The 57,671-nt window shown below is 64.1% G+C and carries 36 protein-coding genes, 27 tRNA genes and 3 pseudogenes (1 of these 66 running past the window's edge); 11 read left to right on the forward strand and 55 right to left on the reverse strand.

Going from position 1 to position 57,671, the window contains the following annotated elements; translation table 11 throughout:
• Positions 1 to 2 precede the first annotated feature (2 nt).
• From V1292_RS00005 to V1292_RS00020, 4 genes are read left to right on the forward strand one after another with little or no spacing between them, the layout of a single operon-like run.
• Positions 3 to 6,128, forward strand: coding sequence for an amino acid adenylation domain-containing protein (locus tag V1292_RS00005; RefSeq protein WP_334369753.1), 6,126 nt, complete (start codon positions 3 to 5; stop codon positions 6,126 to 6,128).
• A 15-nt stretch (positions 6,129 to 6,143) separates the two neighbouring features.
• A complete protein-coding gene (locus V1292_RS00010; RefSeq protein ID WP_334369754.1) occupies positions 6,144 to 12,638 on the forward strand; it encodes an amino acid adenylation domain-containing protein in 6,495 nt (2,164 codons plus the stop codon).
• Positions 12,635 to 18,700, forward strand: a complete 6,066-nt coding sequence (locus V1292_RS00015) for an amino acid adenylation domain-containing protein (RefSeq protein ID WP_334369755.1) — start codon at positions 12,635 to 12,637, stop codon at positions 18,698 to 18,700. The genes V1292_RS00010 and V1292_RS00015 overlap by 4 nt, the downstream gene beginning before the upstream one ends.
• A complete protein-coding gene (locus tag V1292_RS00020) occupies positions 18,697 to 20,166 on the forward strand; it encodes an MATE family efflux transporter (RefSeq protein WP_334369756.1) in 1,470 nt (489 codons plus the stop codon). The genes V1292_RS00015 and V1292_RS00020 overlap by 4 nt, the downstream gene beginning before the upstream one ends.
• A 119-nt stretch (positions 20,167 to 20,285) precedes the next feature.
• On the opposite strand, the gene V1292_RS00025 is transcribed toward V1292_RS00020, so the two are convergent.
• The 6 genes and pseudogenes from V1292_RS00025 to V1292_RS00045 form a co-directional block, all read right to left on the reverse strand.
• Positions 20,286 to 21,263 carry a HEAT repeat domain-containing protein gene (locus V1292_RS00025; protein ID WP_334369757.1) on the reverse strand — a complete coding sequence of 326 codons (978 nt, stop codon included), beginning with the start codon at positions 21,261 to 21,263 and terminating at the stop codon, positions 20,286 to 20,288.
• A gap of 2 nt (positions 21,264 to 21,265) precedes the next feature.
• On the reverse strand, positions 21,266 to 21,499 hold the full coding sequence (locus tag V1292_RS00030; RefSeq protein WP_008141081.1) for a 4Fe-4S dicluster domain-containing protein: 234 nt from the start codon (positions 21,497 to 21,499) through the stop codon (positions 21,266 to 21,268).
• Between the two features lie 33 nt (positions 21,500 to 21,532).
• Positions 21,533 to 23,275 carry a fumarate reductase/succinate dehydrogenase flavoprotein subunit gene (locus V1292_RS00035; RefSeq protein ID WP_334369758.1) on the reverse strand — a complete coding sequence of 581 codons (1,743 nt, stop codon included), beginning with the start codon at positions 23,273 to 23,275 and terminating at the stop codon, positions 21,533 to 21,535.
• A gap of 163 nt (positions 23,276 to 23,438) precedes the next feature.
• The gene (locus V1292_RS00040; protein WP_334369759.1) at positions 23,439 to 24,212 is read right to left on the reverse strand and encodes a ferredoxin--NADP reductase; all 774 of its coding nucleotides are present in this window, start codon (positions 24,210 to 24,212) and stop codon (positions 23,439 to 23,441) included.
• 139 nt (positions 24,213 to 24,351) lie between these two features.
• A complete protein-coding gene (locus V1292_RS33800) occupies positions 24,352 to 24,753 on the reverse strand; it encodes a putative sulfate exporter family transporter (protein WP_442895587.1) in 402 nt (133 codons plus the stop codon).
• Positions 24,647 to 25,447, reverse strand: a pseudogene (locus V1292_RS00045) (YeiH family protein); the annotation flags it as partial. The gene V1292_RS33800 and the pseudogene V1292_RS00045, both read right to left, overlap by 107 nt.
• Before the next feature lie 75 nt (positions 25,448 to 25,522).
• On the opposite strand from V1292_RS00045, the gene V1292_RS00050 reads away from it, so the two are divergent.
• The 5 genes from V1292_RS00050 to V1292_RS00070 all read left to right on the forward strand — a co-directional run bounded on the left by V1292_RS00050 (position 25,523) and on the right by V1292_RS00070 (position 30,068).
• A complete protein-coding gene (locus V1292_RS00050) occupies positions 25,523 to 25,828 on the forward strand; it encodes a DUF971 domain-containing protein (RefSeq protein WP_334369761.1) in 306 nt (101 codons plus the stop codon).
• A 101-nt stretch (positions 25,829 to 25,929) separates the two neighbouring features.
• Positions 25,930 to 26,709 (forward strand): Crp/Fnr family transcriptional regulator, encoded by a 780-nt coding sequence (locus tag V1292_RS00055; protein WP_334369762.1) that lies wholly within the window; start codon positions 25,930 to 25,932, stop codon positions 26,707 to 26,709.
• A gap of 163 nt (positions 26,710 to 26,872) precedes the next feature.
• Positions 26,873 to 28,294, forward strand: a complete 1,422-nt coding sequence (locus V1292_RS00060) for an ABC transporter substrate-binding protein (protein ID WP_334369763.1) — start codon at positions 26,873 to 26,875, stop codon at positions 28,292 to 28,294.
• Positions 28,291 to 29,199, forward strand: a complete 909-nt coding sequence (locus V1292_RS00065; protein WP_442895479.1) for an ABC transporter permease — start codon at positions 28,291 to 28,293, stop codon at positions 29,197 to 29,199. The genes V1292_RS00060 and V1292_RS00065 overlap by 4 nt, the downstream gene beginning before the upstream one ends.
• Positions 29,196 to 30,068 carry an ABC transporter ATP-binding protein gene (locus V1292_RS00070; RefSeq protein ID WP_334369764.1) on the forward strand — a complete coding sequence of 291 codons (873 nt, stop codon included), beginning with the start codon at positions 29,196 to 29,198 and terminating at the stop codon, positions 30,066 to 30,068. Before V1292_RS00065 ends, V1292_RS00070 begins: the two co-directional genes overlap by 4 nt.
• Positions 30,069 to 30,156: 88 nt before the next feature.
• Here V1292_RS00070 and V1292_RS00075 read toward each other — a convergent pair whose 3' ends face one another.
• The 5 genes and pseudogenes from V1292_RS00075 to V1292_RS00095 all read right to left on the reverse strand — a co-directional run bounded on the left by V1292_RS00075 (position 30,157) and on the right by V1292_RS00095 (position 36,915).
• Positions 30,157 to 31,461, reverse strand: a complete 1,305-nt coding sequence (locus V1292_RS00075; RefSeq protein ID WP_334369765.1) for a TRAP transporter large permease — start codon at positions 31,459 to 31,461, stop codon at positions 30,157 to 30,159.
• 55 nt (positions 31,462 to 31,516) lie between these two features.
• Positions 31,517 to 32,110, reverse strand: a complete 594-nt coding sequence (locus tag V1292_RS00080; RefSeq protein WP_334376897.1) for a TRAP transporter small permease subunit — start codon at positions 32,108 to 32,110, stop codon at positions 31,517 to 31,519.
• Between the two features lie 8 nt (positions 32,111 to 32,118).
• Positions 32,119 to 33,117, reverse strand: a complete 999-nt coding sequence (locus V1292_RS00085) for a TRAP transporter substrate-binding protein (protein ID WP_334369766.1) — start codon at positions 33,115 to 33,117, stop codon at positions 32,119 to 32,121.
• A 51-nt stretch (positions 33,118 to 33,168) separates the two neighbouring features.
• Positions 33,169 to 34,827, reverse strand: a complete 1,659-nt coding sequence (locus V1292_RS00090) for a hydantoinase B/oxoprolinase family protein (protein ID WP_334376898.1) — start codon at positions 34,825 to 34,827, stop codon at positions 33,169 to 33,171.
• Between the two features lie 2 nt (positions 34,828 to 34,829).
• Positions 34,830 to 36,915 (reverse strand): annotated as a pseudogene (locus V1292_RS00095) (hydantoinase/oxoprolinase family protein).
• Positions 36,916 to 37,282: 367 nt separating this feature from the next.
• Between V1292_RS00095 and V1292_RS00100 the strand changes: the two are divergent.
• Complete coding sequence (locus V1292_RS00100; RefSeq protein WP_334369767.1) at positions 37,283 to 38,170, forward strand: alpha/beta hydrolase; 888 nt, start codon at positions 37,283 to 37,285, stop codon at positions 38,168 to 38,170.
• On the opposite strand, the gene V1292_RS00105 is transcribed toward V1292_RS00100, so the two are convergent.
• The 10 genes from V1292_RS00105 to V1292_RS00150 all read right to left on the reverse strand — a co-directional run bounded on the left by V1292_RS00105 (position 38,151) and on the right by V1292_RS00150 (position 48,937).
• Positions 38,151 to 38,501 (reverse strand): Rieske (2Fe-2S) protein, encoded by a 351-nt coding sequence (locus V1292_RS00105; RefSeq protein WP_334369768.1) that lies wholly within the window; start codon positions 38,499 to 38,501, stop codon positions 38,151 to 38,153. The two genes, V1292_RS00100 and V1292_RS00105, sit on opposite strands and share 20 nt — an antisense overlap.
• 10 nt (positions 38,502 to 38,511) lie before the next feature.
• Entirely contained in the window at positions 38,512 to 39,216 is a 705-nt protein-coding gene (locus V1292_RS00110; protein WP_334369769.1) for an ABC transporter ATP-binding protein, read from the reverse strand.
• Positions 39,209 to 39,985 (reverse strand): ABC transporter ATP-binding protein, encoded by a 777-nt coding sequence (locus V1292_RS00115; protein WP_334369770.1) that lies wholly within the window; start codon positions 39,983 to 39,985, stop codon positions 39,209 to 39,211. The genes V1292_RS00110 and V1292_RS00115 overlap by 8 nt, the downstream gene beginning before the upstream one ends.
• Entirely contained in the window at positions 39,985 to 41,031 is a 1,047-nt protein-coding gene (locus V1292_RS00120; RefSeq protein ID WP_334369771.1) for a branched-chain amino acid ABC transporter permease, read from the reverse strand. Before V1292_RS00120 ends, V1292_RS00115 begins: the two co-directional genes overlap by 1 nt.
• Entirely contained in the window at positions 41,028 to 41,900 is an 873-nt protein-coding gene (locus V1292_RS00125) for a branched-chain amino acid ABC transporter permease (protein WP_334369772.1), read from the reverse strand. The genes V1292_RS00120 and V1292_RS00125 overlap by 4 nt, the downstream gene beginning before the upstream one ends.
• Positions 41,901 to 41,969: 69 nt before the next feature.
• Positions 41,970 to 43,124, reverse strand: a complete 1,155-nt coding sequence (locus V1292_RS00130) for an ABC transporter substrate-binding protein (protein WP_334369773.1) — start codon at positions 43,122 to 43,124, stop codon at positions 41,970 to 41,972.
• A gap of 79 nt (positions 43,125 to 43,203) precedes the next feature.
• Positions 43,204 to 44,409 (reverse strand): xanthine dehydrogenase family Fe-S subunit, encoded by a 1,206-nt coding sequence (locus V1292_RS00135; protein WP_334369774.1) that lies wholly within the window; start codon positions 44,407 to 44,409, stop codon positions 43,204 to 43,206.
• Positions 44,406 to 45,242: an FAD binding domain-containing protein gene (locus tag V1292_RS00140; RefSeq protein ID WP_334369775.1), complete on the reverse strand. Its 837-nt coding sequence runs from the start codon at positions 45,240 to 45,242 to the stop codon at positions 44,406 to 44,408. The genes V1292_RS00135 and V1292_RS00140 overlap by 4 nt, the downstream gene beginning before the upstream one ends.
• The gene (locus tag V1292_RS00145) at positions 45,239 to 47,641 is read right to left on the reverse strand and encodes a xanthine dehydrogenase family protein molybdopterin-binding subunit (RefSeq protein ID WP_334376899.1); all 2,403 of its coding nucleotides are present in this window, start codon (positions 47,639 to 47,641) and stop codon (positions 45,239 to 45,241) included. The genes V1292_RS00140 and V1292_RS00145 overlap by 4 nt, the downstream gene beginning before the upstream one ends.
• Before the next feature lie 18 nt (positions 47,642 to 47,659).
• Positions 47,660 to 48,937, reverse strand: a complete 1,278-nt coding sequence (locus V1292_RS00150) for an amidohydrolase/deacetylase family metallohydrolase (RefSeq protein WP_334369776.1) — start codon at positions 48,935 to 48,937, stop codon at positions 47,660 to 47,662.
• Positions 48,938 to 49,100: 163 nt separating this feature from the next.
• Here V1292_RS00150 and V1292_RS00155 point away from each other — a divergent pair, with 163 nt between their 5' ends.
• Positions 49,101 to 49,595 carry a MarR family winged helix-turn-helix transcriptional regulator gene (locus V1292_RS00155; RefSeq protein WP_334369777.1) on the forward strand — a complete coding sequence of 165 codons (495 nt, stop codon included), beginning with the start codon at positions 49,101 to 49,103 and terminating at the stop codon, positions 49,593 to 49,595.
• A gap of 238 nt (positions 49,596 to 49,833) precedes the next feature.
• On the opposite strand, the gene V1292_RS00160 is transcribed toward V1292_RS00155, so the two are convergent.
• The 34 genes and pseudogenes from V1292_RS00160 to V1292_RS00325 all read right to left on the reverse strand — a co-directional run.
• Positions 49,834 to 49,908 (reverse strand) — tRNA-Trp (locus V1292_RS00160).
• Between the two features lie 3 nt (positions 49,909 to 49,911).
• Positions 49,912 to 49,986: transfer RNA gene (locus tag V1292_RS00165), tRNA-His, on the reverse strand.
• Positions 49,987 to 50,028: 42 nt separating this feature from the next.
• Positions 50,029 to 50,103 (reverse strand) — tRNA-Met (locus V1292_RS00170).
• 6 nt (positions 50,104 to 50,109) lie between these two features.
• Positions 50,110 to 50,185 (reverse strand) — tRNA-Gln (locus V1292_RS00175).
• A 19-nt stretch (positions 50,186 to 50,204) separates the two neighbouring features.
• A tRNA-Glu gene (locus tag V1292_RS00180) sits at positions 50,205 to 50,281 on the reverse strand.
• A gap of 1 nt (position 50,282) precedes the next feature.
• Positions 50,283 to 50,358 (reverse strand) — tRNA-Gly (locus V1292_RS00185).
• Between the two features lie 95 nt (positions 50,359 to 50,453).
• Positions 50,454 to 50,540: transfer RNA gene (locus V1292_RS00190), tRNA-Ser, on the reverse strand.
• 98 nt (positions 50,541 to 50,638) lie between these two features.
• A tRNA-Arg gene (locus V1292_RS00195) sits at positions 50,639 to 50,714 on the reverse strand.
• 7 nt (positions 50,715 to 50,721) lie between these two features.
• A tRNA-Cys gene (locus V1292_RS00200) sits at positions 50,722 to 50,793 on the reverse strand.
• Positions 50,794 to 50,797: 4 nt separating this feature from the next.
• Positions 50,798 to 50,871 (reverse strand) — tRNA-Gln (locus V1292_RS00205).
• Positions 50,872 to 50,878: 7 nt separating this feature from the next.
• Positions 50,879 to 50,954: transfer RNA gene (locus V1292_RS00210), tRNA-Pro, on the reverse strand.
• A gap of 8 nt (positions 50,955 to 50,962) precedes the next feature.
• Positions 50,963 to 51,039, reverse strand: a tRNA-Arg gene (locus V1292_RS00215).
• A gap of 7 nt (positions 51,040 to 51,046) precedes the next feature.
• A tRNA-Glu gene (locus V1292_RS00220) sits at positions 51,047 to 51,121 on the reverse strand.
• A gap of 78 nt (positions 51,122 to 51,199) precedes the next feature.
• A tRNA-Asn gene (locus V1292_RS00225) sits at positions 51,200 to 51,275 on the reverse strand.
• Positions 51,276 to 51,357: 82 nt separating this feature from the next.
• A tRNA-Phe gene (locus tag V1292_RS00230) sits at positions 51,358 to 51,433 on the reverse strand.
• Positions 51,434 to 51,437: 4 nt separating this feature from the next.
• Positions 51,438 to 51,512: transfer RNA gene (locus V1292_RS00235), tRNA-Gly, on the reverse strand.
• Between the two features lie 8 nt (positions 51,513 to 51,520).
• Positions 51,521 to 51,599 (reverse strand) — tRNA-OTHER (locus V1292_RS00240).
• A gap of 245 nt (positions 51,600 to 51,844) precedes the next feature.
• Positions 51,845 to 51,920 (reverse strand) — tRNA-Arg (locus V1292_RS00245).
• A 37-nt stretch (positions 51,921 to 51,957) separates the two neighbouring features.
• Positions 51,958 to 52,494: an HNH endonuclease gene (locus tag V1292_RS00250; RefSeq protein WP_334369778.1), complete on the reverse strand. Its 537-nt coding sequence runs from the start codon at positions 52,492 to 52,494 to the stop codon at positions 51,958 to 51,960.
• A 22-nt stretch (positions 52,495 to 52,516) separates the two neighbouring features.
• Positions 52,517 to 52,591: transfer RNA gene (locus V1292_RS00255), tRNA-Ile, on the reverse strand.
• A gap of 4 nt (positions 52,592 to 52,595) precedes the next feature.
• Positions 52,596 to 52,669, reverse strand: a tRNA-Pro gene (locus V1292_RS00260).
• A gap of 4 nt (positions 52,670 to 52,673) precedes the next feature.
• Positions 52,674 to 52,748 (reverse strand) — tRNA-Asp (locus tag V1292_RS00265).
• Positions 52,749 to 52,751: 3 nt separating this feature from the next.
• Positions 52,752 to 52,834 (reverse strand) — tRNA-Leu (locus tag V1292_RS00270).
• 7 nt (positions 52,835 to 52,841) lie between these two features.
• Positions 52,842 to 52,925, reverse strand: a tRNA-Lys gene (locus V1292_RS00275).
• A gap of 65 nt (positions 52,926 to 52,990) precedes the next feature.
• Positions 52,991 to 53,155, reverse strand: a complete 165-nt coding sequence (locus V1292_RS00280) for a hypothetical protein (RefSeq protein ID WP_334369779.1) — start codon at positions 53,153 to 53,155, stop codon at positions 52,991 to 52,993.
• Between the two features lie 19 nt (positions 53,156 to 53,174).
• Positions 53,175 to 53,248: transfer RNA gene (locus tag V1292_RS00285), tRNA-Ile, on the reverse strand.
• A gap of 7 nt (positions 53,249 to 53,255) precedes the next feature.
• Positions 53,256 to 53,332 (reverse strand) — tRNA-Val (locus V1292_RS00290).
• A 4-nt stretch (positions 53,333 to 53,336) separates the two neighbouring features.
• Positions 53,337 to 53,411, reverse strand: a tRNA-Val gene (locus tag V1292_RS00295).
• An 81-nt stretch (positions 53,412 to 53,492) separates the two neighbouring features.
• Positions 53,493 to 53,569, reverse strand: a tRNA-Leu gene (locus V1292_RS00300).
• Positions 53,570 to 54,118: 549 nt separating this feature from the next.
• Entirely contained in the window at positions 54,119 to 54,319 is a 201-nt protein-coding gene (locus tag V1292_RS00305; RefSeq protein ID WP_334369780.1) for a hypothetical protein, read from the reverse strand.
• Positions 54,320 to 54,759: 440 nt separating this feature from the next.
• Positions 54,760 to 54,986 (reverse strand): annotated as a pseudogene (locus V1292_RS00310) (ABC transporter ATP-binding protein); the annotation flags it as partial.
• Positions 54,987 to 55,141: 155 nt separating this feature from the next.
• Positions 55,142 to 56,011 (reverse strand): amidohydrolase family protein, encoded by an 870-nt coding sequence (locus V1292_RS00315; protein ID WP_334369781.1) that lies wholly within the window; start codon positions 56,009 to 56,011, stop codon positions 55,142 to 55,144.
• A 3-nt stretch (positions 56,012 to 56,014) separates the two neighbouring features.
• The gene (locus V1292_RS00320; RefSeq protein WP_334369782.1) at positions 56,015 to 56,992 is read right to left on the reverse strand and encodes an aldo/keto reductase; all 978 of its coding nucleotides are present in this window, start codon (positions 56,990 to 56,992) and stop codon (positions 56,015 to 56,017) included.
• Positions 56,993 to 57,079: 87 nt separating this feature from the next.
• On the reverse strand, positions 57,080 to 57,671 hold the 3' portion of the coding sequence (locus V1292_RS00325; RefSeq protein ID WP_334369784.1) for a sugar-binding protein. Its footprint extends 341 nt past the window's final position; the window shows 592 of its 933 coding nt (coding positions 342-933); its start codon lies beyond the right edge, outside the window; its stop codon occupies positions 57,080 to 57,082.

Here is a 57,671-nt window from a genome sequence, read left to right on the forward strand (position 1 = left end):
AGGTGCTCAAGCTCGACCGCATCGGTGTCAACGACAACTTCTTCGCGCTCGGCGGCGATTCGATCCAGTCGATCCAGTTGGTGGCGCGGGCCAACCGGGTCGGACTGAGCCTGTCGGCCCGCCAGGTGTTCGAGCAGCAAACCATCGCGGGTCTGGCGGCGGTGGCGGGCCGCGCGACGGCGGTTTGCGCCGAACAAGGGCTGGTGCAGGGCGAGGTGCCGCTGACCCCGATCCAGCGCTGGCTGTTCGAGCAGGAGCTTTTGGCGCCGCATCACTTCAACCAGGCGGTGCTGCTGGAATGCGATGCGAGGCTGACGCCGGCAGCGCTCGGCGACGCGCTGCGTCACCTGGTGCGGCATCACGATGCGCTGCGGCTGCGCTTTTACCGCAGCGAGGATGGCTGGCATCAGGCCCATGCCGAGGATGCCGAGCCGGCGTTCGAGCAGATCGATTTGTCCGCGCTCGACGCCGCCGCCCAATCCGCCGCCCTGGCCCGGCATGCCGATCGCCTGCAGGCCAGCCTCGAGCTCGCCACCGGCCCGCTGGTTTGCGCCGCCTGGTTCGATCTCGGGGCGCAGGGCCGCCGGCTGTTGCTGATCCTGCATCATCTGGTGGTCGACGGGGTGTCGTGGCGCATCCTGCTCGACGACCTCGATGCCGTCCTGGCGGCGCTGCAGCGGGATGAACCGGTGCAGCTTGCGGCCAAGACCACCTCGTTCAAGCGGTGGGCCGAACAGCTCACCGCCTATGCCGGATCGGCGGCCGCGCAACGCGAGCTGGCGTACTGGCAACAGGTGCCCTGGTCGGACGCCGAACGCCTGCCGGTGGACCATCCCGGCGGCATCAACACCGCCGGCGCGGTGCGCATGGTGAGCATGTCGCTCAGCGAAGCCGACACCCGCGCGCTGCTGCAGGAGGTGCCGAACGTCTACCATACCCAGATCAACGACGCGCTGTTGACCGCGCTGGCCGAGGCGGTGGCGGCCTGGAGCGGGCGGCGCCGCCTGCTGGTCGCGCTCGAAGGCCATGGCCGCGAGGCCCTGTTCGCCGCGGCCGACGTCTCGCGCACCGTGGGCTGGTTCACCAGCCTGTTCCCGGTGCGGCTGGATCTCGGCGGTGCGAGCGATCCCGGGGCGGCGTTGAAGGCGGTCAAGGAGCAGTTGCGCGCCGTGCCCAACCGCGGCATCGGCTACGGCATCCTGCGCTATCTCGGCGGCGCCGCGGCGGTGGAGGCGCTGCCGGTGCCGGAGCCGGAGATCAGCTTCAACTATCTCGGTCAACTCGACGAGGGTGGCGGCGCGCGGCCGTTCCGCTTCGCCGAGCAGAACACCGGCGCGCTTACGCACCCCGGCAACGCGCGCCGGCATCTGATCGACGTCTCCGCCCATGTCCGCGACGGCCGGCTGCAGCTGCAGTGGTTTTACAACGCAGGCCGGCATGCGCCCGAGACGATGACGGCGCTGGCCGAGCGCTATGTCGCGGCGCTGCGCGACCTGATCGCGCATTGCAAGACCAGTGAAGGCGGCTTCACGCGATCGGACTTCCCGCTCGCCGCCACCCGCCAAATCGAGCTCGACCGCCTGATCGCGATGCTCGGCGGTCCCCGGCAGATCGAGGACATCTATCCGCTGTCGGCGACCCAGCAGGGACTGTTGTTCCACAGTCTCTACGCGCCGGATTCCACCGTCTACGTGATCTCGCTCGGCTGCCGGCTGGTCGGGGCGCTCGATGTCGATGCGTTCGAACAGGCCTGGCAGCGCATGGTCGCGCGCCACGCGGTGCTGCGCACCGCCTTTGTCGGCCAGGAGCTGGAGCAGCCGCTGCAGGTGGTGCTGCGCCATGCCGTGCTGCCGTTCGAGCGCCACGACTGGCGCACCCTGGACGCCGCCGAACAGGCGACGCGGCTTTTGGCCCTGCAGCAGGCCGAGCGCGCCCGCGGCTTCGACTTCACGCGCCCGCCGCTGCTGCGGCTGCATCTGGTGCGCACCGCCGCGGCCGAGTACCGGCTGATCTGGAACAGCCATCATATCGTGTTCGACGGCTGGTCGATGCCGATCCTGTTCAACGAGGTGTTTGCCGCCTACGGCGCGCTGTGCCGGCGCGAGACGCCGCAGCTAAAGCCGCCGCGCCCGTTCCGCGACTACATCGGCTGGCTGCAGCGCCAGGACCAGGGCGCCGCCGAGGCTTACTGGCGCCGACGCCTGGCTGGCTTTGCGACCCCGACCGCCCTCGGGCTCGGCCGGCCCGCCGCGCCGACCGATCCGGTGGATCACTATGCCGAGCATGAGGGGACGTTCCCGGTCGCGTTGGCCGAGATCGAAGGGTTTGCGCGCCGGCATCGGCTGACCCTCAACACCCTGGTGCAGGGCGCCTGGGCGCTATTGCTGTCCCGCTATGGCGACAGCACCGAGGTGGTGTTCGGCGTCACCGTCTCGGGCCGCCCGGCGGAGCTGCCCGAAGTCGAGCGCACCGTCGGGCTGTTCATCAACACGCTGCCGCTGCGCCTTGCCGTACCCCCCAGACAAAAGATCCTGGACTGGCTGCGCGAGGTCCAGGCGCGGCAGAGCGAACTGACCGACTATCAGTACAGCGCGCTGGCCGATGTGCAGCGCGCCAGCGAGGTGCCGGCGGGCACGCCGTTGTTCGACAGCATCGTGGCGTTCGAGAACTATCCGGCGGAGATGTCCGCGCTCGGCGAACTGACGCGGACGGTCCGGATCACCGATGTCCGCCCGACCGAGCGGACCAACTATCCGCTGACGCTGCAGGTCACGGTCGGGCCGACGCTGTCGTTCCGGCTGATCTCTGATGCCCACAGGTTCGAGGCGGTGGCGGTCGAACGGCTGCTCGGCCACTTCACCCACCTGTTCCGGCAGATGATCGCCGACCCGGAGCGGCCGCTGTCGGCGCTGGCGCTGTTGAGCGAGGCCGAGCATCGGCAGCTCGTCGCGGGCTTCAACGACACCGCGGCGGAGTATCCGCGCGGCCTGCTGCATGAGCTGTTTGCCGCACAGGCGGCGCGCACGCCAGATGCGGTGGCGCTGAGCCTGGACGAAGCGACGCTGAGCTACGGCGACCTCGAGCGCCGCGCCAACCAGCTCGCCCATCATCTGCGCGAGCTCGGGGTCGGCCCCGACGTCGTGGTCGGGCTGTGCGCCGAGCGCTCGTTCGAGATGGTGATCGGCCTCCTCGGTATCCTCAAGGCCGGCGGCGCCTATTTACCGCTCGACCCGGACTACCCCGCCGACCGCCTCGCCTTCATGCTGGCCGACGCCAAGGTGCCGGTGCTGCTCACGCAGGCGGCCGTGGCCGATCGGCTGCCGGCAAGCGAAGCGACAGTGGTGCGGCTCGACGCCGATTGGCCGCTCATCGCCCGGTGCCCCGAAACGCCGCCGGCGACCGACGCCGGCGCAAACAACCTCGCCTATGTGATCTACACCTCGGGCTCGACCGGGCGTCCCAAGGGGACGCTCATCACCCATGATTGCGTCACCCGGCTGTTCGCCGCCACCGACGCCTGGTTTGACTTCGGCCCGCACGATGTCTGGACGCTGTTCCACTCGCTGGCGTTCGACTTCTCGGTCTGGGAGCTTTGGGGCGCGCTGCTCAACGGCGGCAGGCTGGTGGTGGTGCCGTACTGGGTCAGCCGGTCTCCAGACCTGTTCCACGAGCTGGTGGCGCGCGAAGGCGTGACCGTCCTGAACCAGACGCCCTCGGCCTTCGCCGGGTTGATCCAAGCCGATTCCATCATGCCGCGCGCGCTGTCGCTGCGGCTGGTCATCTTCGGCGGCGAGGCGTTGAATTTTGCCGGGCTCAAGCCGTGGTTCGAACGCCACGGCGATGCGCGCCCGCAGCTCATCAACATGTACGGCATCACCGAGACCACCGTCCATGTGACCTGGCGGCCGGTGCGGCGGAGCGACGTCGACGCCGCGGCGAGCGCCATCGGCCGCCCGATCCCCGATCTGCAGGCCTATGTGCTCGATCGCCACGGCGATCCGGTCCCGCTCGGGGTCGCCGGCGAGCTTTACGTCGGCGGCGCTGGCCTCGCGCGCGGCTATCTGAACCGTCCGGGGTTGACCAGCGAACGCTTCGTGCCGAGCCCGTTCGTCGCCGGTGAACGGCTCTACCGCACCGGCGATCTGGCACGCTGGCGCGCCGAAGGACGGCTCGACTACCTCGGCCGCATCGATCACCAGGTCAAGCTCCGCGGCTTCCGCATCGAACTCGGCGAGATCGAAGCGGCGCTGCTCAACCACGACGCGGTCGAGCGGGCCGCCGTTGTTGTCAACGAAGACACCGACCGCCGGCTGATCGCCTATGTGGTGGGGCGCGGCGACGCGCGGCCTGACGCCGCCGGCCTGCGCCATCATCTCCAACAGGCCCTGCCGGACTACATGGTGCCGGCCGGCTTCGTGATGCTCGATCAGTTGCCGCTCACCGCCAACGGCAAGCTCGACCGCAAGGCCTTGCCGGCGCCGGACTGGCAGGGATCCGGCGAGACCATCGCCCCGCGCAACCCGACCGAAGCGGCGCTCGCCGCGATCTGGCGCGACGTGCTCAAGCTCGACCGCATCAGTGTCAACGACAACTTCTTCGCGCTGGGCGGCGATTCGATCCAGTCGATCCAGTTGGTGGCGCGGGCCAACCGGGTCGGACTGAGCCTGTCGGCCCGCCAGGTGTTCGAGCAGCAAACCATCGCGGGTCTCGCGGCGGTGGCGGGCCGCGCGACGGCGGTTTGCGCCGAACAAGGCCTGGTGCAGGGCGAGGTGCCGCTGACCCCGATCCAGCGCTGGCTGTTCGAGCAGGAGCTTTTGGCGCCGCATCACTTCAACCAGGCGGTGCTGCTGGAATGCGATGCGGGCCTGACGCCGGCAGCGCTCGGCGACGCGCTGCGTCACCTGGTGCGGCATCACGATGCGCTGCGGCTGCGCTTTTACCGCAGCGAGGATGGCTGGCATCAGGCCCATGCCGAGGATGCCGAGCCGGCGTTCGAGCAGATCGATTTGTCCGCGCTCGACGCCGCCGATCAATCCGCCGCCCTGGCCCGGCATGCCGATCGCCTGCAGGCCAGCCTCGAGCTCGCCACCGGCCCGCTGGTTTGCGCCGCCTGGTTCGATCTCGGGGCGCAGGGCCGCCGGCTGTTGCTGATCCTGCATCATCTGGTGGTCGACGGGGTGTCGTGGCGCATCCTGCTCGACGACCTCGATGCCGTCCTGGCGGCGCTGCAGCGGGATAAACCGGTGCAGCTTGCGGCCAAGACCACCTCGTTCAAGCGGTGGGCCGAACAGCTCACCGCCTATGCCGGATCGGCGGCCGCCCAGCGCGAGCTGGCGTACTGGCAACAGATGCCGTTCTCGGACGCCGGACGCCTGCCGGTGGACCATCCCGGCGGCATCAACACCGCCGGCGCGGTGCGCATGGTGAGCATGTCGCTCAGCGAAGCCGACACCCGCGCGCTGCTGCAGGAGGTGCCGAACGTCTACCACACCCAGATCAACGACGCGCTGTTGACCGCGCTGGCCGAGGCGGTGGCGGCCTGGAGCGGGCGGCGCCGCCTGCTGGTCGCGCTCGAAGGCCATGGCCGCGAGGCCCTGTTCGCCGAAGCCGACGTCTCGCGCACCGTGGGCTGGTTCACCAGCCTGTTCCCGGTGCGGCTGGATCTCGGCGATGCGAGCGATCCCGGGGCGGCGTTGAAGGCGGTCAAGGAGCAGTTGCGCGCCGTGCCCAACCGCGGCATCGGCTACGGCATCCTGCGCTATCTCGGCGGCGCCGCGGCGGCGGAGGCGCTGCCGGTGCCGGAGCCGGAGATCAGCTTCAACTATCTCGGTCAACTCGACGAAGCGGACGGCGCGCGGCCGTTCCGCTTCGCTGAGCAGAATGTCGGCGCGCTCACGCATCCCGGCAACGCGCGCCGCCATCTGATCGATGTCTCCGCCCATGTCCACGACGGCCGGCTGCAACTGCAGTGGGTCTACAGCACGGCTATTCACCAGACGTCGACCATTGAGGCCGTGGCGCAAACCTTCGTCGCGCAGCTACAGAATCTGATCGAGCATTGCGAGGCCAGTGAAGGCGGCTTCACCCCGTCGGATTTTCCACTCCTGCAAGCCAACCTCAGTTTTTGAGATCGGAGCCGACCGATGAACGTTCATGCACGCAGAAGCAAGGCTCAGTCCAGCATCGGCCAGCGAGAGCTCGATCGTTTGATCGCTGCGGTCGGCGGCCCCCGGCAGGTCGAGGACATCTATCCGCTGACAGCACTGCAGCGAGGCCTGTTGTTCCACAGCCTCTACGAACCGGAATCGAACGCCTACGTGATATCGGTCGGCTGCCGGCTAGCTGGGACACTCGATCTCGATGCGTTCGAACAAGCGTGGCAGGCCGTGGTCGAACGCCACTCCGCGCTGCGCACCGCCTTTGTCGGCCAGGAGCTGGAGCAGCCGCTGCAGGTGGTGCTGCGCCGTGCCGTGCTGCCGTTCGAGCGCCACGACTGGCGCGAGCTTGGCGCCGCCGAACAGGAGGCGCGGCTTGCCGCCCTGCAGCAGGCCGAGCGTGCCCGCGGCTTCGACTTCACGCGACCGCCGCTGCTGCGGCTGCATCTGGCTCGCACCGCCGCGGCCGAGTACCGTCTGATCTGGAACAGCCATCATATTATGTTCGACGGCTGGTCGATCCCGTTGCTCCTCGATGACGTGTTCGCCGCCTACTGCGCGCTGAGCCGGCGCGACGCTCCGAAATTTGCACCCGTGCGCCCATTCCGAGACTATATCGCATGGCTGCAGCGCCGGGATCTCGGGGTCGCCGAAGCCTATTGGCGCAAAGCTCTCGCCGGCTTCGAGACACCGACCCCATTGCTGCTGGAGCGGCCCCGCCGAGATGCCGTTCGCAGCGATCGCTATGCCGAGCATGTCCATGTCTTTGATGCCGAACTCACCGCGCTCGAGAGTTTTGCCCGGCATCACAAGCTCACCGTGAACACGCTGGTGCAGGGCGCCTGGGCGTTGCTGCTTTCGCTTTACGAGGACAGCGACGACGTGGTGTTCGGCGTCACCATGTCGGGCCGTCCGGCGGAGCTGCCCGAAGTGGAGCGCACGGTCGGGCTGTTCATCAACACGTTGCCGCTGCGCATTGCGATCCCACCGCAACAGACGGTGGCTGACTGGCTGCATGCAGTCCAGGCGCGGCAGACCGAGCTGCTGGAGCATCAATACAGCCCGCTGCCGCTGGTACAGCACTGGAGCGAAGTTAAGGACGGCACGCCGCTGTTCGACAGCATCATGGCGTTCGAGAACTTTCCGGCCGAAATGTCCGCTGCCGCCGATCTGACGCAGACCATAGGAATCACCGACGTACGGTCGACGGAGCGGACCAATTATCCGCTGACGCTCCAGGTCGCCATCGAAAAGGCGGTGTCGGTCAAGCTAATCTACGACGCGGACCGGTTCGAGGCAGTGGCGATTGAACGCCTCGCCGGCCACTTCGCGCGGCTGCTTGAAGAGCTGATGGCAGATGCCGAGCGGCCGCTGTCGGCGCTGACGCTGTTGAGCGAGGCCGAGCGCCGGGAGCTGATCGCGCGCTCGAATGAGACAGCGGCCTATCGACAGCATCTCTGCCTGCATGAGCTGTTTGCCGCACAGGCGGCGCGCACGCCAGATGCGGTGGCGCTGAGCCTGGACGAAGCGACGCTGAGCTACGGCGACCTCGAGCGCCGCGCCAACCAGCTCGCCCATCATCTGCGCGGCCTCGGCGTCGGCCCCGACGTCGTGGTCGGGCTGTGCGCCGAGCGCTCGTTCGAGATGGTGATCGGCCTCCTCGGTATCCTCAAGGCCGGCGGCGCCTATTTACCGCTCGACCCGGACTACCCGGCCGACCGCCTCGCCTTCATGCTGGCCGACGCCCAGGTGCCGGTGCTGCTCACGCAGGCGGCCGTGGCCGATCGGCTGCCGGCAAGCGAAGCGACAGTGGTGCGGCTCGACGCCGATTGGCCGCCGATCGCTCGCCATCCCGACACCGCCCCACCACAGGTCTGCGCGCCCGACAACCTCGCCTATGTGATCTACACCTCGGGCTCGACCGGGCGTCCCAAGGGGACGCTCATCACCCATGATTGCGTCACCCGGCTGTTCGCCGCCACCGACGCCTGGTTTGACTTCGGCCCGCACGATGTCTGGACTCTGTTTCACTCGCTGGCGTTCGACTTCTCGGTCTGGGAGCTCTGGGGCGCGCTGCTCAACGGCGGCAGGCTGGTGGTGGTGCCGTACTGGGTCAGCCGGTCTCCAGATCTGTTCCACGAGCTCGTGGCGCGCGAAGGCGTGACCGTCCTGAACCAGACGCCCTCGGCCTTCGCCGGGTTGATCCAAGCCGACTCCATCATGCCGCGCGCGCTGTCGCTGCGGCTGGTCATCTTCGGCGGCGAGGCGTTGAATTTTGCCGGGCTCAAGCCGTGGTTCGAACGTCACGGCGATGCGCGCCCGCAGCTCATCAACATGTACGGCATCACCGAGACCACCGTCCATGTGACCTGGCGGCCGGTGCGGCGGAGCGACGTCGACGCCGCGGCGAGCGCGATCGGCCGCCCGATCCCCGATCTGCAGGCCTATGTGCTCGATCGCCACGGCGATCCGGTCCCGCTTGGGGTCGCCGGCGAGCTTTACGTCGGCGGCGCCGGCCTGGCGCGCGGCTATCTCGGCCGGCCCGGCCTGACCGCCGAACGCTTCGTGCCGAGCCCGTTCGTCGCCGGTGAACGGCTCTACCGCACCGGCGATCTGGCACGCTGGCGCGCCGAAGGACAGCTCGACTACCTCGGCCGCATCGACCACCAGGTCAAGCTCCGCGGCTTCCGCATCGAGCTCGGCGAGATCGAAGCGGCGCTGCTGAACCACGACGCGGTCGAGCGAGCCGCCGTTGTTGTGAACGAAGACACCGACCGCCGGCTCATCGCCTATGTGGTGGGGCGCGGCGACGCGCGGTCTGACGCCGCCAGCCTGCGCCATCATCTCCAACAGGCCCTGCCCGACTACATGGTGCCGGCCGGCTTTGTGGTGCTCGATCAGTTGCCGCTGACGCCCAACGGCAAGCTCGACCGCAAGGCGTTGCCGGCGCCGGACCGCCTTGAGCAGGACGCCTACCTCGCCCCACGCAATGCCGCCGAAACGATGCTCGCCTCGATATTCGCCGATGTGCTCGGCCTTGAGCGTGTCGGCATCAACGACGACTTCTTCGCGCTCGGCGGCCATTCGCTGCTCGCGACCCAGGCGGTTGCCCGCGTCCAGCAGGAGCTTGGAGTCGACCTCCCTTTGCGCACCCTGTTCGAGGCCCCAACGGTAGCGAGCTTAGCCGAGCGGCTGCAGATGGCGCCGGCAACGTCCGCGGCTCCGCTGCTGCCAGTGGAGCGGAACGAGCCGCTGCCGCTGTCGCATGCGCAGGAGCGGCTGTGGTTTTTGGAGCAGCTCGGGCTCGCGGGCGGCAGCTACAACATTGCGGTGGCGGTGCGGCTGACGGGCCGGCTCGATGTTGCGGCGCTGTCGGCGGCGCTGAGCGAGGTGGTGCGGCGGCACGAAGCGTTGCGCACGCGGTTCGAGAGCCGCGGCGATGGCGCGGTCCAGGTGATCGATCCGCCCTGGCCGGTGGCGCTTTCGCCGCAGGCGGTCGAGCCGCGGCAGGCCCGGCAGCGCGCCGATGCCATCATGCAGCAGCCGTTCGATCTGGCGCGCGACCGGCTGCTGCGCGTGGCGCTGTTGCAGCTCTCGCCGGACGTTCATGTGCTGGTGCTGGCGATGCATCATGTGGTGTCCGACGGCTGGTCGATGGGCGTCCTGGTGCGCGAGGTCGAAACGCTGTATGCGGCGCTTGCGGCCGGCCGGCCCTCGCCGCTCCCCGCCCTGCCGATCCAATATGCCGACTACGCGGTGTGGCAGCGGCGCTGGCTGGCGGATGCCGCGCTGACGCGGCAGCTCGGCTATTGGACGGAGCAACTGTCCGGCGCGCCGGCGGGGCTGGAGCTGGCGGCCGATCGGCCGCGCCCGGCGGTGCCGAGCTTTCGCGGGGGGTTGCGCACCTTCACCGTCGACCCGGGCCGCACCGCCGCGCTGATCAAGCTGGCGCGCCAGGAGGGCGCGACGCTGTTCATGGCGCTATTGGCGGCGTTCAATGTGCTGCTGGCGCGCTGGAGCGGCCAGGACGATGTGGTGGTCGGCACCCCGATTGCCGGGCGGACCCGCGCCGAGACCGAAGGCCTGATCGGGTTCTTCGTCAACATGCTGGCGTTGCGCACCGACCTCACCGGCGCGCCGTCGTTCCGCGACGTGCTGCGGCGGGTGAAGGCGGTCGCGCTCGAGGCCTATGCGCATCAGGACCTGCCGTTCGAGAAGCTGGTCGAGGCCCTGCATCCGATCCGCGACTTGAGCCGCGAGCCGATCTTCCAGGTGGTGTTCGCGCTGCAGAACATGCCGCAGCGGCCGACCCACATGGCCGGCCTGTCGATCGAACCGTTCGACAGCGGCGCGGTGCCGGCCAAGTTCGATCTCGAGCTCTCGGTGGCCGAAGTCGACGGCGGCCTGTCGGCCTCGCTGGTCTACGCCACCGATCTGTTCGACGACAGCACCATCGAGCGGCTGGTGGGCCACTTCGGGCGGATCCTGGACGGCATCGTGGCGGAGCCGGACCGGCGCATCCGCGAACTGGCGCTGCTCGGCGAGGCCGAACGCCGGCAACTGCTCGCGGACTGGAACGGCCCCGCGGCGCTCTATCCGCAGGATCGCTGCCTGCATGAGCTGTTTGCCGAGCAGGCGGCGCGGCGGCCCGACGCCATCGCCGTGGTGCTGGAGGATCAGACGCTGAGTTACGGCGAACTCGAGCGCCGCGCCAACCGGCTTGCCCATCATCTGCGCGCGCTCGGCGTCGGCCCCGACGTCGTGGTCGGGCTGTGCGTCGAGCGCTCGCTGGACATGGCGGTCGGCGTGCTCGGCATCCTCAAGGCCGGCGGCGCCTACCTGCCGCTCGACCCGCGCTACCCCGCCGACCGTCTCGCCTACATGCTGGCCGACGCCAAGGTGACGGTGCTGCTCACCCAGGAGGCGCTGGCCGATCGCTTGCCCGCGCCGGCCGCCAGGCTGGTGCGGCTCGACACCGATTGGCCTGACATCGCCCGGCAACCGGAAACGCCGCCGGCCAGCGGCGTCGATGCCGATCATCTCGCCTATGTGATCTACACCTCGGGCTCGACCGGCCGGCCCAAGGGCGTGATGATCCCGCACCGGGGCATCATGAACCTCGCCGAGGCGCAGCTCGCCCAGCTGCCGCTCGCCCCCACCGACCGCATCCTGCAGTTCGCCTCGATCAGCTTCGATGCCGCGGTGTGGGACGTGGTGATGAGCTGGCGGGTCGGCGCCGCGCTGGTGCTTGCCGAGCCGCACGATCTGATGCCCGGCGAACCGCTGCGCGACCTGTTGATCCGGCAGCGCATCACCACGGTGCTGCTGCCGCCCACCGCGCTGGCGGCGCTGCCGGCGGCGGCGCTGCCCGACCTCACAACCCTGATCGTCGGCGGCGAGGCCTGCTCCGCCGAGATGCTGCGACCCTGGCTGTCCGGCCGCAGCGTGCTCAATGCCTATGGCCCGACCGAGGTCAGCGTGTGCACCACCATGTTCCGCTGCGCCGGTAATCGCCGGCCGCCGATCGGCCGGCCGTTGCCCAATGCCCGCATTTATGTGCTGGACCAGCAAATGGAGCCGGTGCCGGTCGGGGTGGCGGGCGAGCTCTACATCGGCGGCGCCGGCCTGGCGCGCGGCTATCTGCTGCGGCCCGGCCTCACCGCCGAGCGGTTCGTGCCAAACCCGTTCGCCGACGGCGAACGGCTCTACCGCACCGGCGACCTGGTGCGCTGGCGCGCCGACGGTGAGCTCGACTTCCTCGGCCGGCTCGACACCCAGGTCAAGCTGCGCGGCTTCCGCATCGAACTCGGCGAGATCGAGGCCACCCTGTTGTCGGACGCCAATGTCGCCCAGGCCGTGGTGGTGGCGCGGGAGGACGCCGCCGGCAAGCGGCTGGTGGCCTATGTGGTGCCGCGCCAGGACGCAATGAAAGACGCAATGCAAGACGCGACGAAGGACGCGACACCCGACGCGGCCTTCGACCTCGGCGAATTGCGCCGCCAGCTCCAGCACAAGCTGCCCGACTACATGGTGCCGGCCGCCCTGGTGAAACTCGACCAGCTCCCGCTCACCCCCAACGGCAAGCTCGACCGCAACGCCCTGCCGGCCCCCGACCGCCACCGCGAAGCAGAGCACCAGCCGCCGCGCAATCCGGTCGAGACCGTGCTCGCCGGACTGTTCGCCGAAATCCTCGGCCTCGAACGCGTCGGCATCAACGAAAACTTCTTCGAACTCGGCGGCCACTCGCTGTTGGCGATGCAGCTCGTCAGCCACGTGCGCGCCGCCTTGGGAGTGACGTTGCCGGTCCGCGTGATCTTCATGGGGCCGACCGTTGCCGAGATTGCCGTCCGCACCGAGGAAGCGCTCGCCAACGAGATCGAGGCGATGACACCCGAACAAGTGGAGATCGCATTGCAACGTCTGGATGGTGGCAAGGCAAAGCACAGCGAAGTTTCCACGACAACGATCGGGAGCATCGGATGACGGACATTGCATTGCTGCGGCGTGAGCTGCTGCATCGACGGGTCGCGGCTGCGTCCATGGGACGGCTTGCCTCCCAAGACATCGCGCGCCGCGGAGCCGCCGAGGCCCCGCTGTCGCATGCGCAGGAGCGGCTGTGGTTTTTGGAGCAGCTTGGGCTTGCGGGCGGCAGCTACAACATTGCGGTGGCGGTGCGGCTGACGGGCCGGCTCGATGTTGCGGCGCTGTCGGCGGCGCTGAGCGAGGTGGTGCGGCGGCACGAAGCGTTGCGCACGCGGTTCGAGAGCCGCGGCGATGGCGCGGTCCAGGTGATCGATCCGCCCTGGCCGGTGGCGCTTTCGCCGCAGGCGGTCGAGCCGCGGCAGGCCCGGCAGCGCGCCGATGCCATCATGCAGCAGCCGTTCGATCTGGCGCGCGACCGGCTGCTGCGCGTGGCGCTGTTGCAGCTCTCGCCGGACGTTCATGTGCTGGTGCTGGCGATGCATCATGTGGTGTCCGACGGCTGGTCGATGGGCGTCCTGGTGCGCGAGGTCGAAACGCTGTATGCGGCGCTTGCGGCCGGCCGGCCCTCGCCGCTCCCCGCCCTGCCGATCCAATATGCCGACTACGCGGTGTGGCAGCGGCGCTGGCTGGCGGATGCCGCGCTGACGCGGCAGCTCGGCTATTGGACGGAGCAACTGTCCGGCGCGCCGGCGGGGCTGGAGCTGGCGGCCGATCGGCCGCGCCCGGCGGTGCCGAGCTTTCGCGGGGGGTTGCGCACCTTCACCGTCGACCCGGGCCGCACCGCCGCGCTGATCAAGCTGGCGCGCCAGGAGGGCGCGACGCTGTTCATGGCGCTATTGGCGGCGTTCAATGTGCTGCTGGCGCGCTGGAGCGGCCAGGACGATGTGGTGGTCGGCACCCCGATTGCCGGGCGGACCCGCGCCGAGACCGAAGGCCTGATCGGGTTCTTCGTCAACATGCTGGCGTTGCGCACCGACCTCACCGGCGCGCCGTCGTTCCGCGACGTGCTGCGGCGGGTGAAGGCGGTCGCGCTCGAGGCCTATGCGCATCAGGACCTGCCGTTCGAGAAGCTGGTCGAGGCCCTGCATCCGATCCGCGACTTGAGCCGCGAGCCGATCTTCCAGGTGGTGTTCGCGCTGCAGAACATGCCGCAGCGGCCGACCCACATGGCCGGCCTGTCGATCGAACCGTTCGACAGCGGCGCGGTGCCGGCCAAGTTCGATCTCGAGCTCTCGGTGGCCGAAGTCGACGGCGGCCTGTCGGCCTCGCTGGTCTACGCCACCGATCTGTTCGACGACAGCACCATCGAGCGGCTGGTGGGCCACTTCGGGCGGATCCTGGACGGCATCGTGGCGGAGCCGGACCGGCGCATCCGCGAACTGGCGCTGCTCGGCGAGGCCGAACGCCGGCAACTGCTCGCGGACTGGAACGGCCCCGCGGCGCTCTATCCGCAGGATCGCTGCCTGCATGAGCTGTTTGCCGAGCAGGCGGCGCGGCGGCCCGACGCCATCGCCGTGGTGCTGGAGGATCAGACGCTGAGTTACGGCGAACTCGAGCGCCGCGCCAACCGGCTTGCCCATCATCTGCGCGCGCTCGGCGTCGGCCCCGACGTCGTGGTCGGCCTGTGCGTCGAGCGCTCGCTGGACATGGCGGTCGGTGTGCTCGGCATCCTCAAGGCCGGCGGCGCCTACCTGCCGCTCGACCCGCGCTACCCCGCCGACCGTCTCGCCTACATGCTGGCCGACGCCAAGGTGACGGTGCTGCTCACCCAGGAGGCGCTGGCCGATCGCCTGCCCGCGCCGGCCGCCAGGCTGGTGCGGCTCGACACCGATTGGCCTGACATCGCCCGGCAACCGGAAACGCCGCCGGCCAGCGGCGTCGATGCCGATCATCTTGCCTATGTGATCTACACCTCGGGCTCGACCGGCCGGCCCAAGGGCGTGATGATCCCGCACCGTGGCATCATGAACCTCGCCGAGGCGCAGCTCGCCCAGCTGCCGCTCGCCCCCACCGACCGCATCCTGCAGTTCGCCTCGATCAGCTTCGATGCCGCGGTGTGGGACGTGGTGATGAGCTGGCGGGTCGGTGCCGCGCTGGTGCTTGCCGAGCCGCGCGATCTGATGCCCGGCGAACCGCTGCGCGACCTTTTGATCCGGCAGCGCATCACCACGGTGCTGCTGCCGCCCACCGCGCTGGCGGCGCTGCCGGCGGCGGCGCTGCCCGACCTCACAACCCTGATCGTCGGCGGCGAGGCCTGCTCCGCCGAGATGCTGCGACCCTGGCTGTCCGGCCGCAGCGTGCTCAATGCCTATGGCCCGACCGAGGCCAGCGTGTGCACCACCATGTTCCTCTGCGCCGGGGATCGCCGGCCGCCGATCGGCCGGCCGTTGCCCAATGCCCGCATTTATGTGCTGGACCAGCAAATGGAGCCGGTGCCGGTCGGGGTGGCGGGCGAGCTCTACATCGGCGGCGCCGGCCTGGCGCGCGGCTATCTGCTGCGGCCCGGCCTCACCGCCGAGCGGTTCGTGCCAAACCCGTTCGCCGACGGCGAACGGCTCTACCGCACCGGCGACCTGGTGCGCTGGCGCGCCGACGGTGAGCTCGACTTCCTCGGCCGGCTCGACACCCAGGTCAAGCTGCGCGGCTTCCGCATCGAACTCGGCGAGATCGAGGCCACCCTGTTGTCGGACGCCAATGTCGCCCAGGCCGTGGTGGTGGCGCGGGAGGACGCCGCCGGCAAGCGGCTGGTGGCCTATGTGGTGCCGCGCCAGGACGCAATGAAGGACGCGACACCCGACGCGGCCTTCGACCTCGGCGAATTGCGCCGCCAGCTCCAGCACAAGCTGCCCGACTACATGGTGCCGGCCGCCCTGGTGAAACTCGACCAGCTACCGCTCACCCCCAACGGCAAGCTCGACCGCAACGCCCTGCCGGCCCCCGACCGCCACCGCGAAGCAGAGCACCAGCCGCCGCGCAATCCGGTCGAGACCGTGCTCGCCGGACTGTTCGCCGAAATCCTCGGCCTCGAACGCGTCGGCATCAACGAAAACTTCTTCGAACTCGGCGGCGACTCGATCCAGTCCATTCAAGTGGTATCGCGCGCGCGAGCCGCGGGCGTGGCGATTACTCCGAGGCAGATCTTCCAATACCAGACGGTGGCAACGCTGGCCCACGTCGCCGAGCAGCCGGCGGCAGCAACCGAGGTCGACGTCACCAGCGGCGCAGCGCCGCTGACGCCGATCCAGCGCTGGTTCTTCGAGCAGCCCGGACCGATCGAACATTTCAACCAGGCGGTGCTGCTGGAAGTCCCGGCCGACATCCGACATGCTCGTCTCGAACGCGCACTCGCATCCCTCTTGATCCATCATGACGCACTCCGCAGCCGATTTGTTCGAAGGCCCACGGGCTGGCAGCAGGAATATCTGGCTGCGGACGAGGTGGCGCCCATCGCGGTTGCGCATTTCGACATGGCTGAGCTCATGCCCGATGCGCGGATCGAACAGATGGAGATTGCCGCGACCACGCTGCAGCAGAGCCTCGATCCGGTTGCCGGTCGTCTGGTTGCGGCCGCATGGTTCGACTTCGGCGCCGATACGCCGGGCCGCCTGCTGTTGGCCATCCACCACCTTGTCGTGGACGGCGTGTCCTGGCGGATCCTGATCGAGGACTTGATCGCGGGCTATGGCCAACTCGAACGCAGCGAGACCGTCGAGCTTCCAGGCAAGACTACGTCATTCAAGAGCTGGGCGACACGACTCCAAAACCATGCCGAGGATGTTGCAGTCTCGAGCGAACTCGATTTCTGGACCGCCGCCTGCCACGAGGCGCCTGACCTGCCGATCGACCACGCCGTCGATCTACGCCACGCCACCTACGGTCAAACGGAGGGGCTGACGCTTCTGCTCACGGCCGAGGAGACGCAGGCGCTGCTGACCGCCGTGCCGCAGGCCTATCACAGCCGGATCAACGATGCGCTCCTCGCCGCGTTGTCCGTCGCCCTGGCCGGCTGGCGCGCTGCGCGCGGAGAGGCCGAAACGGCCACGCTCGTCGATCTCGAGGGTCACGGTCGCGAGGATCTGTTCGCCGCAGTCGACCTGTCGCGGACCATCGGCTGGTTCACCACCATGTTTCCTGTCAGACTCGATGCCGGGCGGCTGGACCTCGAACAGGTCATGGCCGGCGGGCCCGCGGCCGGCGCAGCACTCCGGCGCGTCAAGGAGCATCTGCGTGCGGTGCCGCACGGCGGCATCGGCTGGGGCCTGTTGCGCTACCTCAATGAGCAGACGGCCGAAGCATTGCGGTCGCTGCCACGCGCCAAGATCAGCTTCAATTATCTTGGCCGTTTTGATGAGGGGCCCGATTCCGGATGGCGCTTGGCGGCTGAAAGTTCCGGGCTGACGATCGCGCCGAATCGCGGCAGGGATCATCTGATCGAGGTTGTGGCGTTGGTAAAGGACGGCACGCTGCAGATCCAGTGGCGATGGTGGCCTGCCGCGCATGATCGAGCTTCGATCGTCGACCTGGCGGAATGCTTCGCAGCGGCGCTGCGCGGCCTGATTCGCCATTGCGCGACCCGTGGTATCAGCAGCCATACGCCTTCCGACTTTGCTTTGGCTCAGCTTGACGAGACCCGCCTCAACGCGTTGCAGCAGCGCTATCCGGATCTCGAAGACATCTGGCCGCTGGCTCCCATGCAGCACGTTATGCTCTCGCATGCACGCCGGTCACCGGACAGTGTGGCCTACCATGAGCAATTGTGCCTGACGCTTGAGGGGGATCTCGACCGAGCGGCGCTGGAAGCGGCGTGGCGCGAATTGACTATCCGGCATGCCGCAATGCGCGTCGCCATCGCTGACGACGTCGAGGAAGCACCGCTGCAGGTGGTGCGACGGGATGCCAAGCTGCCGTGGCGCGCCGACGACTGGTCGGGGCTCGATGTGCAAGTCGCCGAACGCCGCCTCCAGAACCTGCTCGCGGAGGACCGGGCGCAAGGTTTCGATCTTGCCTCTGGCATGCTGCTGCGGGTCTGTCTGCTGCGTCACTCGCGTGTACGCCACAGCATGATCCTGAGCTTTCATCACCTGCTATTGGACGGGTGGTCGATCCCGATCATGCTGCGCGAGCTCTTGGCGTTCTATCAGTCTGCGCGGCAGCGTCGACCGGCGGCCTTGCCGTCGGCGCGACCTTATCGCGATTACCTGGCATGGCTTGCTGCGGCGGATCGAACCGCCAGCGAAGCGTTCTGGCGCAACCGCCTGGCGGGCCTCGCGCCGCACCGGCTCGATCTGCCGGCGGGAGAATCCGAGGCATCGCCCGATGCGGCGGGCGAGCACCGCGCAACTCTCTCGGAGCAGCTAACTGCGCAACTGCAGGCGCTGGCGCAGGCACAGCGGCTGACAATGAACACACTCATTCAGGGGGCATGGGCCTTGGCACTAGGGCGCCACACAGCGGATGACGACTTGATCTTCGGGATGACCACCGCAGGTCGCCCCGGCGAGCTCCCAGGCGTCGAGCGGATGGTCGGGTTGTGCATCAACACGCTGCCGCGCCGCGTACGACTGGACCCGACGGCACGGGTGACGGATTGGCTCGTGGATTTGCAGGCCCAACAAGCCGAGGAACAGAGCCATGACGGCTGCTCGTTGATCGACATCCGACGCTGGAGCGGCGCTCCGGCCGACGAGGCGCTGTTCGAGTCGGTGATTGTCTTCGAGAATTATCCGGTTGGACCAACGCTTGCGGACCAGGCGGCTGTATCGGCGACCGAATTGCGAGTCGGTGCCATAGCGAGCTTCGAGGAGGGCGTTCACTTTCCGCTATGCCTGGTCGCAGCGCCCGGCGCGCGGATAAAGTTGCGGGTTATCTTCGGTCGTCGACGTTTCGATGCAGCCGCGATCAGTCAACTCGCGGATGACCTCGTGAGCCTGCTGACGGCGATCGCTGCCGATCCCGGGCAACGGTTGGCCGCGCTATGGTCGGACATCGCAGGCGCTGAGCCACCCTATCGGACGGCGCCGATCGATACGATCGATCCGCCGAACCCGGTGAGCCCGCCGTGAACCTGCAAAACCCGCCATCGCGCGTGCGCCGGCACCACGCCCCCGCCGATCCCAGCAGCACCACCCATGAGGCGCCGGTCCCGCCGGCGTCAACCCGGGGGCCGGCATCCCCGCCGCAACTTCATCAATTCGACGAAAAGCAGTTGTGGCGGGCAATGGCGTGGTTCGTCGTGCCGCAGACGGCAAATGCCGTGCTTCAATTGTTCTCCGGCACCATCACGGCGATTTATTTCGGGCAGCTTCTCGGCCCATGGGCACTGGCCGTCGCCTCGGTGTTCTTTCCGATCTTCCTTCTGCTGGTCTCGTTTTTGATCGGCGTCATCACCGGCGGCATCGTTCTCGTCGGTCGCGCCTATGGCGCCGGCGATACGCAGCAGATCAAGAGTGTGACCGGAACCACCCTGTGCGTCTGCGCCTTGGTCAGCATTGCCATCGCGGCAGTCGGCTATCGCTTCACTCCGGAACTGCTGGCCGTGATGGCAACGCCGCCGGATATTCTATCGCCTGCCGTTGCTTACGCGCGCGTGACGTTCGTCTCGTTGCCGATCATGACATTGTTTTTCGCCTACACCTATCTTCTGCGCGGCACCGGCGATGCGCGGACGCCGTTCCTGGCGACGGCCTTGTGCATCGCCATCAGCCTGCTACTGACGCCGGCCCTGATCGAAGGCTGGTCCGGACTGCCGAAGCTTGCGGTGACGAGCGCCCCGTGCGCCAATCTCGTAGCCTGCACGATATCGCTTCCGGCCCTCATGGCCTATCTTGCGGTCCGGCGACACCCGATGGCGTTCGACCGGGAGCTGTTGCGCCGAGTTCGGATCGACCCGGCGATCGCCCGATCGTTCCTGGCCATCGGCGTTCCCGCCGGTGTCCAGATGGCGATGGCTTCGCTGTCCGAAGTGGCAGTGGTCTTTCTCGTTAACGCTTTCGGATCGAGCGCGACCGCCGCTTACGGGGCCGTCAACCAGGTGGTCGGATATCTGCTGGCGCCGATGCAGGGTGTAGCGCTTGCCGCCACGGCGTTTGCGGCGCAGGCCGTTGGCGCGCGGCGAGCCGACCGGCTCGGAGCGATCACGCGGATTGCGACGGTGCTGAACGTTCTGATTGGCGCGCCGGTGGTCTGCGTCATCTGCCTGTTCCCGCAGATTGTCCTTTCGTGGTTCATAACCGATCCCGATACGCTGTCGATCGCCAGCCGCGCCTTACGGATCGCGCTCTGGAGCTATCTGTTGTTCGGAATCGGCAACGTCCTCGCCGGCGTCATGCGAGCGACCGGCGTGGTAGTGTGGCCAGCGGGCATTACGATTGCCGCAATCTGGCTGGTCCAATTGCCCATCGCGTACCTGGTCTCCCGCTGGATCGGGCTGGACGGCATCTGGATCGGCTACCCGGCCGGCTTCATCGCCGCGCTGCTTGCTCAAGTGATCTACTATGGTTTGGTTTGGCGGCATCGGCCCCACCAATGAGCGTACAATGTTTCGCAACAGCGTTCGTGCGCCAAATGCAAAAAGGGACCCGTGGTTCTCTTCGCAGTCGGCAAGCGCGCAGCCGCTCCGAATTTCTCGACCGTCCGGCAATCTACAGGCTAGGAACTCGTCTTCGCCCTCCTGGCAGCAACCTGCTGGAGCGCCCAGCGAGAGTTCTTTCTGACCTCGGGATCCGGATCGTTTGCGACAAGAACGAGAAACGGTTCCGCAGCTGGATCGGCAATCTCCCCCAGCGCTGCCGCCGCCTCCTTCCGCAGATTTGCCTGCTCGTGCGTGATGCACTTGCCGATCGGGCGAACCGCCTGGTCTACCTTCATCTTGCCGAGACTTCTGATTGCCTTGAGCCGCACCTGCCAGAAATCGTCCGTCAACGCGGCGATCAATTGATCCGCCGCAACGAAGCCATTGACGTTAAGACCCAGCGTCTCCGCCGCCATTTCGCGGACCATCCAGTCATCATCCCCAAGCGTCCGCGTGATCGATTCGGCTGCAGGCTTCATCTGGGAAAACGCCAGCGCGCTGACCGCCGCCCGCCTGACATGGGCATCGGGATCCCCAGTGGATGCGGTGAGCGCGGGTATGGATTCCTCAAGCTTTAAAAAGCCGATGACGCCGATCGCCTGTACGCGTACCGCAGCATCGCTGTCCCGGAGCGCTTCCAGCGCCGGCTTGAGCGTGTCCTTGCGCCGCAATTCCTTCAGCGCACGGAGCGCGCCCATGCGGACAAAGGCGTGCGCGTGCTTGACCAAGGGGAGTATGGCATCGGCGCATGCTGAGTCCTTCAGTTCAGCCATGCTATCGGCCGCAGCGGACGCGACCGCCTGCTCCGGATCGACCAACAGTTTCGCCAAGGCCGCTGCCGACTGCGGGCCGTCGAACTCTCCGAGCGCCATCGCCACCTGTTGACGCACCCCGGCGTCCGGATCGGCGACCATGCTGCTCAGAAGCCCGACGGCCGCGGGATCGCCGGAATGGCCCAGTGCGATGATTGCGACGCGGCGCTCGCCAGGATCGGCAGCTCCGAGCCGTTCATCGGCGTCTTCGAGATCGTCGTAGGATTCGAAAGGGCCCGACATGATTACCTCAGAAGGTACGGAATGTTGACAGTAACGGCACCGGTCGGGCAGTCGGCTTCGCACGGCATGCAGTACCAGCACTCGTCATACGCCATGTAGGCCTTTCCGGTCATGTCGCTGATGCGAAGCACGTCGAGCGGACAAACATCGACGCAGACCGTGCATCCCTTGTCCGCGATACACTTGGCGTCGTCCACAACGACCGGCACGGAGGTCTGATAACTGGCGAGAGGCATTGCTAAGTCTCCTGGTGCTTCGTTGCAGGGCGGTTATGCGCTGGCGCGGATGCGTTGCTTGTCGTACAGACCTTTCTCTTCGTCGGCGATCGGGACGACGTAAGGCTCTACATCCCGCTTCTCACTGGTCATCCTGCCGTTCCTCTTGCTGAGAAGCGTGTGGCAAAACCAGTTCGCGTTGTCCTTCTCCGGAAAATCGGTGCGGAGGTGATAGAGGCCCCAGCGGCTTTCCTCGCGGTAGAGCGAGGCGTGAGCTGCCATGTCGGCGCAATCGAGTATCGACTGGGCCTCAAGCGCGCGAAGCAGTTCGTGCGAGTTGCGCGCGATCATTCGCTGCTCCATATCCTCGCGAACCTCCGCCAGCCGACGCTGGCCGAGCTGGAACTTGCGCGTGACCTTCGGCGGCTGCAGGTAATCGTTGACCAGGCGGCGGGCCTTGTACTCGATCTGGTTCGGCGGGATGCCGTCTTCCCGCCTTGTCGGGGCCATCACCCGGTCGCGCTCTTTGGCCACGTCGGCCGCATCGAACGCTGCGAAGTCGTGATTGTCCGCGAACTCCATCGCGTCGATGCCCGCAACCGAACCGTTGGTAAAAGCGCCAAGCATGTAGTTGTGAGGCACGCTGGCCATATCGCCGGCGGCGTAAAGACCTGGCACGGTCGTGCGCGCAAAATCATCAACGAACACACCGGATGCGCTGTGTCCCGAACAGAAACCGATCTCGGAGATGTGCATCTCGATCGATTCGGTCCGATAGTCGGTACCCCGTCCCTTCTGGAACAGCCCGCGCGTCGGTCGCTCTACCTTGTGCAGCGTGGACTCGATCTCCTCGATGGTCTTCTCGTGAAGATGCGAGAGCTGAAGAAATACCGGTCCCTTGCCCGACAGCAATTCGTTGTAGAACTCGAGCATCATCTGGCCCGACCAGTAATCGCATTCGATGAAGCGCGATCCTTCGTTGTTGGCCGTGAACGCGCCGAAGGGACCGGCGACGTAGGCGCAGGCCGGTCCGTTGTAATCCTTGATCAGCGGATTGATCTGGAAACATTCGAGGTTCGCGAGCGCAGCGCCGGCATGATAGGCCATCGCATAGCCATCGCCTGAATTGGCGGCGTTTTCATAGGTACCGAACATATAGCCCGACGTGGGAAGGCCAAGGCGACCGGCGGCGCCCATGCAGAGGATGACAGCCTTGGCCTTGATCACCAGGATCTCGGCGGTGCGCGTATTGACGCTGATGGCGCCCGCGACGCGTCCGTCGTGCGACGTCAGCAGACGGGTCGCCATGTAGCGGTTCGAGATCAAGATCCGCGCCCGCCGGAGCTGGCGGTAAAGGGCCTTCTTGACCGTCTCACCGTTCGGCATCGGCAGGACATAGGTGCCGATATGGTGCACCTTCTTGACGGCGTAATCGCCGTTCTCGTTCTTCAGAAAGCGGATGCCGAAACTGTCGAGCTCCTCGATGATCTTGTAGCAATTCTGCGCGTATTTGTAGACGGCCTTCTGATCGACAATGCCGTCATTCGCGATGGTTATTTCCTTGGTGTATTGCTCCGGCGTCGCGTAGCCGGGAATGACGGCGTTGTTCAACCCGTCCATCCCCATCGAGATCGCGCCCGACCGCTTGACGTTCGCCTTTTCGAGTAGAACGACATTCGCCTTGGGGTTCTTCAGTTTCGCCTTGAGCGCCGCCATCGGTCCGGCCGTACCGCCGCCGATAACGAGCACATCGCAGGAAACTTCCGAATGCCCGTCGACGATCTCATCCATTGCCATCATTCGCTCCTGGTTCGGCGTGTTCGCCGTCTTGGCGCTAGATTTTGTCCGGCTGGTCCTTCGGCGATAGCAATTAGTTGTCGCCGGAGAGAGAAACTCAATGTTTGAGCCTTCTGCCGAAATCGAAGTCAGATCTTGAACAACAATGAGGCAGCCGTAACCGTTATCGCTCAACGAAAGCCTTCTCGATCACGAAGTGCCCGGGCTCGCTGTGATTGCCTTCGACAAAACCGCGCGCCGCGAACATCACGCGGAGCTCCTCCAGCATGCCCGGGCTGCCGCACAACATGACCCGGTCGGTCTCCCGATCGAGCGCAGGAAGTCCGACGTCGTTGAACATCTGACCCGACTCGATCAGGTCGGTAATGCGGCCACGGTTACGAAACGGCTCGCGGGTCACGGTCGGATAGTAGATCAGCTTGCCGGCGAGCAGCGGACCGAACAACTCGTCCTCTCGAAGCCTTTCCACCAGGCGCTCGCCATAAGCCAATTCGGAAACCTGGCGGCAGCCATGGGCGAGAATGATCGTCTCGTAGGACTCGTAGATGTCGGGATCCTTGATGAGGCTGGCGAACGGCGCGATACCGGTTCCGGTCGAAAGCAGTAGCAGCCGCCTTCCCGGAGTGAGGTTTCCGGTGACAAGCGTGCCGGTGGCCTTGCGACCGACGAGAATGATGTCACCCTCCTTGATCTTCTGCAGGCGCGAGGTCAGAGGTCCATCGCTGACCTTGATGCTGAAGAATTCGAGAGCGTCCTCATGGTTGGCGCTCGCCATGCTGTAGGCACGGACAAGCGGACGTCCTTCGACCTCGAGGCCGATCATGGCAAATTGCCCATTTTGAAAACGAAAGCCCGGATCGCGCGTGGCTGTGAAGCTGAACAGGGAATCGGTCCAGTGTTTCACTGAAAGAACCGTTTCCTTCTGGTAAGCGCTCATCGTGCTTCCTCCGTCGATCGTTCGATCGTCAAAAATGCGCATGTCAACGCGACGACGGAACGTTGGGTGAGAAGCAAAAATCTCGCAACGACGGAGTTCAGTTCTTGGTCGATTAGTTTCTAATTTTTCGCGGACTTCATCAAAACGAATGATACTTGACGTAAATCAACGACAACCCGATCAAGATCGCGGAAAGAATCAACAGGAGCATGATTGGCTTCAGGCCGAAGGCACGGATGCTTCTCCAGGGTAATGTCAATCCGATTGCCGCCATCGACATGACGAGACAGAAGCGCGAGAGCGGCGTGGTCACCTGAGACAGCTCGCGCGGGACAAACCCCGAGGCATTGAGCAACGCAGCCAAGACAAAACCGACCAAAAAAGCCGGCGGCAACGGCGACGACGGCTTTTGCGAAGCACCCCCTACCGGACGCGATAAAGGATACAGCGATGCAGACTGGTGCCAGCAACGCCACGCGCAGAAGCTTTGCCACAGTGGCCATTTCGCCGGTCTCCGGATTGACGCTGTAGCCAGCAGCAACCGCGTGAGCCACCTCGTGAATACTTCCACCGAGAAAAATACCGCCTGCTGCCGAGTCGAGGCCGGCCATGTGAACCAGGAGCGGATACAGGATCATCGCCGCGGACGATATGATGCTGACGACGCCAATGGTGCAGGCGACATCTCTGTTAGCCGAGTCGTTGCGCATGACGACACAGGCAACGGCGGCGGCTGCCGACGCGCCGCAAATGGCGACGGAAGCTGCGGCGACCAGCGACAACTCCCTGGTAATTCCGAGCATCGGCCCCGCGAACCAGCCTACCGCCAGAACGATTGCCACGTTAATCGCGAGCGCAACGACGTCGGCCACGTTCAGAATCTGCAGGGTCGCGAGCGAAATCTGAAATCCAAGCAGCGCGACACCGATGCGGATCACGTGCCTGGCAGCGAACGAAATGCCAGTTTGAAACAGTGACGGAGGCGACCAAATCGCGGCGAGGACGAGACCGAAGATCAAGCCCCAGACAACAGCAGAACCTGCCAACAGCGCCGTCCAAGTCGCTGCGCAGGCGATCAGCGCGCAGAGGGCAATACCCGGAAGATCCCTCCAAAGCCAGTTCGGTTCGCTCAACCCTCCCGATTGATGCAACATGATTCGCTTGCCCCGCGATGTTTGCGAAGCCGTGTTCGCGATACCGAGGCGGGACAAGCAAGTAATTTCCAGAACCGGCATTCGGCGCACGTCGGCAATTAGTTGCTATCCAAGCGAGCTGTCGGACGGTAGCCCTTGCTAAGGAAGGACTTCCCAATGTCGATGACACCACCGATTGCCACGGAGTCACCGACTTGCGAGGTGAGCGCCGATCTCGCCTCGCTATCAATGGTCGAAACCGACGGATCGCGCGTTACGCTTGCGGCGGAGAAGCTACGGCTATTCTGCAAATGTGCACATTGCACCCGCGCCCGCTTCGACGAACGCTTCCCGGATCGGTTCCCCGGGATCGCCATCGTGGAGGTCTCCGACCTAGGCTACGGCCTGAACATTTCGTTCTCGGACGGGCATAACAGAGGAATTTATCCCAAAAGCTATTTGGCAGGTTTGGCCGAACATTGATTCCGTTCGGCTTTTCGACCGCGTCATCGATGGCGAAAAGATCAATCTGGCACGAAGATTGCTGCTTTTTAGATCAGTTCTAGATGGTCTGGAGATCGGCAATGTTGCTGCAGGCTGGAAATGTGGTGCGCGGAAGCTCGCCTTCGGCCACGGCGGCGGCCACGAAATCAATATCCCTGCTTCTCACGGAGAACCACCAATTGATCGGCGGCCCGCCGTCGCTGATGGACAAGTTGACGATACGCGAGCGCAACATCGTCCTGAAACAGGGGCGCCGAAAGGTCCTCAGTCGGGGGCAGACCCTATTCAGTCAGGGCGCCAAACATGACGGCATTTTCCTGATCGAAAGCGGCCGCATTCGCGTCTTCTATTCCTCGCCTCTCGGACGCGAGATCACCCTCGCCTATTGGCACGCCGGCAATTTCGTGGGCGGGCCGGAGGTCTTCGACAGCGGCATTCATCAGTGGTCCGGCGTCGCCTCCAGCAACTGCAGCGTCGTGCAGCTTCCCGGCAAGGAACTGCGGACGCTCGCCACTGAAATTCCCAATCTTGCGATCGGGCTGATCGAGGGCCTCGCGTTCAAGGGCAAATGCTATTCGGCGCTGGCGCAGATGCTGGGAACGCGCTCGATTACACAGCGGCTGGCGCATCTTCTGTTGCACCTGATGGATCTATACGGCGTCGAGGATCCCGACGGCGTGGTCATCGCCGCGGCTTTTACCCATGCCGACCTGGCGCACATGGTGGGCGCGACTCGACAATGGGTGACAATCAGCCTCAAGCGAATGCAGCAGAAGCGGATTGTGCTGACTAAGCGGTCGCAGATCGTCGTCTGCCTGCCGAATGTTCTGGAAGAAATGCGTGGTCAGGCGTCGGATTGAGTCTGGATGCACACGTAAGCGGCTTTGCACAGCAAAACTGCCCAACGAGTATGCAGCTGACCTTTAACGGCAACTAATCTACTCCGATGACCAGTCCGCATTTGCAGGGAACGTTACCCCAACCAATCATGGTTGCAGCGCTTCCAACCGAATGAGGATGAACATGGTCCGCCAAGTCCAATCACTTTCGATAGCGATATCCGCAGCGTCAGTGGCCTTGGCGCTCGCGCAGCCTGCCCTCGGCGAAACCATTAAAATTGGTATCGGCACCCAGGACACCACAACCAACACCGTGACGACCGGGATCGTCATCCGCCAATTGCGCCTGCTGGAGAAGTACCTTCCGACGGATGGCAAGTATGCCAACATCAAGTTCGAGCTCGAATGGCAGAACTTTACCTCGGGTCCACCCGTCACCAACGGCATGATGGCCAACAAGCTGCAATTCGGTGCCATGGGAGACTATCCGCTCGTCGTGAACGGCTTCACGTTCGAGAAGAATCCGGAAAGCAAGAGCCGCCTGATCGCGGTTGCAGCTTACAGCCTGTCCGGCTCCGGCAATGGCCTCGTCGTCCACAAGGACTCACCGTATTACGAGCTCGCCGATCTCAAGGGCAAGCTGGTCAGCGTCCCCTTCGGATCGGCTGCCCATGGCATGGTTCTGAAGGCGATGCAGGACCGGGGCTATCCGGCGGATTTCTTCCAGCTGGTCAGTCAAAGTCCTGAGGTCGGTTCGACCAACCTTCAGGAGAAGAAGATCGACGGCCATGCCGACTTCGTCCCGTTCGCCGAACTGCTGCCGTTCCGCGGATTTGCCCGCAAGATCTTCGACGGCGTAGAGACCAACCTGCCGACCTGGCACGGCGTCGTGGTCCGCACCGACTTCGCCGAAAAGTATCCCGAGGTCGTCGTCGCCTACATGAAAGCGATCATCGCCGCCAACCAGTGGCTCCGCGCCGACCCGAAACTTGCGGCGGAGAAAATCGCGGAATGGACCGGCATCAACAAGGAAGTCGTCTACATCTTCCTCGGCCCAAGCGGCAACATGACCACCGATCCCACCATCAAGCCGGCTCTGATCGATGCCGCAGAAGTCGACGTCAAGGTTCTGCAGAATCTCGGACGCATGAAGGAATTCGAGCCGAAGAAGTGGGTCGACGATTCCTACATCCGCAAGGCCTATGCCGAGATGAAGCTGGACTACGACGCACAGCTCGCCAGCACCAAAAACTACGAGATTTCGGGCGAGGATAAGTTCTGCAAGAAGCCGATTTCGGATCCCCGCAAGTCCGGCGAAGTTTGGGTCGAGGATGAAGGCATCCTTCCGTTCAGCAGTGCGACCTGCACGCTTGGCGCCTACGCGAATTTCAAGACCAAGGGAAAGAAGATCAACGTCACTTATGTCTTCGACACGGCACGCGGCATCAAATTGTTTGCCGACCAGGCCTTCTTTGCGGTCGCCGGCGGCGATATCGCCCCGTTCCTGCTGAAGAAGGACGCCGAAGCCTTCGCCGCGAAGAACAACGGCAAGGTTCTTGGTTTCGAGGAGGCGGTGAAGTCGGCCATGAGCGGAGGCAGGACATGAGCAGCGGTCCTGCGCATGCGCTGCATCCGACAGAGCACGAAGCACCCAAGATCGCCACTGAGCCGCCTCCCGCCGCGGCTGCGCCCGTCCACGAGCCCGCAACCCTCGCCGCCATGGTGGCGCGCTGGTACCGGCTCAACAAGAGCCGGTTGCGGGCTGCGCTGATCGGGGCCGTTTCCCTGGTCGCATTTCTGATTGTCTGGCACCTGCTGACCAAATACCGCGTGGTGTTCTTTGTGCGCTTCACCAACGTCCCCTCGCCGCTTGACGTCTACGACAGCTTCACAAAAGCAATCCACGACCCCAAGTTCCTGATGCATGTCCTGCTGAGCTGCCGGAGAATCATATTCGGGTTTGCACTGGCGACGCTCGTCGCTGTGCCGCTCGGTCTCATCATGGGCCGTTTCAAGCTGATCCATGAAGTAGTGTTTCCGGTCTCCGAAGTGCTGCGCCCGATACCCGCCATCGCATGGGTACCGATGGCTATCATGCTGTGGCCGACAAACGAACAGAGCATCGTCTTCATCACCTTCCTCGGTTCGTTCTTTCCCATTCTGGTCAACACACTGCACGGCATGGTCCTGGTCGATCCGGTTCTGGTTCGGGCCGCACGATGTCTCGGGGCGAGGGAAACCTCCATCTTTCGCGAAGTATATTTTCCCGCTTCGCTTCCGCACATCTTCACCGGGCTTACCGTCGGGATGGGTGTCGCGTGGGTTTCGCTGATCGCAGCCGAGATGATCTCCGGCCAGTACGGCATCGGCTATTTCACCTGGGAAGCCTATTCTCTGGTCCAGTATGCCGACATCGCACTCGGCATGATCGCGATCGGCGTACTCGGACTGACGTCCAGCCTGCTGATCCGCTCGGCCGGAAGGCTTGCTATGCCGTGGGGACGCACATGAGTGTGATCGAGGCGAAGGCTGCAGCCGGCCACATCGAGGTCAAGAATTTTGCGCTGAGCTACGAGACCATCGACGGGTCCGTGGCCGCCGTCACCGACACGCAGATCCACGTCAAGCCGGGCGAATTCGTCTCAATCGTCGGCCCTTCAGGTTGCGGAAAATCCACGCTATTGAATGCGGTCGCAGGCTTCCTGAAGCCAACCGCCGGAACGGTCACGGTCGACGGCGAAGAGGTAAAGGGTCCGAGCGCCGAGCGCGGCATGGTTTTTCAGCAATATTCGCTTTTCCCCTGGAAGACCGTCCGAGAGAACGTCGAATTCGGATTGAAGATGCGCGGCATGGACCGGTCCCGTCGCGAGAGAGCTGCACGCACCCTGCTCGGATTGGCCGGACTCGAAGCTTTCGAAAAGCATTATCCCGACCGCCTTTCCGGCGGCATGAAGCAACGCGTCGGCATTGTGCGCGCCCTGGCGACAGGGCCGAAAGTTCTCCTGCTCGATGAACCCTTCGGCGCACTGGATGCGCAGACCCGGGTCATCATGCAGCAAATCCTCACCAACATGTGGCAGCGGCTGAAAATCTCGGTCCTGTTCGTGACACACGACATCGACGAGGCGATCTTCCTGTCCGACCGCGTCTACTGTATGACGGCCCGGCCCGGCTCCATCAAGGCGGAAATTCCCATTCCGCTCGAACGACCTCGCCAGCAATCGATGATGATGTCGTCGGAATTCCTAGGACTGAGACGCGGCCTGATGTCGTTGATCCGCGAGGAAAGCCTGAAAGCAATGGGAGGCGAAATCAGCGACCAAGGCTTGCAAGGGCTCAATATAAACCTGCACGGGCAATCCCTGGCCGACGTTCTTTAACCGGAAGATGTGGAAGGGACCGGCTCGTCTCCTACAGCGGACTGCCTGCCAGACGAGTCGCGGTAGCCTTCCACAGCGCGAGGGCGGTTTATCCATAGAGAAGTTTGGGCAGGATCGTGACAATGCTCGGACACAGGGTCAGCAGCAGCACAAAGCCGATCATGATGATCAGATAGGGCAATGTCACGCGCGCGATGTAGCCGAGCCCGTCATCCGTCAGGCCCTGAATGACGAACAGGTTGAAGCCGACAGGCGGCGTGATCTGCGCCACCTCGACAGCAAGCACGAGGAAGATTCCGAACCAGATGTCGTCGAAGCCCGAGGCCTTCACGATCGGCAGCACGATCGGCAACGTCATCACGATCATCGAAAAGCCATCGAGGAAACAACCGAGGACAAGGTAGAAGCCGATCAGCACAACGATCAGCATGAAGGGTGATAGGCCGAGGCCTTTCACAAAAGCGGCCACGGATTGCGGAATGCCGAGGAACGCCGCGGCATTCCCGAGGATCGACGCGCCGAGCACGATCAGTGCGATCATCGAGCAGGTAACCACCGACCCGATGACCACATCGCGCATCACCTGCTGCGACAGCGACCCCTGAGCCCAGGCGACCAGCGCGGCGCCGAGCACGCCGACCGCTGCCGCCTCCGACGGCGTCGCAAGGCCGCCATACATCGAGCCGAGCACGCATGCGATCAGAAACAAAGCCGGTGCAAGGTCCTTGAGGGCGGCGAAGCGTTCGCGCCAAGGGACCAGCGCAAGCTTCGCCTCGGCCTCCGGCACCAGCGTCGGGTTCAGAGTGGTGTGCAGCATCACCCAGGCCATAAAAGTCCCCGCCAGCAGCAGGCCCGGCAGGAGTCCGGCGGTGAACAGCTTCAGGATCGAGACGTCGCCAAGCACGCCATAGATGATCATGATATTCGAGGGTGGAAGCAGAAAGCCCAGCGTGCCGGCGCCTGCGAGCGAGCCGATCGCGATATCCCTGGAATAACCCCGGCGCAGCAGTTCGTTGAGCGACATGCGGCCAATCACTTGCGTCGTCGCCGCCGACGAGCCCGAGATCGCCGCGAAGATCGTGCAGCCGATCACGTTCACATGCAGCAGACGTCCCGGCAGCAGTCCGGCCCACGGCGCCAGCCCCTGAAACAGCGATCGCGATAACCGGGTGCGGAACAACAGCTCGCCCATCAGGATGAACAGCGGCAGAGCCAACAGCTCCTGGGTGGTCAGGATGTTCCAGGCGTATTGCGGAAGCAGCTTGTCGAGCGGGATCGACCGGAACATCGCGAGCAGCAAGGTCGCCGTGAGCGCGAGGGTCAACCCGATCCAGAGCCCCCCCGCCAGCAGCGCGAACAGAATAACGAACAGGCTGACGACTTCGATAGTCATGGAACTTGCTTTCCGACGGCGAGAGCGGCGGCGCCGGCCCTCGTTGCGCGCGTGGTCATTCGACGGGCGAAGCCTTCATGCGATGGTCTTCGAGCGGCAGCCCGAGCGCCGCCTGGATGGCGCGCGCCAGGAATTGCAGCGTCAGCAGCAGCATCCCGAAGGTGACGACGGCTTGCGGAAACCACAGCGGCGTGTCGCTCGAAGTCGACAGCTGCCCTCGCGTGAAGGATCCCCAGGCGAACTTGACCATCGCCGAGGTCAGGAACGCCATAAAGACGAAGCCGGCGAACGCCGAGAGGATCTCAAGCGCACGTCCGACCGGCGCCGGTACGTTCTTCAGCAGCAGCACGACACGGATATGGCCGCCGACACGCAGCGTCATGGCCGCGCCGAAGGTAAAGGAGGCCGCCATGAGATAGGAGGAATATTCCCATGCGATCGAGATGCTCGGAGGAAAGAACGGCAGGAGATTCGACAGAAAACGCGTCGCGACCTCGGCAAGCATCAACAGCGTCAGCATGAGCAGACAGCCGCCGCCGATCCAGCCGTCGAGCCGGCCGAGGCGATCGATCGCGTCGAGCAAGATGCGCAGCGGCGGCGGCGCCGCCGCGTTGAGGCTTTCTGGGGGAGCAGGCAGGACGCTCACCACGGCCACGCCTAACGCTTGATTTCGGCGAGATAGGCCCGCACCGGCTTGTCCGCCGCCGGCACACGCTTGAGGAACGCCTCGAGCAGCGGCGCGGTCCGGGCGCGGATATCCGTCATCATCGCATCCGGCACCGGCACCACCTCCATGCCGCCCTCCTTGAGGCGGTTGAGGCTGTCGACGTCGGCCTTGAGCGAATTCGCCCAGAAATCCGGCTCCATCTTCGCGGCGATGTCGGCGACCGATTTCTGCTGATCCGCGCTCAAAACCTTCCACGAATCGAGATTGACGGTCAGCATCTGCGACGACCACACATGATTGGTCGGATAGATGTACTTCATGAACTCCCAGAACTTGCCATCGACACCGGACACCGCCGAGGTCGAAACCCCGGCGACCGCGCCCGACGCCAGTGCTGGAATCGTCTCGCCCCAGGGAATCATGACCGGCGCCATGCCGACCGCGTTCAGCATGTCGACGGCATTCTTGTCGGGCACGCGTATCTTGATGTTCTTCAGCCCCTCGACGCCCGCCACCTTCACCTTGAGGTGAAGGTATTGCGTCGGCCAAGGCACGATATAGAGAATCTTCTGGTTGTTGCGCGCGGCGATCTTGTCATATTCGGGTCGCACATACTTGTGCAGGATCTTCAGCTCGTCCATGGAGACGGCGAGAAACGGAATGCTTTCGACGCCCATGAAGGGCTCGTCGCCAACCTGCTGGATATTGAGCACGTCGGCCAGCGGAACCAAACCATCGCGCACGGCGCGCAGATGTTCAGGTCCCTTGAAGCCGAGCTGGCCGCCGGCCTTCACCGTGATATTGACGACCCCGTCGGTCTGCTTCTTGACCGCATCGGCGAAAGCCATGGCGTTATGGGTGTGGAAATTGCCGTCAGGCCACACCGTCGACAAGTCCCAGCTCGCCGTTGCGGCCATGCCGCGCGTCGAGAGATGACCGGCGGCGAGCATCGTCGCCGCTCCCGTCGTGAAAGTCCGTCGTGTAATCATCCGTCCTCTCCGTTTTGGTGAAGTTGAAGCGCAAAGCCGCCGCCGGATGCGTCAACCCGCGAAACCGTAAACCGCAACCGCATTCGCGTGCGACACCAGGCCGCTTTCGACATCGTCGTGCACGCTTGCCGGCGCGCGTCGCCTTGGGTCGCCGATCCCGGCGCCGCCAGGCGTCATCACCACAAGCCGATCGTCCGGCGGCACGGTCTGGAAGCCTTTGCCGCGCAGCTTCTGTCCCGACTTCAGTCCGACATAGCCGGCTTCGCCGTCACAGCCGCCATCACGGCCGCGGGGCGGATGATCGATGCGGTCGAAGGCTGCCAGAATGTCGAACGGAGCATCGACGCCGCTGCCGACTTCGATGATCTGGCCGAGACCTCCGCGCGTGCGGCCGGCGCCGCCCGAATCCGGACGCAGCTCCTTGCGCCAGAAGATCAACGGCGTCTGTGTCTCCGCGATCTCGACCGGCGTGCCGCGTACGCCGCTGGGATAGGCCGTGGCCGACAATCCATCCTTGGCAAAACGCGCACCGGTGCCGCCGTTGCTCGTCACCGCCATCGAGAACCCGTAATTGCCGCCGGCGCCGCTGCGTGTTTGTCCGCGCACATTGAGATTCCACAGGCAGGACGTGCCTTCAGCCGGCACCCGCTCGGGAATGATCTGACGCAGGCACCCGAACACCACGTCGGGCAGCATCTGGCCGATGACATGGCGCGACGCCACCGGCGCCGGCTTCGGCGCGTTGAGGATCGAGCCCGCGGGTGCCGCGACAGTCAGCAGCGAGAGCGAGCCCGCATTGTTCGGGATCTGCGAGGCGACCACGCAGCCGAGGCCGAATACAGTGTAGGCGGTGGTGTAGGAGAGCGGCACATTGATCCCGAACTTCGAGGCGCCCGAGGTACCGTCGAAGTCGACGTGAATGCCCTCCTCCGAGATCGTCAGCGTCGCCGCGAGCGTGACCGGCGCGTCATAGCCATCGACGACCATGCTGTTGCGCCAGACACCCTTCGGCAGCTTGGCGATCTCGGCCAGTGCCGCCTCCCGCGAGCGGTCACAGATGAAATCGCCAAGCGTATCGAGCGAATCGATCTCGAATTCGTGCATCATCTCGACAAGGCGCTGGCAGCCGACATCGTTGCAGCCGGCCAGCGAATAGGTGTCGCCCTCGGTGTCGATCGGCAGACGCGTGTTGCTGCGGATCATCGCCATCAGCGTCTCATTGACGACACCCTGATCGATCAGCTTCAGCATCGGGATATAGAGCCCCTCCATGAAGACGTCGGTGGCATCAGGGCCGAAACCGATACCGCCGATATCCATCAGATGGCTGGTGCAGGAAAACAGTGCGACCGCCTTGCCGTCCTTGAAGCAGGGCGTGGTGACGACGAAGTCGTTGAGATGGCCGGTCCCCATCCAGGGATCGTTGGTGATGTAGGCGTCACCCGGCTTCATCGTTTCGATCGGGAAACGCGCGATGAAGTGTTTGACCGACTCGGCCATGGAATTGACGTGGCCCGGCGTACCCGTAACGGCCTGCGCCAGCATACGCCCCTTGAGGTCGAACACACCGGCCGAGAGGTCGCCACATTCGCGCACGATCGGGCTGAAGGCCGTGCGCAGCAGTACCTGCGCCTGCTCTTCGACCACGGCGATCAGCCGGTGCCACATGATCTGCAGATCGATCAGGCTCGCGCCGCTTGGCTCATTCATGGTCATGCCGCCTTCCGTTCCATGACAATACTGCCGGCACCGTCGATATGGGCATCGAAGCTCGTCGAGACGAATGTCGATGTCTCATCTTCCGCGATCACAGCGGGTCCCGCGATGGTCGCTCCCGGTGCCATCGCGTCGCGTCGGTACAGCGGAATTTCGACAACCTTCCCTTGCCCGGCCATCGAAAAACTTGCGGCTGCCAGCGGCTTTTCCGGCCGGCTTGCGCGTCACCTCGGTAACGCGCGACGGATTGCGCGGCTCGGTGGTCGCGAGCACCGACCAGCTTAGCACCTCGATCGCAGCGCCCGGAATCGGCCGCTCGAACAAGGCCGCATAATCCGTCTCGAAGGCCTGGCGCAGACCTGCGAGATCCGATGCCGTCAACCGCCGGTTCGGCAGCTCAACCATGATCTCGTGTCCCTGTCCGACATACCGCATGAAAGCGGCGCGTCGTTCGCGCACTGGCGCGCCGGCCGCGCCGGGCTCGACCAGGGCGCGCGCCTCGGTCGCCATCTCATCCAGCAGGTCGGACACAGCTGTGGCATCGAACGCATCGAGCCTGGCATGACGGCTGCGCACCAACTCATAGGCGATGGGCGCCGCAAGAAATCCGACGGCCGAGCCGACGCCGGCATTGGACGGTACGATCACGCGCGCGACGCCGATCTTCTCGGCGACACGGGCCGCGTGCAGCGGCGCGGCGCCGCCGAAGGCAATCAGGGTGTGCTGGCCAATGACGGCGCCGCGCTCGACCGCATGGACGCGGGCGGCGCTCGCCATGTTCTCGCACACGACCTCATGCACGGCGTAGGCCGACGTTTCCGCCGATAGTCCCAGCGGTTCACCAATGTCGCGCAATAAGGCCTGTTTGGACAGTTCGAGGTTAAGCTTGATCGTCCCGCCTGCAAATGCGTCCGGATCGATCTTGCCGAGCGCGACATCCGCATCTGTCACGGCGGGGCGTTGACCGCCGCGGCCGTAGCAGGCCGGCCCCGGCTCGGATGACGCACTCTCAGGGCCGACCGCGACGCGCTTCAGGGCGTCGACACGCGCGATCGAGCCGCCGCCGGCGCCGATCTCGACCATCTCGATCACGGGAATGCGCACCGGCAGGCCCGACCCTTTCAGGAAACGGGCGGCGCGATCGACCTCGAACACGCGCGAGGTTTCGGGCTGGTACTTTTCGATCAGGCAGATCTTGGCGGTGGTGCCACCCATGTCGAAGGACAGGACCCTGCTCTCGCCCAGACGCGCCGCGACCTGCGCCGCAAAAATCGCGCCGCCTGCCGGCCCCGATTCGACCAGGCGCACCGGAAAGCGCCGTGCCGTCTCGATCGAGGTGACGCCACCGCCTGAGGTCACGAGATAGATGGCGCCGCGAAACTGCTCGACCTGCAGCGCCTCGGCCATGCGCGCGAGATAGCCGTCGATCAACGGCTGCACATAGGCATTGGCGACGGCGGTCGAGGTCCGCTCGTATTCGCGGATTTCAGGGCACACCGCCGACGACAGCGTTACCCAGATCCCCGGCATTTCCTCTTTCAGGATCGCGGCGGCGCGCCGTTCATGCTCGGGATTGGCATAAGAGTGTAGGAAGGCGAAGGCGACGCTTTCCACATTCTGCGCGCGCAGCTCGGGCACGAGTGCACGCACGGCGGTTTCGTCGAGCGGCAACCGCACGGCGCCCTGCGCATCGATGCGCTCGGGGACCGTGAAACGCAGGGCGCGCGGCGCCAGCGGTTTCGGCTTGTCGATCGCAAGGTCGTATTGATCGTAACGACTCTCGGTACCGATATCGAGCACGTCGCGGAAACCTTGCGTCGCGACAAGCGCCGTCTTCGCGCCGCGGCGTTCGATGATGGCGTTGGTCGCAAGCGTCGTGCCGTGAATGAAGACGTCGATATCGCTCATGTGGGCGCGCGCGTCGGCCAGAATGAAACGCATCCCGTCCAGCACCGCCTGCTCCGGTCGTGCGCGCGTCGTCAGCACCTTGCGCGTCCTGCGATCCTGCCCCACATCCAAGACGATATCCGTGAAAGTGCCCCCGATATCGACGGCAAGCCGCACTTCGGCTCCCTCAAGCATTCCAAATCTCCGCGTGCTGACCGACGAACTGTAGCCAAATATTCAGCAATTTCCATGCCACCGACTGCGCTGGCGGCGACATATCCAGCGATTTTGCTGGGTACCTATGCAGCACAACAAACATCCCGCGCCGGCCACTGACGGCACCTCATTTCATTTGTCGGCACCCGCGCACTCTCGTTTCCAAGCACGAAAATTGCATGGTGCTACCCCCATGAACCTGGCCAATCCGGACATCCACATGCTGCGCTCGCTGACGCCCGGCAGCATACCGAGACCGAGCGGGCGGCTTGGTCGTACTAAACTCATGATCGTCCCTTAGCGGATTTGAACAACAATGAATGCTTTGGTTCAGCAGGAGTGACGCGTGACTGATATCTCGGCGACGAAGGACAAGACTCTCGATCCCCGGCTGAACTGGGCTGCGCTTTCCCAAGCAGAGCGTGACGCCGCCTATGACAACAACGCAGCGGTAAAGAACAGCGCAGTGCTGATCGCCGAAAGAAATCAGATGTCCGAAACGCTGCGGGCCAGCCGCAAGTCCTTTCTTGATGTTCCCTATGGCGACCGCGAAAGGACGAAGGTCGATCTTTATCCGGCCGCCGACAAGACAGCGCCCTGCCTGGTCTTTTTGCACGGCGGTTACTGGCAGCGCAATTCGCGTGAAGTATTTGCAATGCTGGTCGAAGGCGTCGCGGCCCATGGCTGGTCGGTTGCCATCCCCGGATATTCGCTGGCGCCCGACGCTTCGTTGACGGACATCGTGACGGAGATATCCCTGTCGCTCGACTGGCTGGCCAAAAACGGAGAGTCGTACGGCATCTCCGGACCCGTCGTGCTCTCGGGCTGGTCCGCCGGCGCCCACCTCGTCGCAATGGCACTCGGTCACCCGCGCGTCGCCGCGGGACTGGCGATTTCCGGCGTGTACGATCTCGGACCCATCCGCGATACGGGCCTCAACAATGCGCTGAAGCTAACCAGCGCGGAAGTCGCGGCACTATCGCCGCTTCGCCTGACCGCCGTCCGCAAGCGACTCGACATCGCCTACGGCACGGCCGAACTTCCGGCGCTGGCTTTCGATTCAATCAAGCTTCATGAAATGCGAGCCGCCGCTGGCGCGCCCGGCAAGCTCTACCCGATCGAAGGCGCAGACCATTTCACCATCCTCAGCGAGCTGCAGCGCCCTGACGGCGCGCTGGTCGATATCGCCCGAAAGCTCATCAGGTGGCAGTCGTCTAAGTCGCCGCCGACCTGATCGCCCCGGCGTCGATCCAGACCTGATCGTCTCCGATCCGGACCGGGTATAGCCGCAACGGCCGGCTCGGCCAGCCGTAGGAAATCTCGCCATTACGGAGATCGAACGAAGCCGCGTGACGAGGACAGAACAGGCGTCCTCCCAACAGGTGTCCAAGACTGAGGTCAGCCTGTTCGTGCGGGCACATCCGTTCGCAGGCTACCGCGCGTCCTTCGCTCCAGACCAGGATCAGATCGATGCCGGTCACGCGGACGCAGACGATCGTTTGCGAGATCAGCCGGCTGAGCCCACAGACCGGCATCCATTTTCCGTCGTCTGACAACGCGACCATTGGGGGCGGCTCATCCGCCAAGATAGGCCTTTCGCACGTGCTCGTTCTCGATCATCTCCGCACCAGGCCCGGAAAGAACGATACGGCCGCCCTCCAGGAGATAGGCGTGGTCGCACATCTCGAGCGCCGCAAACGCGTTCTGCTCGACCAGCAGTACCGTCGTTCCGGAATCTCGGATGCCGCGGATGATCGCAAACGTTCGCTCGACGATGTTGGGCGCGAGCCCAAGGGAAGGTTCGTCGAACATGATCAAGCGCGGACGTGACATCAGCGCCCGGCCGATCGCCAGCATTTGTTGTTCGCCGCCGGACAAGGTGCCGGCAGCCTGCCGCTTGCGGTCGGCGAGGCGCGGAAACTCGGCATAGATCCGATCGCGGTCGGATGCGATATCGGCAGCACTGCTGCGCAGATAGGCTCCCATGTCGAGATTTTCCTCAACCGTCATATGTGGAAACACTCGCCGTCCTTCCGGACAATGCGCGATCCCACTCGTCACCACGCGCGGCGGCTTGGCGCCCGCAATGTCCTTGCCCTCGAACAGCATCGATCCCGAACGCGGCGCAACGAGCCCGGAGATCGCGCGCAGCGTGGTGCTCTTGCCGGCGCCGTTGGCGCCGATCAAGGCGACCAGCTGCCCGGCCTTGACCTCCAGCGAAATGCCGCGCAACGCCATGACGCCGCCGTAGCCACACACCATGTCGCGGATCTCAAGCACGTGTCGCTCCCTGCCCGAGATAGGCCTCGATCACGGCCGGGTCGTTCCGGATCACGTCCGGCGGTCCCTCGGCAATGATCCGGCCGTAGTTCAGCACGACGATCCGGTCCGAGACGCTCATCACCATCGGCATGTCGTGCTCGACGAGCAGGATGGTGACGCCGCGATCCCGGATGTTGCGAACCAACTGCACGAAGGTGTGGGTTTCCGAGGCGTTCATGCCGGAGACCGGCTCGTCGAGCAGCAGCATCGACGGCTCGGCGGCCAGCGCCAACGCCACACCGACAAGACGCTGCTCACCATAGGACAGCGAGCCTGCAAGATCGTAGGCGCGGCGTTCGAGACCAACCCATTCGACCAATTCGCTGGCGCGCTCCCGCAAACGGCGTTCCGAAGACCGCGCGCGCGGCAGCCCCAAAATGGCTTCGAGAAGGCTGACTCTCCCCTGGCGGTGCAGCCCGACTAGTAGATTGTCGTAGACGGTGTCGTTCGGAAAAACGCTGGTACGCTGGAAGGTGCGGGCCAAACCGAGATCAGCGATCTGATGCGGCTTCAATCCATTGAGCGCGCTTCCACGATAGCTCACGGCACCGCGTGTTGGATCAAGAAAGCCCGTGACGACGTTGAAAGCCGTCGTCTTGCCGGCGCCGTTGGGCCCGATCAGGCTGACAATTTCGCCCTCGCCGACCGTGAAGTTCAAATCCGAGAGCGCAACGAGCCCTCCGAAGTGCACAGCGACCTTCTCGACCTTCAAGGCGATCGCTATCATCACGCGTGCTCCTTGGCGTCGCGTTCGGAGAAGGTAACCGGTGCAACCGTCTCGGCCCGGTTCCGCGGTTTCGCAAATCGCAGAGCCAGCGACGGCACGATGCCGCGCGGCAATACGAACAGGATAACGATCAGCACGCCGCCATACGCGATCCATTGCGCCTCCGGCGCCATGATCGGCCGCAGAAACACAGGCAACAGCCCAAAGATCATTCCGCCGACGATGGGCCCCGCCAGCGAGCCCTTGCCGCCGGTGATGACCATGATCACCATCGTCACCGTGTTGATAAAAGCAAACACTTCGGGATCGATGATCCGGATGTAGTGTGCGTAAAGGCTGCCGGCCGCGCCTGCGATCCCCGCCGAGATCACCGCTGCCAAAGTGAGCGTCCTTGTCACGTCGATGCCGACGGATACCGCCAGTGTTTCGTTTTCCATCAACCCGCGCATGGCGCGGCCGAAATGCGAATGGACCAGGCGCGAGATCAGTACATAGGTGACGACCGCGACGGCAAGCACGAGGTAATAGTTCTGCAGCTTGGTGCGGAGGGTCAGATCACCAAGACCCGGCAATCCGATCGTAATCGAAGGAATGTTGGTCAGCGCCAGCGGGCCCTGCGTCAGCTCAACCCAATTCAGCGCCACCAGCCGGACCACTTCGGCAAAGGAAATCGTCACGATCACGAAGTAAGCGCCGCGCACGCGAAACGACAACAGCCCCACGAGATATCCGCACAATCCCGCAACGACGATGGCCAACACGAAGCCGACGATTGGCGGCCAGGGGGTGTGAACGACGCGAAAGCCGAAGGGCAAGCCGACATCGAAGCCAAGCGACGTCAATGCGCTGACATAGGCGCCAATGCCGAAGAACGCGATGTGACCAAGGCTGAGCTGACCGGTAAACCCAAGCAGCAGATTGAGGCTCATCGCTCCGATGATGAATATGCCGGTCGTGATCAGCGCGTTCATGAGATATGGATCGCGCAGCCAGAGCGGCACCGATGCGAACGCGACGACCGAGAAAATGGCGACTCCTGACTTCATCCGACGCGCTCCGAGCGCGCGAAAAGTCCGGTCGGCTTGAAGATCAGAACCGCGATAATGATCAAAAATCCCATGGCGTCGCGGTATCCCGAGGAAACGTAGCCGGCGCCGAGTTCTTCGGCGAGCGCCAGGATGAAACCGCCAATCACCGCGCCGGTGATGTTGCCGAGCCCGCCCAGGATCACGATCGCGAATGCCTTGACGGCGGCGAGATCGCCCATCTGCGGGAAGATGACGTAGACCGGACCGAGCAATGCGCCTGCCGCGGCGGCAAGGCTGGAACCGATTGCGAAGGTCGAGGTATAGATCAGGTCGACATTGACGCCCATCAGCGAGGCGGTGTCCTGATCTTGAAATGTCGCCCGCATCGCACAGCCGAGTTTTGTCTTGTTGATCAAGAGATAGGTGACGACGATCAGCATCGCCGCGGCGGCAAGGACAAACAGCCGCAACCAGGACACCGAGACCGGTCCGAGCACCAGTGGCGCCTCGGGGAAAGGCGTGGTCACCGATTTCGCCACGCCGCCCCATATCCACAAGGCGCCGGACTGCATCGCGATCCAGGCGCCGATCATGACAAGCATGGTGGTATCGATGTCGGAGCCGCGCAGCGGCCGCAGCAAGGTCAGCTCGATCGCCGCCCCAAGAAGCCAGCCGGCCACGACAGCAAGCGGCAGCGCCAGGAAGAAGTTGACTCCGAGCTGATGCACCACGATGAACATGATGTAGGCGCCGAACGTATACAGCACCCCATGCGTGAAGTTCACGACGTTCATGATGCCGAAGATCAAGGTGAGACCGATGCCCAGCAGGGCATAGGTGCCGCCGAGCACCAGCATGTTGATCAGATGTTGCAGAAACTCGCTCAAGGTGGCCCCCGGATATCCAGATGCCGGCGACGGCCGCGGATTCGCTGCCGCCCTCGCCGGTCAGCAACGTCAGAGCGTCTTCATGCCGATCTTGCCGTCGGTGATTTCGATCAGATAGACGTTGGGCTGGCTCTGGCCGCTTTCCTTGCCTTCGGGACCGGACTTGCGGAACACGATGTCGCCGTTCAGACCCTTCACCTTGATGTCCCAAAGTGCCGCCTTGATCGCCGCAGGCTCCGCCTTGCCCGCCTTCTCGATCGCCGCCGCTGCGGTGCGGATGCCGTCATAGCCCCGGAAGCTTTCGGTGCAGCCGGCGAAATCGTAGCCGCGCTTCTTCCATTCGGCGATGAAGTAGCTGGTCGCCTCCGGGTTCGGCGTCTTCTCGGGGAACCAGGGCAGGAAGGTCGTCAGGTGCATGGTGCCGTTGGCGGCCGCACCCGCCTGCGCGATGATCTGATCCGGATTCTGCGAGCCGCCGGTGGTTATGATGCGCTTCTTGAGGCCGAGGGCTGCAGCCTGCTTGAAGATCAGCGTGAGTTGGTCCACCGCCGTCGTCACAATGATGGTCTCGGAATCGGTGCCCTTCAGCTTGGAAAGCTGAGCGCTCATATCCTGGGCGCCCTGATCCATGGTTTCGACGGCTCCGACCGCAATGCCCTTCTCCTTCATCATCTTGCTGAAGTCTTCAGCGGTGCCGCGACCCCAGTCGTTGTTGATGATGAGGAAATCGACCTTCTTCAATTCGAGCTTGTCGACGATCCCCTTGAACGCCGCGGCCTCGATCGCCGACGGCGGCGAGATACGGAAGATGTAGGGATTGCCGGTCGTGGTGATCTTGCCCGACGAGGAAGTTTCAACCACCATCGGCGTTTCGTATTCCATCAGCTTGGGCATCACGGCAAGCGTCAGGCTCGAACCCCATGCGCCCATCAGCACCGGCACCTTGTCGCTCGTGATCAGCTTTTCGGCGACGGCGGCCGCCTCTGTCGGATTGCTCTTGTTGTCCTCAATGACGAGTTCAAGCTTCTTGCCGAGAATGCCGCCCTTTGCGTTGATCTCATCGGCCGCGATCTTGGCGCCGTTGACAACGTAGGTACCGGACGCGGCGAACGCACCCGTAAGGGGTTCATTGACGCCGATCTTGATGGTTTGAGCGTTGGCGGCACCACCCAACAAGGCGACCGCCAGCGCTATCGTCGGAACAACTCTGAAAGTCCGTATCATGTGGTTCTCCAATCTCACGCTGTTCATCTATCCGCAGTTCACACCCGTCGTTTCCGCATAGCGCGGAGACTTCGATCCATCACGTCGCTCCGTCATTCTTGGACGAGAGACGATCAACCCAGCCCGCGACCCGCACGCGCAAAAGACTGAACACCAGCGACATTCCGTTCAGCTCAGCCGTCGTAGCGTCACCCGGTGGCGTGCCCGACAGGCGACGGTCAAGATTGCCGGCAAACTCTGTGATCAATCGCGCTGCGAGATCGCGCACCAGCCCCGGTCTTCCGACCTGCGCCAGCAGGCCAGTGAGCGTGTATCCGATGGAAATGTCGACGCGTGTCCCCTGCTCGATCGGCACCAGTCGATAGCGAATTTCGCCCTGCGTCGAAGACCGGCTGCGCCGGTCGTTGCCGATGCCGACGATGCGGCCGGACATATCGGCCGGATTACCTTCGACTCGCGCGGCGCCCTGGAACGTCGCGGCGATCGGGCCAATCCTGACCCGGATCGCACCTTCGACGCGCTCCGGCTTCGGCGGCGCCGTCAGCGACGCGCCGGGAAGGCAGGCCGCGACAGCACCGATGTCGTCGAACATTGCAAAGACCAGCTCCGGCGGGTGCGCGACGCTGAACTGCTGCTTCAGAACGGTGGCGGGGATGAAGTCCGGAATTGCAGGAACCGAACTGGCCGTTTCAGACGGCGTTTGTTCGCTTGCCGCCGGCCGGATGCGTTCGGCCCGGTCGGCACCGTCGTGCACGCTTCGACCTGAGCCAACAGGACCCAGGATCTTTCGCCCTCCATCCCGCATCGGCGCGATATCGCGGGCACGCCGCGCTTCGATTACCGATTGCACCGCCCGCACGATGCCGACATAGCCGGTGCACCGGCACAGATTGCCACTCAAACCAACGCGGATCAGGCCCTCGTCGGCTTGCGGCAGGCGCAGCACCAGATCACGCGCCGAGACCAGCATTCCCGGTGTGCAGTAACCGCACTGCAGCGCATGCTCGCGGGTGAAGGCCGCGCGCAGTTCCGTCGTAACCTCGTCCTCATCGAGGCCTTCGATCGTGGTGACCTCTGCCCCTTCGCAAGCCACCGCATAGGTGATGCACGAGCGCGCCGGCACGCCGTCGAGCAGCACCGTGCATGCGCCGCAGACGCCGTGTTCGCAGCCGAGATGGGTACCGGTCAGGTCGAGCTTCTCGCGAACGAAATCCGCAAGATTGGTGCGCGGTTCCGCTGATACCTGCACCGCGCGCTGATTTACGGTGAGTGCGATAATGCTCATGCGCCGGCTTCCCGGACCGCACGCTTGAGCACGTTCACATGAATATGGCGATGCGCTGCATTCGAGACGCCCGCCTTTGCCAGCAGGACATCGGCAACACGCGCATCGAAGCGATCTTTGTAGTCGCCGGCAATGTGTCCGCCGAACAATTCCGCCGCTTTCGTGATGACGACGGGCGCAGAATCGATCGCACCGATCACGACGCGGGCGGTCGCGGCGCTCGGATCGATCAGGATAGCGCCGATCGCATGCGCGAATTCGCCTGTCTTGCGGCAACTCTTGGCGTAGCCCCAGTGCGCCGATGCCGGCATCGCCGGAACATGAATGGTCTCGACGATCTCGCCATCGCGCAGCGCCGATTCGAGCGCGCCGACGATGAACTCCTCCATCGCCACCATGCGCGCGCCTGAAAGGCTTCGCAGCGTCAGTCGCGCACCCAGGGCCGACAGCGCGGATACCCAGTCTGCCGCGGGATCGGCATGGCTGAGCGATCCACCGACCGTGCCGCGATTGCGCACGGCGCGGTAGGCGATGTTGCCGGCGACGCCCTGCATGGCGCCGCGCGTGACGTCCGGAATTCGTCCATCCTCGATGTCGGCATGGGTGACACAGGCCCCGATCACGAGCTCATCGCCGCGACGCTCGACCTGCTTGAGCTCGGCAAGCCCCGTGATGTCAACGATTAACTGCGGCTCCACCAGCCGCAGATTGAGCATGGGACCAAGCGACTGGCCGCCGGCGATGATCTTGGCGGCAGTCTTGGCCTCGTCGAGCACGGCAAGTGCCGCCTGCAAGTCGCGTGGACGTTCGTAGCCGAAAGGCGCCGGTTTCATGCCGCCGGCCTTTCTGCTTCGCGCGCGGCCAGGACCGCCTCGACGACGCGATATGGCGTAATCGGAGACTGCATCAGTTCGACGCCAAGCGGGCGAAGCGCATCGTTGATGGCGTTAGCGATCGCGGCCGGAGGGGCGATCGCGCCACCCTCGCCGATGCCCTTCACGCCGAACTGCGTATAGGGCGACGACGTCTCCATGTGATCGAGACGCGGCGCCGGCACTTCGGTGGGCCCGGGCAGCAGATAGTCCGCGAGCGTCGTCGCAAGCGGCTGACCGGCCGCATCGAACGGCATTTCCTCGTACAGCGCGGTGCCGATGCCCTGTGCCAGGCCGCCATAGATCTGGCCGTCCACGACCATCGGATTGACGAGAACGCCGCCGTCCTCGACGATGACGTAATCGAGGATCTCGATCTCTCCGAGATCGGGATCGACGGCAACGACCGCGGCATGCGCGGCATAGCTGAAGGTTCCGGTATCGCGCTGTGGCTTGTAGCCAGCCGTGACCTCCAGCCCGCCGGGATCGACGTCAGCAGGCAGATCCTGCGGACGGCGATACCAGGTATGGGCGATTTCCTTCAAAGTGACGCTGCCGTTGACGCCGCGAACCTCGCCGCTCTGCAGCACGACCGCAGCCGGATCGTGCTGCAACAGCTTGGCACCGATGCGTCTGGCGCGCTCGCCCAGCTCACGGCACGCAGTTGCGACAGCGCCGCCTGCCATCACCATCGAGCGCGAACCCCACGTGCCGGTCGAATACGGCGTCATCGCCGTGTCGCCGAGGATCAGGCGCACCTTGGCGACGTCGACGCCCAGCATCTCGTGGGCGACCTGGGCCAGCGTCGTCTCCATGCCCTGACCGTGCGAATGCACGCCGACACGGAGTTCGAGGCCGCCGTCCGGCGTCAGCCGCGCGGAGGCCTGTTCGTGGCCGGGCACCATCGGAATGCCCCAGCCGGAATAAACCGACGTGCCATGCGCGGCCTGCTCGCAATAGATCGAGACCCCGACGCCGATGCGCCGACTGTCTGCTTTACCCTCGCGCTGACGCGCCCGTACGCCCTCGACGTCGATCAACGCAAGCGCCCGCCGCATCGCCTCGGGATAGTCGCCGCTGTCGAAGTGCTTGTTGGTAATGTTGTCGAACGGCATCTGCTCGGGCCGCACCAGATTGCGCAGACGGACTTCGCCCGGCTCCAGTCCGGCTTCCGCCGCGACCAAATCGAGCATCAGTTCAAGTGCAAAGCAGACGCCGGTACGCGCCACGCCGCGATAAGGCAGGATCGGACACTTGTTGGTGGCGACCGAAAACGTCCGGCAGCGATAGGCCGGCATCAAATACGGTCCCGGCAGGATGCTGGCGACCTGCGCCGCCTCAAGGCATGCCGAGAACGGATAGGACGAGTAAGCGCCGGAATCGACGGTTGCTTCGCAGTCGATGCCGCGCAGCCGGCCGTCACGATCGGCATAGACGGTGATCTTGTAGTGGTGCTCGCGGCAGTTCGAGCTGGCGGTGAGATGCTCGCGGCGATCCTCGGTCCAGCGTACGGGATTACCGCGATGCATCGTCAGCCAGGAAAGGCAGACTTCTTCCGGCAGCAGGATTCCCTTGTGCCCGAAGCCGCCGCCAACGTCAGGCGAAACGATACGGATTCGGCCCTGCTCCATGCCAAGGCATTCGGCAAGCCCGCTGCGCGTGATGTGCGGCATCTGGGCTGAGGAATAGAGCGTGAGTTGATCGAGGCGGTGATCGAAGGTCGCGACCACGCCACGCCCTTCGAGCGGCGACATGCACTGCCGCGCGGTCGATATCTCGCGCGACACCTTGATCGGCGCATCGAACGCCTTGGAGATGTCGACCTCGAAGTTGGTTTCGAGAAAGACGTTATCGCCCCAATGCTCGTGCACCAGCGCCGAACCCGGCTCGCGCGCCTTTCGCATGTCATGGACCGCAGGAAGCTCTTCGAGATCGAGCGTCACCGCCGCCGCAATGTCCTCCGCCTCGGCACGGGTCGGCGCCACGCACATGGCGACGAGTTCGCCGACCTGACGCACCTTGCCAGTAGCAAGCACCGGCTGCTCGGAAATCTTGAAGCCCGGTAACCCTGAAACCGCGCGGATCGGATTGACGTCGACGAGATCCGCCGCAGTGAAGACGCTGCCGCGATAACGCTCCGGCACATGGATGCCGCGGATCAGCGCATGCGCCAAAGGGCTGCGCACAAAAGCGACGTCCTGCAGCCCGGCAAGGCGGATGTCGGCCACGAACTGGCCTCGGCCCCGCATCAGCCGATCGTCTTCCTTTCGCGGCAGCCGAGCGCCGACGCCTTGTCCGGCGCCCGCTCCGCCCGCAGAAGGAAACTCGCGCTCATTGCGCACGGTGGCACTCTCCTCAATCGATTTGACGTGACCTCCTCAGGCCGCAACGGCCTGCGGTAGAATTGGCGCTACTGCGTCGTATCGCGCACCAGCGCGCAGACAGAACTCAGGCTGCAGCAGACGCTCGGCGATCACTTCATTGTTCTCGTTGTCGCGAAGGACAAATCGTCCGGTTCGCTCTCCGATCACCGAGACGTCGGCGTCCCTGCCAATCTTGAGGGCGCCGATTTCGTCAGCACGGCCGAGCATCCTGGCCGAGTTGGATGTGACCATCGGCACGACCTGCTCCAGCGCGAGGCCGAGCGCCATCATCGAACTCATCGCCTGGACCAGACTGAACTTGGCCTGGCCGGCGAACGGATGATTCTCGTCGTCCTCATGCTGGTCGGGCGTGCCGGCGGGCGCAGGCACGTGGGTGTTGTAGCCGTGAATGTCCGCGCCGAGCGTGGTGGGGATGATACCGGCGGCGATCGCTTTTTTGGCGAGACGATAGGAGAAATGACTGCCGTGACCGACGTCGACCTTCAAGCCGCGATCGAGCGCCGCCTGAATCACCGGATGAACTTCACCCTCGCGGTTGACGAAGCCTCCGGGGTGGCGCGTGAACGGATGCGCCAGTACGTCGCCCTCTCGCAGTAAAGGAAGCACGCGCGCCAAAATCGTATCGACGTCTTCGCCATTGGTACCACTCTCAGGCAGGCCCCAGAGCTGGCCGAAATGCACATAGACCGGCAAATCGGCGCGGCGTCCGATCTCGGCCGCCATTTCGATGACGCGAATGCCCCAACGCGCGAAGCCGCCGATCTCCGCATGGGCCTTGATGCCGCGAACGATGTCGAGATTGGCCGTCGCCGCCTTCACCGTGGCGTCGATATCGACGCCTTCAGGACTATAGAGTTGCGGATAGTAGTGGCCTTCGAGCCCACCGACCAGATAAGCCGACAGGAATGCATAAACGCGCGACTTCGCAGGCTCGGCAACGAAATGCCGGAAGCCGGGCAGCGTCATGCAGGACGGACCGCCCTGATCGACCAACGTCGTCACGCCGGACTGGACGCCGACCATGTCGGCATTCATGCCGAAGCGACCGGTGACATACTGATAGACATGCGCGTGGGTATCGATGAGGCCGGGCAATACCACCTTGCCGGTCACGTCGATCACCTCTCGGGCGCTGGTCGGTAAAATGTCGCTCTGCACCGCCGCGATCTTGCCATTGCGGATAGCGACGTCCCTGATGCCATCGATGCCGGAGGCCGGGCATATCACGCGGCCGCCGCGCAGGAGTTGGTCGAAGGTGGCGCTGATCGACATGAATAATCTCCCCTGTCTTCGCCGGCGGTGTTACTCCGCCCCGCGACAGAATACGAAGCATACTTCGTATTCTACAAGAGCAAACTTCATGCCATGATCTTCCCGTGGCGAAGCCCATCGAATCGAGCTACTCGCATCGATGTTCCGAGGCTGGGAGAGTGCGTTGCGGAAAGCAAAGAAGCGTCATGGCGAGACCAGACATCGCCCGTGGCCGCTGTCAGAACGACCGGGCTTTCTGATCCGGCGGCTGCACCAGATCCATGTCGCGCTATTTCAGGAAGCATGCGGTGAGTTCGAGATCACACCACTGCAATACAGCCTGCTTTCGGCGCTTGCGGTGCGGAAAACCGCCGATCAGACCACATTGGCGGCCGATATTGCGCTGGACAGGACGACGACGACCGGAGCGCTCAAGCGACTGGCCGCCCGCAATTTCGTCGAGAGACCCGTAGATGATGAGGATCGCCGCGCGCGGCTCTGTAAATTGACCCCGGCGGGAGCGGCGCTTCTGGCGAAAATAGAGGCATCAGCGCGGGCTGCGCACCGCGCCACGCTCGATAATTTAAGTGAACGGGAGCAAGCCGTATTCGTCGATATGATGCAGCGCATCGTTGCGGCGCACTCCAATCGCGACAGTGCTACTGCCCTATTCGATTGAGCACCACGGCATCATCTGCCGCCATTTTAACTCGAGCTGCATAATTTGTAATCACCCGAGACCCTGCACTGTATTTCATTGGACTCGGCAGAACGCTGCTGCAGCTCGCTTGTGTAAGCGGTTTTCGGATTGTCGAATCGCCCAGCTCTCGCCCCTGTTCGACGATGCGGCCGTTATTCAGAACAATGGTCGCCGTTTTGGCGTCTCCGTGCGCACGCAGCCAAGGCAAGAGAGACGTTGGCACCGGCTGACTGAATCGAACAGTCGACATCGGATTTTGGAGGCCCGCGTTCTGCCACTGAACTAAGCCGGTATCTGGTCCTGACTGGGAGAGTCGAACTCCGCATCTCCCGGTCCACAACCGAGCATCCTGCCATTGAACGAAGTCAGGAGAGATTGAATGGTCACCTGTCGCGTAGTCGGCGACAGGAAATGGTCGCGGGTACGGGGGTCGAACCCGCCACTCCAGCCTTATGAGAGCCGGCCCCTTCCCTGCCGAGGCCCCGCGAGAAATTGGCAAGCGCGGCAGGACTCGAACCTGCGATAACCGGAATCAAAATCCGGCGCTTGGCCAGCTTGGCGACGCGCCCAAAAATTTGGTCATGAATTTGGTCCTGCCAACGGGAGTTCAACCCGCGAAGTCCAGCGTTGAAAGCGCCGTACCCTTAGCACCAGGCGATGGCAGGTTGGCGCGGGCGGCCGGGATCGAACCGAACACCTCCTGTTTGGAAGACAGGCACGCAGCCCACTACGCCACGCCCGCAAGAAGAAGCAGCCGCAATTGACGAGGAAGGCCCGCGCTATCCGCCTAATAAGATCCAATCGATTGCGATTGGATCGTCCATCGGTTTCACGTGATGGCGGAGAGTACAGGGATCGAACCTGTGCGTCCCGAAGGACTCGACGCGTTAGCACCGCGTTGCCTTGCCTCTCGGCCAACTCTCCAATTCGGATGATGATCGCGGCGAAGCTCAAACCGGACGGCCATGTGCCGACAAGTATCAGACAAGATCGGCTTTTCCTCGGGCCAAATTGATGAATGATGGCGCACTCGGCTGGACTCGAACCAGCATAGGGCCGTTTAGAAGACGGCTGACCATCCAGTTGGTCCACGAGCACATGCTGAAGGCCCCGGCCGGTGCTGCCCCGGCTCATAGCGGTTTTGCAGACCGCCGCGTTCCTGTTTCGCCACAGGGCCAAATTGGCTGCGCGCGCAGGAATCGAACCTGCCTGAACGGATTCAGAGTCCGTCGCCTGACCGCTCGGCCAGCGCGCGATGATCGTCAGCGTGGGTGGATTCGAACCACCGATCCCCTGCTTCCAAGGCAGGTAGGGACGGCCAGGCTCCCCTACACGCTGATGATGATTGGCCTTCCCGGCAGGACTCGAACCTGCATACCTTCGCGTTCGTAGCGCGCTGCTCATCCAGTCGAGCTACGGGAAGTTGAATATGGCACTGCCAGCGGGACTCGAACCCGCGTCGACCGGCTGAGAACCGGGCATCCTTGCCGCTAGACGATGGCAGCGTGTCGATTTGTTCGACCATGATGAGGTCGCTTCCGTTTCCGCAGCCCAAGTCAGGCACGACATCGGAAGTGGTGGATTGGCTCCCGCCGCACGATTCGAACGTGCCTTCCTCCGTTAACAGCGGAGCGCCCTCACCGAGATGGCTCGACGGGAATGAAATGGTGGAGCAACGGAGAGTCGAACTCCGGACGTCGATCTTGCAAGGATCAACTGCAGCCCGCTGCCTGCCCCGAACTGGTACCCAGCGCCAGATTTGAACTGGCCTCCTGCGCTCTTCAGGCGCGTGCAATCACCAGATTTGCTAACTGGGCTAGATGGCGCGGACGTCGGTAATCGAAACCGATTCTCCTGAGTGGCACTCAGGTGCTCGACCTTCCACGCTACGTCCGCATTGATGGTGGTGGGTAACCCTGGAATCGAACCAGGCAGGCACAAAGGCGCAGGCTTTACAGGCCCGCTCAGTCCCCAGACTTACCCAAATTGGTTGCAGGCCCCGGGGTTGCACCGGGCTCAACGCGGCTTATGAGACCGCATGGATACCTAACCGATCTGCCTGCGATAAATAGTGCCAAGGCTGCAAACTCCTCGGCTGCGCCGGCGTACATCCGGCCTGGCGCGATCGTTCATGGCGGAGAGCCGAGGACCTGAGCCTCACACCTTTCGGTGCCATCGGTATTCGAAGCCGTGCCGGCGCGCCTGTCCGGTTCGTCATCCATCAAATTTGGCCACCACGATAGGACTCGAACCTGCATCCTCGACCTTCGGAGGGTCGTGCTCATCCTGTTGAGCTACGTGGTGATGGTTCGCCGGCGGCCGCAACTCGCCGCCGGCGCCGTTACTTCTCGAGCTCGGCATCCCAGTACAGATAGTCGCGCCAAGTTTCGTGCAGAAAGTTCGGCGGGAAGAGACGCTGGGCCGCCATCAGGTCGTGCTGCGTCGGCTCAAATGGCTTGCGCAGCGGCTTGAGGTGGAAGCGGTCCTTGCGCGTGTTGCAGGGGCTGCAGGCCGCCACGATGTTGGTCCAGGACGTCTGGCCGCCGTCCGCCCGCGGGACGACGTGGTCGAACGTCAATTCGCCGCGCAGATGCTGGTCACCGCAATACTGGCAGCGGAAGCGATCGCGAAGAAAGACATTGAACCGCGTGAAGGCGACGCGAACCTGTGGCCGCACATACTCGCGCAGCGCGATGACCGACGGCAGCCGCATCACCGTCGACGGGCTGCGGACCACCTCGTCGTATTCTGCGACGACGACGTGCGATCCCTTCACGACCGCCTTGACGGCGTCCTCCCAGTTGAACAGCGACAACGGGAAGTAGTTGAGCGGCTGGAAGTCCGCATTGAGGACAAGAGCCGGGTTTGCTGCGAACATTGCCCTCTCCTCTCTTTGGCGGTGGTGGGCGCCACCGGATTTGAACCGATATGTGGGCTGTTATGAGCAGCCGGGTCTACCGTTGAGCTAGACGCCCGGATTGGTCAGGATGGCGGGATTTGAACCTGCGCTCTCACGCATCCGAGGCGTGCGCTTTGGCCGGCTATACATCCTGGAATTGGCGCCCATGACGAGGATCGAACTCGCCTTCCCGGATCGACAATCCGGTCCCTTCGCCAGATGGGGACATGGGCCATTGGTGCGCTCGGCCGGGCTCGAACCGGCATGGTCTCCCACCGCCCTCTCAAGACGGCGCGTCTACCCGTTTCGCCACGAGCGCGAATGTTTGGAGGACCTGGTCGGACTCGAACCGACGATGCTTTCGCGACGGATTAAGAATCCGCTCCCTTGGCCGCTGGGGGCACAGGTCCGTTGTGGAGGATCCGGGTGGTTTCGAACCACTTGCGCACGGGTTAAAAATCCGCTCCATCTCCATTCAGGTTTGACGCTCCGGATCCATCGGTTTGATGGTTGCGGCGGCCAGCCGCTCCGATTTCACATGGCGCGCCATGATGGCGTCGCTCCTCGCCTTTGCCCTGACAAGCGCGGCCTGGCTCTCGGTGGAGAGAAGGTGCACGCCGGCAGGCAGGTTCTCGCTCATGACGACCTCCCATGCTGTCTGGTCCTCCCGTGATGAATCGAACATCCGTCGATCGCTTATCAAGCGATTGCTCTGCCATTGAGCTACGGGAGGGAATTGATGGTACGTCCGGCAGGCTCTGCCCCTGCCGCCTCCACCATGTCACAGCGGTGCTCTCCTCAAATGAGCTACGGACGCGAGTTGGTGCACGCTGACCGGATCGAACGGCCGACATCCTGCGTGTGAAACAGGCGCTCTTCCGCTGAGCTAAGCGCGCGCTAAAGGATAGGTCCGCCGGGCGCCACCCCTACCGATTGGGCTACGCGGACATTTACCTACGCAATGGAATTGCAAAGTCTGGTGCTCCACGACGGATTCGAACCGCCAACGCACGGAGTCTAAGTCCGTCGCCTCTACCTGTTGGGCTAGTGGAGCGAAATGAGGTTCGGAGCGGTGTTCATGTCGATATTTCCTGGCACGCGCGCCGCAAGCGCTCGGTTCGGCCAGGCGCAGGCGAACGCTCGCCGCAGTGATCCCTGCAATTTTCAGTTCTGGGTGAGGATTTTTCGGCTGCAATCGCGACGGAAGCGCCCGCTGATGCGGGGCGACGGACGCGTACAAGATTTCGGAATAATGGAAAAATGCCCCTGATTTGCCCGACGCGTCAAGTTGCTTTGTCGAATGCCGGCGGCGGCCTGCTACTTTGCATGGGGTTGTTTTCGACATTTTGAGGGCGGCGCTCTACGCTGTAGCTACGCGGGCAAGATTGGTGCCGGTAGAAAGGATCGAACTTCCGACCCTGGCTTTACAGAAATCCTGCACTGCTACGCCGGCGTGAAATCTACCAACGGCCGGGACAATCCCGGCCAACAAAACACTCGCTGCCTGAAACCACCGTTTGCCGCTCCACTGAAGGAGACCGGTACCGGTCAGCGGATCGCCTTATGTCCTCGCAGGGGCGACCATCCTGTATTCGAAATCACTTCACGTCATCTCGCGGCGGCCGTGGTGGCACGCCGACCGAGGTCGGTTGATGTAGTCGAGGTAAATCTGGCGGGCTTCGGACTCGGAGATCCCTCGGCGCGCCACAACGGTGCGCACAAAGGCGAGCGCGATCGGCGAGGAGAAAATCCTCTCGCGGGTACGGTTCTCGAGTTCTGTCTCGGTGGTGTTCTTGCGGGCCATGTTGCCCTCCGCCTGGTTGGCAGAGGGTGGATTCCCGCTGCCTGTTACGCTCTGCCTGCTATCCTGTTGGTCCCGAGATATTCGGGCTTCGTCAGATAGCTCGGACCTTGTTCCGTCACGGACATGCACGACCAATCGCACGGCCGAATAAACGGCAGCGCGGCGGCGGCTTTCGCGACGATATGTGAGCGCAATCGCAACACGGTTTCGGTCCTTAAAGAGCGCCGGCGAGTTCGACGGCGTTTTGTGGGGCAGCGGTATGCACAGAGATTTGCGAATCCGTCAAGAGCAATCGACCAACTATTTGCGGCGGGCGCTTCGCCGCCGGCAGCGCTAACGAACGTTTTTTCGCTGCTAATGTGTTCCGATAACACAGCTATTTGCTCGACCGCTCGCGTGAAGATCGAGCGCGAATAATTTGAGGCTATCTTCGTTTTGCTTCAGGTCGCGAACGCAGCCAGTTCTGCCTCGATATGCGGCACCGCGTCGACCAGTTCGCGTGTGTAAGCGGCTTTCGGATTGCCGACATCGCCCGGCTTTCGCCCTGTTCGACGAAGCGGCCATTTTGCAGCACGATGGTTCGATCGCACTTCATGCGAACCACGTTGAGATCATGGCTGACAAAGAGGAAGGCCAAGTCATCCTCGCGCCGCAACCGGTCGAGCAGTATTTGGGACGCGACGGTTCAGACATCCGAATGGCGGAGTCAAAATCAACTTGATTATTCATTGATTTCAAGGCGCGTTTGGAAAAATGCCAAGAATACGCTCGCTCGATCAATTTCAATAGATTGGGTGTGGTTTCCAAATAAGAACAGCGACACTAAGCGCCACCTTCCCCCACAAGGGGAGGAGGAACAAGATAAGCCCGCTGAGCGTTCGGCCCAAACGCCTTGTGGCGCACCTGCGGACCAAGCTTCATCAGGCACTCCTCGAGCGCGCTCTTGATCTCGCGATAGCTGTCGGCGAGCAGACAGACCGGCCAGTCGGAGCCGAAGATCAGACGATCCTCGCCAAAACATCTGGCGGCATGCTCGACCAAGGGGAACAGACGAGCCGAGTCCCAATCGTCCCACTTCGCCTCAGTGGCGAGGCCTGAAATTTTGCACCAGACATTGCCGCACTCGGCGAGCGCTGCGAGACGATCGGCCCATTCACGGCTGAAGCCGTCGGCGATCGGCGGCTTGGCGGCGTGATCGAGAACAAAGCGCCCTTGCGGAAACGCCTGCGCGGTTGCGATCGCGGCCGGCATTTCTCGCGTGCGTACCAGGAGATCGTAGGTGAGATCGTGCGCAACCACTGCGCTCAAGCCCCGCTGCACGTCCTCGCGCAGCAGCCAATCAGGATCGGGCTCATCGTGCACCTGGTGACGAATGCCGACCAGCCTTTCGCCTCCGGGCAAGCCGCGCAGCCGTTCGAGCGTCTCGTCGACCGTGCCGCCCGTCAGGTCGACCCAGCCGACCACACCGATCACGAAGGGCGTCGCAGCGGCGACGCGCAAGAATTCCTCGGTCTCCTCGATCGAGGAACGGCATTGCACCAGAATGCTCGCATCGATCCCGTTGGCGCGAAGCAGCGGCGCGAGATCGCTCGGGCCGAAGGCGCGGCGGATCCGCGCGAGTTCAGGCGCCTCCATCCAGGGATAATCGGCGCGCGCGGGATCCCAGAAATGCTGATGACCGTCGATCACCATGGGTCAGGCTCCGCCCGGCAGTGGTGCGGACGCGTCGACCAATTTGCGCTCGCGCAGCTCGTGCCAGAAGGAGGACGGCACCAACCGCCCGGCCATCGCGATGTTATCCAAGACCTCCGCAGCGCTGCGCGCGCCGAGCAGCGCGACCGTTACCGCCGGATGGGCCAAACAGAACTGGACTGCGGCGGCCTTGAGCTCGGTGCCATGCTTGCGGCACAGCGCCTCCAGCGCCAGCGCGCGGGCGACGAGCGCCGCATCCGCGTCTTCATAATTGAACTTCGCGCCGTCGCGCGGGTTCGCGAGGATGCCGCTGTTGTAGATGCCGCCGAGAATGATGCCGATGCTCTTCGCACGGCAGATCGGAAACAACGTCGTCACCGCGCCCTGGTCGAGCAGCGTGTAGCGGCCCGCCAGCAGGAAGCAATCGACCGGCGCCACTTCGGCGAAGCGGACGAGCATCTCGGATTGATTCATACCGGCGCCGATCGCCTTGACCGTGCCGTCGTCGCGCAAGCGCCGGAGCGCACGGAAGGCACCGGCGACTGCATCCCCATAGTGATCATCCGGATCATGGACGAGCAATACATCGACGCGGTCGAGCCCGAGACGGTCGAGGCTGTGCTCCACCGAACGCATCACGCCGTCGTAGCTGAAATCGAATTCCGGCCGCTCGGCCGGCGTGCCCTTGTAGTGATCGTCTTCCGCGGCCGCACTGGACGGGCGCAGCAAACGGCCGACCTTGGTGGAGATTGCAAAGGATTCCCGGTCCTGCTGGCGCAGAAAACTGCCCAGGCGACGTTCGGCCAATCCAAAGCCGTAGAGCGGCGCAGTATCGAAGAAGCGGACACCGAGCGACCAGGCGCGTTCGATCGTGGCTTCCGCGTCCCTGTCGCTGACCGGCGCAAACAGTCCGCCGAGAGGAGCGGTTCCGAGACCAATCGCCGTGACGTCGAGTCCATCCGCAAGTCGCGTGCGCTTCATTCCAGGATCCATGGTCGAAACATGCACTCCCTCTCCCGCACCCGGGAGAGGGAGTGTAGCGCAGGAACGTTGGGGCTGAGAACGTTCCTACTTCAAGAGTTGAGCGACGTTGTCCTTGGTCACGAGGTCAAGGCCGGTATGGATGACCTCGGAAACCTTCTCGCCCTTCTTGATCGCCAGCAGCGTATCCATTGCCTTCTCGCCCATTTCGAAGGGGCGCTGCCCGGTGAGCGCGTTGGAATAGCCGTCACGCAAGAGTTCAAGCTGCATCTTGAGCGTATCGGCGACGACGAGCGTCAGCTTGCCGGCATCGATGTCCTTCTTGTTCTTGTTGACGAAGGCCTTGTAGCCTTCCGGCGCAAACATCGGCCAGCCGCCGACCGGCACGATCGCGCCGAGATCCGGCGTGGCGGTGCGCAGATCCGCCATCTGCTGGACCGCGAGCGCAGGATCGTCGTTGCAGAAGGTCGGCGAACCCGCGACCTCGACCCATTTCGAACCCTTCAACGCCTCGCGTACGCCGTCGACGCGCTCGGCAAGATTCTTGGCGCCGGGGCCGCCGGAGACGACGGCATACTTGCCGCCTTCGGGCTTGAGCTGGAGCAATTGTTTGCCAAGCGCGAGGCCAAAGTCCTTGTTGTTGGTGCCGATATAGGCGATCCGCTTCGAGCCAGGCGCA

This window comes from Bradyrhizobium sp. AZCC 1719, from assembly GCF_036924525.1.
In the GTDB taxonomy this organism is placed as follows: Bacteria; Pseudomonadota; Alphaproteobacteria; order Rhizobiales; family Xanthobacteraceae; genus Bradyrhizobium.

What these genes read in the sequence shown, in the direction of transcription:
- V1292_RS00010 (WP_334369754.1), top strand. Translation starts at nt 6,144, where the DNA reads ATGAACGTTCATGCACGCAGAAGCAAGGCTCAGTCCAGCATCGGCCAG.
- V1292_RS00015 (WP_334369755.1), top strand. Translation starts at nt 12,635, where the DNA reads ATGACGGACATTGCATTGCTGCGGCGTGAGCTGCTGCATCGACGGGTC.
- V1292_RS00025 (WP_334369757.1), bottom strand. Translation starts at nt 21,263, where the DNA reads ATGTCGGGCCCTTTCGAATCCTACGACGATCTCGAAGACGCCGATGAA.
- V1292_RS00030 (WP_008141081.1), bottom strand. Translation starts at nt 21,499, where the DNA reads ATGCCTCTCGCCAGTTATCAGACCTCCGTGCCGGTCGTTGTGGACGAC.
- V1292_RS00035 (WP_334369758.1), bottom strand. Translation starts at nt 23,275, where the DNA reads ATGGCAATGGATGAGATCGTCGACGGGCATTCGGAAGTTTCCTGCGAT.
- V1292_RS00040 (WP_334369759.1), bottom strand. Translation starts at nt 24,212, where the DNA reads ATGAGCGCTTACCAGAAGGAAACGGTTCTTTCAGTGAAACACTGGACC.
- V1292_RS00050 (WP_334369761.1), top strand. Translation starts at nt 25,523, where the DNA reads ATGTCGATGACACCACCGATTGCCACGGAGTCACCGACTTGCGAGGTG.
- V1292_RS00055 (WP_334369762.1), top strand. Translation starts at nt 25,930, where the DNA reads ATGTTGCTGCAGGCTGGAAATGTGGTGCGCGGAAGCTCGCCTTCGGCC.
- V1292_RS00060 (WP_334369763.1), top strand. Translation starts at nt 26,873, where the DNA reads ATGGTCCGCCAAGTCCAATCACTTTCGATAGCGATATCCGCAGCGTCA.
- V1292_RS00065 (WP_442895479.1), top strand. Translation starts at nt 28,291, where the DNA reads ATGAGCAGCGGTCCTGCGCATGCGCTGCATCCGACAGAGCACGAAGCA.
- V1292_RS00070 (WP_334369764.1), top strand. Translation starts at nt 29,196, where the DNA reads ATGAGTGTGATCGAGGCGAAGGCTGCAGCCGGCCACATCGAGGTCAAG.
- V1292_RS00075 (WP_334369765.1), bottom strand. Translation starts at nt 31,461, where the DNA reads ATGACTATCGAAGTCGTCAGCCTGTTCGTTATTCTGTTCGCGCTGCTG.
- V1292_RS00085 (WP_334369766.1), bottom strand. Translation starts at nt 33,117, where the DNA reads ATGATTACACGACGGACTTTCACGACGGGAGCGGCGACGATGCTCGCC.
- V1292_RS00090 (WP_334376898.1), bottom strand. Translation starts at nt 34,827, where the DNA reads ATGAATGAGCCAAGCGGCGCGAGCCTGATCGATCTGCAGATCATGTGG.
- V1292_RS00105 (WP_334369768.1), bottom strand. Translation starts at nt 38,501, where the DNA reads ATGGTCGCGTTGTCAGACGACGGAAAATGGATGCCGGTCTGTGGGCTC.
- V1292_RS00115 (WP_334369770.1), bottom strand. Translation starts at nt 39,985, where the DNA reads ATGATAGCGATCGCCTTGAAGGTCGAGAAGGTCGCTGTGCACTTCGGA.
- V1292_RS00120 (WP_334369771.1), bottom strand. Translation starts at nt 41,031, where the DNA reads ATGAAGTCAGGAGTCGCCATTTTCTCGGTCGTCGCGTTCGCATCGGTG.
- V1292_RS00130 (WP_334369773.1), bottom strand. Translation starts at nt 43,124, where the DNA reads ATGATACGGACTTTCAGAGTTGTTCCGACGATAGCGCTGGCGGTCGCC.
- V1292_RS00135 (WP_334369774.1), bottom strand. Translation starts at nt 44,409, where the DNA reads ATGAGCATTATCGCACTCACCGTAAATCAGCGCGCGGTGCAGGTATCA.
- V1292_RS00140 (WP_334369775.1), bottom strand. Translation starts at nt 45,242, where the DNA reads ATGAAACCGGCGCCTTTCGGCTACGAACGTCCACGCGACTTGCAGGCG.
- V1292_RS00150 (WP_334369776.1), bottom strand. Translation starts at nt 48,937, where the DNA reads ATGTCGATCAGCGCCACCTTCGACCAACTCCTGCGCGGCGGCCGCGTG.
- V1292_RS00250 (WP_334369778.1), bottom strand. Translation starts at nt 52,494, where the DNA reads ATGTTCGCAGCAAACCCGGCTCTTGTCCTCAATGCGGACTTCCAGCCG.
- V1292_RS00280 (WP_334369779.1), bottom strand. Translation starts at nt 53,155, where the DNA reads ATGAGCGAGAACCTGCCTGCCGGCGTGCACCTTCTCTCCACCGAGAGC.
- V1292_RS00305 (WP_334369780.1), bottom strand. Translation starts at nt 54,319, where the DNA reads ATGGCCCGCAAGAACACCACCGAGACAGAACTCGAGAACCGTACCCGC.
- V1292_RS00315 (WP_334369781.1), bottom strand. Translation starts at nt 56,011, where the DNA reads ATGGTGATCGACGGTCATCAGCATTTCTGGGATCCCGCGCGCGCCGAT.
- V1292_RS00320 (WP_334369782.1), bottom strand. Translation starts at nt 56,992, where the DNA reads ATGAAGCGCACGCGACTTGCGGATGGACTCGACGTCACGGCGATTGGT.